This is a genomic window from Lentzea sp. NBRC 102530 (assembly GCF_030269365.1).
In the GTDB taxonomy this organism is placed as follows: domain Bacteria; phylum Actinomycetota; class Actinomycetes; order Mycobacteriales; family Pseudonocardiaceae; genus Lentzea.
The window spans coordinates 1-45,185 of record NZ_BSTF01000033.1 but is presented as its reverse complement, the minus strand read 5'-3'; the positions used below and the strand labels follow the sequence as shown (position 1 = coordinate 45,185).

26 protein-coding genes and 1 pseudogene are annotated in these 45,185 nt (G+C 64.2%); 14 read left to right on the top strand and 13 right to left on the bottom strand.

From position 1 onward, the window contains the following. Window positions 1-143 precede the first annotated feature (143 nt). The 4 genes and pseudogenes from QSK25_RS44115 to QSK25_RS44105 all read right to left on the bottom strand — a co-directional run bounded on the left by QSK25_RS44115 (window position 144) and on the right by QSK25_RS44105 (window position 4,444). A complete protein-coding gene (locus tag QSK25_RS44115) occupies window positions 144-2,096 on the bottom strand; it encodes an AAA family ATPase (RefSeq protein WP_285647566.1) in 1,953 nt (650 codons plus the stop codon). Between the two features lie 99 nt (window positions 2,097-2,195). After that, a pseudogene (locus tag QSK25_RS45535) lies at window positions 2,196-2,393 on the bottom strand (helix-turn-helix domain-containing protein); the annotation flags it as partial. 93 nt (window positions 2,394-2,486) lie between these two features. Beyond that, the gene (locus tag QSK25_RS44110; RefSeq protein WP_285647564.1) at window positions 2,487-3,689 is read right to left on the bottom strand and encodes a sensor histidine kinase; all 1,203 of its coding nucleotides are present in this window, start codon (window positions 3,687-3,689) and stop codon (window positions 2,487-2,489) included. Between the two features lie 62 nt (window positions 3,690-3,751). Beyond that, entirely contained in the window at window positions 3,752-4,444 is a 693-nt protein-coding gene (locus tag QSK25_RS44105) for a response regulator transcription factor (RefSeq protein WP_285647563.1), read from the bottom strand. Window positions 4,445-4,634: 190 nt separating this feature from the next. Between QSK25_RS44105 and QSK25_RS44100 the strand changes: the two genes are divergently transcribed. From QSK25_RS44100 to QSK25_RS44080, 5 genes are all read left to right on the top strand, one after another. Then, the gene (locus QSK25_RS44100) at window positions 4,635-5,840 is read left to right on the top strand and encodes an ABC transporter ATP-binding protein (protein WP_285647562.1); all 1,206 of its coding nucleotides are present in this window, start codon (window positions 4,635-4,637) and stop codon (window positions 5,838-5,840) included. After that, window positions 5,837-7,138, top strand: a complete 1,302-nt coding sequence (locus QSK25_RS44095; RefSeq protein ID WP_285647560.1) for an ABC transporter substrate-binding protein — start codon at window positions 5,837-5,839, stop codon at window positions 7,136-7,138. Before QSK25_RS44100 ends, QSK25_RS44095 begins: the two co-directional genes overlap by 4 nt. Next, on the top strand, window positions 7,135-8,439 hold the full coding sequence (locus QSK25_RS44090; protein ID WP_285647559.1) for a carbohydrate ABC transporter permease: 1,305 nt from the start codon (window positions 7,135-7,137) through the stop codon (window positions 8,437-8,439). The genes QSK25_RS44095 and QSK25_RS44090 overlap by 4 nt, the downstream gene beginning before the upstream one ends. Then, window positions 8,436-9,356, top strand: coding sequence for a carbohydrate ABC transporter permease (locus QSK25_RS44085; RefSeq protein ID WP_285647557.1), 921 nt, complete (start codon window positions 8,436-8,438; stop codon window positions 9,354-9,356). The genes QSK25_RS44090 and QSK25_RS44085 overlap by 4 nt, the downstream gene beginning before the upstream one ends. Before the next feature lie 66 nt (window positions 9,357-9,422). After that, window positions 9,423-11,831: an ATP-binding protein gene (locus tag QSK25_RS44080; RefSeq protein ID WP_352237088.1), complete on the top strand. Its 2,409-nt coding sequence runs from the start codon at window positions 9,423-9,425 to the stop codon at window positions 11,829-11,831. 245 nt (window positions 11,832-12,076) lie between these two features. Here QSK25_RS44080 and QSK25_RS44075 read toward each other — a convergent pair whose 3' ends face one another. The 4 genes from QSK25_RS44075 to QSK25_RS44060 form a co-directional block, all read right to left on the bottom strand. Further along, the gene (locus tag QSK25_RS44075; RefSeq protein ID WP_285647554.1) at window positions 12,077-12,625 is read right to left on the bottom strand and encodes a ricin-type beta-trefoil lectin domain protein; all 549 of its coding nucleotides are present in this window, start codon (window positions 12,623-12,625) and stop codon (window positions 12,077-12,079) included. A 439-nt stretch (window positions 12,626-13,064) separates the two neighbouring features. Next, window positions 13,065-13,865 carry an IS21-like element helper ATPase IstB gene (gene istB / locus QSK25_RS44070; protein ID WP_285647552.1) on the bottom strand — a complete coding sequence of 267 codons (801 nt, stop codon included), beginning with the start codon at window positions 13,863-13,865 and terminating at the stop codon, window positions 13,065-13,067. Then, window positions 13,865-15,112, bottom strand: coding sequence for an IS21 family transposase (istA, locus tag QSK25_RS44065; protein ID WP_285647551.1), 1,248 nt, complete (start codon window positions 15,110-15,112; stop codon window positions 13,865-13,867). Before istA ends, istB begins: the two co-directional genes overlap by 1 nt. Before the next feature lie 94 nt (window positions 15,113-15,206). Further along, window positions 15,207-16,343 carry an IS30 family transposase gene (locus QSK25_RS44060; RefSeq protein WP_502881960.1) on the bottom strand — a complete coding sequence of 379 codons (1,137 nt, stop codon included), beginning with the start codon at window positions 16,341-16,343 and terminating at the stop codon, window positions 15,207-15,209. 759 nt (window positions 16,344-17,102) lie between these two features. On the opposite strand from QSK25_RS44060, the gene QSK25_RS44055 reads away from it, so the two are divergent. The 4 genes from QSK25_RS44055 (at window position 17,103) to QSK25_RS44040 (ending at window position 20,089) form a co-directional block, all read left to right on the top strand. Further along, entirely contained in the window at window positions 17,103-17,459 is a 357-nt protein-coding gene (locus tag QSK25_RS44055; protein ID WP_285647549.1) for a hypothetical protein, read from the top strand. 484 nt (window positions 17,460-17,943) lie between these two features. Continuing rightward, window positions 17,944-18,408 carry a hypothetical protein gene (locus QSK25_RS44050; protein ID WP_285647548.1) on the top strand — a complete coding sequence of 155 codons (465 nt, stop codon included), beginning with the start codon at window positions 17,944-17,946 and terminating at the stop codon, window positions 18,406-18,408. A 291-nt stretch (window positions 18,409-18,699) separates the two neighbouring features. Continuing rightward, window positions 18,700-19,671: an aldo/keto reductase gene (locus tag QSK25_RS44045; protein ID WP_285647547.1), complete on the top strand. Its 972-nt coding sequence runs from the start codon at window positions 18,700-18,702 to the stop codon at window positions 19,669-19,671. A gap of 280 nt (window positions 19,672-19,951) precedes the next feature. Further along, the gene (locus QSK25_RS44040) at window positions 19,952-20,089 is read left to right on the top strand and encodes a hypothetical protein (protein ID WP_285647546.1); all 138 of its coding nucleotides are present in this window, start codon (window positions 19,952-19,954) and stop codon (window positions 20,087-20,089) included. Window positions 20,090-20,400: 311 nt separating this feature from the next. On the opposite strand, the gene QSK25_RS44035 is transcribed toward QSK25_RS44040, so the two are convergent. Then, the gene (locus QSK25_RS44035; protein ID WP_285647545.1) at window positions 20,401-20,961 is read right to left on the bottom strand and encodes a ricin-type beta-trefoil lectin domain protein; all 561 of its coding nucleotides are present in this window, start codon (window positions 20,959-20,961) and stop codon (window positions 20,401-20,403) included. Window positions 20,962-21,957: 996 nt separating this feature from the next. Here QSK25_RS44035 and QSK25_RS44030 point away from each other — a divergent pair. From QSK25_RS44030 to QSK25_RS44010, 5 genes are all read left to right on the top strand, one after another. Continuing rightward, window positions 21,958-22,848 (top strand): aromatic prenyltransferase, encoded by an 891-nt coding sequence (locus QSK25_RS44030; protein WP_285647543.1) that lies wholly within the window; start codon window positions 21,958-21,960, stop codon window positions 22,846-22,848. Beyond that, a complete protein-coding gene (locus QSK25_RS44025) occupies window positions 22,848-23,672 on the top strand; it encodes a class II aldolase/adducin family protein (RefSeq protein ID WP_285647542.1) in 825 nt (274 codons plus the stop codon). Before QSK25_RS44030 ends, QSK25_RS44025 begins: the two co-directional genes overlap by 1 nt. After that, complete coding sequence (locus tag QSK25_RS44020) at window positions 23,669-24,901, top strand: cytochrome P450 (RefSeq protein WP_285647541.1); 1,233 nt, start codon at window positions 23,669-23,671, stop codon at window positions 24,899-24,901. Before QSK25_RS44025 ends, QSK25_RS44020 begins: the two co-directional genes overlap by 4 nt. A gap of 139 nt (window positions 24,902-25,040) precedes the next feature. Next, on the top strand, window positions 25,041-25,841 hold the full coding sequence (locus tag QSK25_RS44015) for a class I SAM-dependent methyltransferase (protein ID WP_285647540.1): 801 nt from the start codon (window positions 25,041-25,043) through the stop codon (window positions 25,839-25,841). A 72-nt stretch (window positions 25,842-25,913) separates the two neighbouring features. After that, the gene (locus QSK25_RS44010) at window positions 25,914-27,155 is read left to right on the top strand and encodes an extracellular solute-binding protein (RefSeq protein ID WP_285647539.1); all 1,242 of its coding nucleotides are present in this window, start codon (window positions 25,914-25,916) and stop codon (window positions 27,153-27,155) included. 140 nt (window positions 27,156-27,295) lie between these two features. Here the strand turns inward: QSK25_RS44010 and QSK25_RS44005 are convergent, their stop codons facing one another. The 4 genes from QSK25_RS44005 to QSK25_RS43990 form a co-directional block, all read right to left on the bottom strand. Next, window positions 27,296-27,901 carry a helix-turn-helix transcriptional regulator gene (locus tag QSK25_RS44005; RefSeq protein ID WP_285647538.1) on the bottom strand — a complete coding sequence of 202 codons (606 nt, stop codon included), beginning with the start codon at window positions 27,899-27,901 and terminating at the stop codon, window positions 27,296-27,298. 145 nt (window positions 27,902-28,046) lie between these two features. Beyond that, window positions 28,047-29,396 carry a DUF6924 domain-containing protein gene (locus tag QSK25_RS44000; protein WP_285647537.1) on the bottom strand — a complete coding sequence of 450 codons (1,350 nt, stop codon included), beginning with the start codon at window positions 29,394-29,396 and terminating at the stop codon, window positions 28,047-28,049. Window positions 29,397-29,516: 120 nt separating this feature from the next. Then, complete coding sequence (locus QSK25_RS43995; protein ID WP_285647536.1) at window positions 29,517-29,924, bottom strand: hypothetical protein; 408 nt, start codon at window positions 29,922-29,924, stop codon at window positions 29,517-29,519. Between the two features lie 145 nt (window positions 29,925-30,069). Beyond that, window positions 30,070-44,916 (bottom strand): hypothetical protein, encoded by a 14,847-nt coding sequence (locus QSK25_RS43990; protein WP_285647535.1) that lies wholly within the window; start codon window positions 44,914-44,916, stop codon window positions 30,070-30,072. Window positions 44,917-45,185 lie beyond the last annotated feature (269 nt).

The following is a 45,185-nucleotide window of genomic DNA, read 5'->3' as shown; positions in this document are numbered from 1 at the left end:
GTGATCCCGCCACCGCCGCCCACCGCCCGACACAGGGGGCAGCAGCGGCGCGATCGCTGCCCACGCACGATCCGTCAACTCACCGCGACCAACCACCGCAGAGAGATACCAGATGCCCAGATCAACGACTTACAGGACAGGCTCTAGTCGAGCAGGTCGAGTTCGGCTTTCGCGCGATCACGGTCCGCGCCGCTCGCAGGGCCGGTGAACAGTTCGAGTGCGTTCGTCAGACACTCGCGGGCTTGGACGAAGTCGCCGGCGTGCCGCCAGGCGATGCCTTCGGTCAGGGCCAGCTCCGCCTCGCTGCGGAACACCGCGGCCTGGTCGTCGGGCTGAGCCGACCGTGCCGCCTGATAGCTTCTCGCCGCTTCGTCCCAGCGCTGCAAGCCCGACAGACAGTCGCCCACGCTCGCCAGCAGCAGTACCCGGGCTTTTCTCTCCATGTCGGGGTTCGTCTCACCAACCCGGTCCTCCAACTCGGCGAGCATCGACCGGTGGACCGCGAGTGCCTCTTCCAACATGCCGACTGCCAGCAGCGCAGCACCGTAGGACACGGCCATCCACGACCTGAAGCCGAAGAAGTCGTAGCTCGCGGACATCTCGTAGGCGATCCGGTTGCGTTCGAGCGCCTCTGGCACCCGGCCGAGGTTGAGCAACACCAGGCCGGACGCGCAGTTCGCGACCATGACTCCCCGGTGGTAGCCGTTCTCCTCCGCGATCTCGATCGCGGAGGAGAGAGTCGCGAACGCGAGTTCGTGATCATGGGTGATGAAGCTCTGCAGCCAGCCCACCTGGTTGAGCGAGTCGACGACCTCGTCCTGCGACCGCAGCGCCCGTGCGGCCTCCAGTCCGGCGGAGTGGACGGCGAGCCAGTCGTGTTCGACTTCGCGGCTCTGGGCATAGCGCTGGACGTACCACGAGAAGTCGAGGACTTCGCGGTGCCAGCCGAGTGACGCCGCGGTCTGCAGTACCGGGAACCACGTGGTCGCCTCCTGCACCAGCCAGCTGTGCGCTTCTTCCAGCGAACGGAACGGGCTGTCAGCAGGCACGTCACGGACATCGGCGAAGAACAGCTTTCCCGCCGCGACACCCCGGTCGAGCACGTGGTGATAGAGGCTGTTGCGCAACTGGTCTCGGATGTCCGCCGGTTCTTCCGCGGCGAGACGTTCTCGGGCGAAGATCCGAATCAGGTCGTGGAACTTCAGGCGGTTCGAGACCGACGTGACGGTCAGGAACGAGGCTTCCACGAGATCGTCTAGAACCAGTCCGACTTGGTCAACCCGCAATCCGCAGACCAGCGCCGCGAACTCGTCGTCGAAGTCCGCACCGGGGATCAGCGCGAGACGGCGGAACACCGCCTGCGCCTGCGCAGGCAACTTCTCGAAGGAGATCGTGAACGCGGAACGCAGCTGAAGGTCGTCCACCGTCAGCGAGTCCAGCCTGGAGCGTTCGTCACGCATCTGCTGCACGATCGCGGCGACGGAACGTGTCCCGCTGGCGAGCCTGTTTCCGATGATCCGCACCGCCAGCGGTAGGTTGCCGCACAACTCCACGAGCTCGGTCATCGCCTCTGGCTCGTTCCACTCGGCCGTTGCGCCGACGATCGAGCTGATCATGGCGACGGACGCCCCCGCGACCAGGACCTCCAGGGGAAGCCAGCGCGCGGACTCCAGTCCGGCGAGCGCACGGCGACAGGTGATGATCGTCAGGCCTTGCGCTCCAGTGCCGAGCAGCGGCCGAACCTGGGACTCGTTCGCCGCGTTGTCGAGCACCACCAGCATTCGCCGGTCGTGGATCAGTGTGCGGAACATGGCGCCGCGTTCGTACTCGTCCGCTGGGATGCGGTTCGACTGCACCCCGAGCGCTGTCAGGAATCGTTCCAGGGCGGCGCCGGTGGTCAGCGGCTGGTCGTCGACACCGCGAAGGTCGATCGCGAGGCACCCGTCGGGGAAGCGCGAGGCGAGGCGATCGACGGCGGTCGCGGCGAGCGAGGTCTTGCCCACCCCGGGGGGACCTGAGATCACCACGACCCCTCCGGTTTCCGCCTCCCGCGACAGTTGGTCGAGCTCCGCGTTCCTGCCGAACAGCTCAGGCACGCTGGGCAGTCCGTGCAGCGTCGTTACACCGGACGCAGCATCAGGAACCGACCGGCGCCGTGCTCTTCTGGCGAGTGACAGGAAAGACTTCCGCTCGTCCGGAGACAGCCGGAGTGCGGTCGCGAGCAGCTCTGTCGAGCGTGCCTGCGGTGCCGACGCACGTTCGCGTTCAAGATCACGCAGGGCGCGGATGCTCATTCCGGAGGCGCGCGCGAGTTCGGTCTGTGACAGGCCCGCCACGGTTCGATATCGGAGTAGTTGCTGGCCGAGTGACAGTTCATCGATCGAATCGGACATCTCGATCCCTCCGCCGATGGGCTCTACGACACGCCTATCGGCAGAGTAACGTCCGTTGATACAAATGCTCGGGTGCGTCTCGACTACGGTCGGTCAGCCATTCCTCTGACGTCTGTTGTTCTTCGACCACAAGCGCCAGGCGCGCGGGTCCTCCGGGCTCTGCTCGCGGCCAGCCTCGCTCATCTTCAATCGCACCCGCGCGCCGCCGAGCCGTCCCTTGTCGACGATGATGCGGCCACCGGTCGCCTCAACGGCCGATCTGGCAATGTCGAGGCCGAGGCCGGTCGATCCGCTGCCGCTCGTTCCCCTGCGCAGGGCACCACTGGGATCGGCGACACCCGGCCCGCCGTCCTCCACCACCAGTGTGATCCACCCCGCGTGCCGCACGATCTCGACCGCCACCGGCGCGGACGGAGGTGTGTGCTGAAAAACATTTGCCAGGAGAGTGTCGACGACCGCGTCGACGTCCTCCCGGCTGAGCGGGACAGCGGTCGGCTCATCCGTGAGCGCCACGTCGAGGGACCGCTTCTGGGTTTCGGCATAGGACGACCAGAACGACATGCGTTCCTTGACAGCGGCGGTCAGATCGCAGCTCGGTGCTGTCGTCGCCGTCTTGCTGGGGCGAAGGGAGTGGATGATCCGGTTGACGTCCCGTTCCAGCGCGCCGATAGACGCGCGGATGCGATCGGCCGTCTCCCCGGACTCGATCGCGTCGGCGTCGAGGCGCAGCGCGGTGAGCGGAGTGCGGAGCCTGTGGGACACGTCCGCGACCATCTCTCGTTCCTTGGAGAGCAAGTCCTCCGTGCGGTCGGCAGCCGCGTTGATCGCTTCCGCGAGTTCCTGCAGCTCGTGTGGCCCGTTCACCTGCACGCGGCCTCGGCCGTCTCTGGCTACCTCGGTCAGCATCGTGAGCGCACGAGTGACAGGAAGGAGAGGACGTACGAGGAGGGGCACCGAACCCGCCACGGCCGTCACGGCCGCGACCGCCAGAACAGTGATGGTGATACCGGGGAGGTGGGCGGGCGTGGCGACCACCGACACAACGGCGTCGTTGCCGTCCTCGGCACGGGCAGGCAGCGAGAAGGCGGGGGCACCGCTGCTCATGCCCAGTACGGTGCCATCGGCGAGCCGCACCTCCAACCGCCCGCTCCTGCCGGCCGAGGTGCGGCCGATCGCCGCCCGAATGACATCCGCGTCCGAGGTCGCGCTCAGCACCTCCGCCACGATGGTCGCGTCGCGGGTGTCTCTTTCGTGCGCGAGGTCGTGCTCGTACCAGACCACGAGCGCGACGGTCAATACCACGAGGGCAGCTGCCACAGCGCCACACGCGCGGAAGTACGTGTAGGTGGCGAGACGTCTCATTCGGGTTCCGTGAGGCGGTAACCAACCCCGCGGATCGTGTGCAGGTAGCGCGGTGCGGCCGCAGTCTCGCCAAGCTTGCGCCGCAACCACGAAGTGTGAACGTCGATCGTCCGGTCGTCCGATGTGGACGCGTGGTCCCAGACCGCATCGAAGAGCTCACGCCTGCTGACGACGTGACCGGGCTTCTTCGCGAGGTAGGCGAGCAGATCGAACTCCCGCCTGCTGAGGTCGAGCATCACGCCAGCCAGGGTCGCGTGGCGCCTGCTCAGGTCGACGCGGAGGTCACCGAGTTGAATGATGTCATCAGCTTCGTCATGCGTGGAGGCGGGCTTGCTACGACGAAGCAGCGCGTTGATCCGGGCGGCGAGATGTTTGCTGGAGAACGGCTTGACGATGTAGTCGTCAGCCCCCGCGTTCAGCGAGCGCACGACCGAGCTTTCATCGCCACGTGCCGTGGCGACGATTACCGGGACGTTGCTCACACTGCGAAGCATTGTCAGTGCGACGACACCGTCGAGATCGGGCAAGCCGAGGTCTAGTACCACGATGTCGAGTTCGCTCGCAGCTGCTTCCTGCAACGCGGCTGCCGCGGTGCTCACGGCCTGCGTGACCAGCCCGAGCCCACGCAGTGCTTGCACCAGCGCAGCCTGAACCGCCGGATCATCCTCGACCACAAGCGCGTTCGGCATGGCAGGAGCGTAGGTTCGACCTGGGTTGCCTGTTGGTTAATTAGGGGTTTCCGGACAGGCGAACATTCCCTAACGCCCCTTATTGCGATCGTTCTCAGCTCTTAGGACTCGGTTAAGGCCAGCCAGCCTAGGTTTTCAGCCACACCGCGACTTGCGGTGCCCTGGTTCACACAGTGTCGTGGAGTTGGTTGTGGCGGAACTCGTGCTTGCCGGACTTGGCAAGGCTTACGGCGACGGCACTCGTGCCGTGACGAACCTCGACCTGAACATCCGGGACGGCGAGTTCCTCGTTCTGGTCGGGCCGTCAGGTTGTGGGAAGACGACTGCCCTGCGGATGATGGCGGGCCTCGAAAGCATCAGCGAGGGTACGATCCGCATCGGCGAACGCGTGGTCAACGACGTGCCGCCGCGTGATCGAGATGTCGCGATGGTGTTTCAGTCTTACGCGCTCTACCCGCATCTGAACGTCTACGACAACATCGCGTTCGGCTTGACGTTGCGCAAGATGCCGAAGAAGGACATCGATCAGCGAGTGCGGCGAGTCGCCGAGGTGCTGGAGCTTTCCGACCATCTTGATCGCAAGCCCCGCAACCTGTCGGGAGGGCAGCGCCAGCGGGTCGCGATGGGACGGGCGATGGTGCGGGCGCCGCAGGCGTTCCTGATGGACGAGCCTCTGTCCAATCTGGACGCGAAGCTGCGCGTGCAGATGCGTGCCCAGATCGCGCGAATGCAACGCGATCTGGGCGTGACCACCGTCTACGTGACGCACGACCAAACAGAAGCGATGACGCTGGGCGATCGTGTCGCGGTGATGAAGCGAGGCGTGCTGCAACAGGTCGGCCCGCCTCAGGAGCTCTACGACCGGCCGGTGAACCTGTTCGTCGCGGGGTTCATCGGATCTCCCGGCATGAACCTGTTCGTCGCGAAGCTGGTCGAGGACCAGGACGGCCAGCACTGGGTGACGCTCAACTCGGATGCCCTGCGACTGCCGGAGTCGGTGCTGCACGAACGCCCGGCGCTGGCGAAGTACGTTGGCCAGAACGTCGTGCTGGGAATCCGTCCTGAGGACATGGAGGACGCGGCTCTCGTCGACCAGGTCGAGGGGGCGCTCCTGCACTCGGTCGCCGACCTCGTGGAGGCGATGGGCTCCGACATCCTCGTTCACTTTCCGGTGGACGCCGAGGCCGCCGACACCGACGACACCCGCGCGCTCGCCGAGGACTCCGGTGCGGACGATGTTGCGGGCGCCGGCAAGGGCACAGTCCTCGTGGGGCGGTTCAGCCCGCGTTCGCGCATTTACGAGGGACAGCAGGTCGCGACCTGGGTCGACACCTCACGGCTGCACTTTTTCGATCCGGCTACCGGCACCGCTATTTGGAACGAGGAGATTTCATGAAGAGACGAAGCATGATCGCGGCGTTGTGCGCGCTGGCCTTTGCCGCGACCGCCTGTGGTGCCAGCACGGCCGGCGGTGACGGTGAACTGAAGGGCCAGTCCGCCGACATCATCGGCACCTGGTCGGGTGAGGAGCAGGTGCGCTTCGAGAAGGTTCTCGCCGCGTTCTCAAGAAAGACCGGGGCTCAAGTCAGATACACAGGAGCGGGTGACGAACTGCCGACCGTGGTCCAGACCAGGGTCTCCGGAGGCACTCCGCCCAGCGTCGCGCTGGTGGCACAGCCCGGATTCGCAGCCCAACTCGCCAAGTCTGGTGCCATCAAGCCGGTGAGCGCAGAGGTCGAGGAAGCCGTCGGCGACAACTACGCGCCGATCTGGAAGACTCTCGGCAGTTTCGACAAGAAACTGTACGGCGTCTACTTCAAGGTCGCCAACAAGTCGACCGTTTGGTACAACAGGAAGGCGTTCGAGGACGCCTCCCTCTCGGTGGAGCAGCCCGCCTCGTGGGAGAAGTTCCTCGAAACCTCCCGTGCGCTCGCGGACGCGGGCGTGCCCGCGGTGTCCGTCGCGGGCGCCGACGGCTGGACACTCACTGACTGGTTCGAGAACGTCTACCTGCGCAGCGCGGGCGCGGAGAACTACGACAAGCTCGCCAAGCACGAGCTTTCCTGGACCGACCCGTCCGTGCGCGTGGCGTTGCAGGAGCTGGCGAAGCTGTTCGGCGATCAGCGGCTGATCGAAGGTGGCGCGTCAGGCGCGCTGCAGACCGAGTTCCCGAAGTCGGTCACCAACGTGTTTGGCGAGCCGCGCAAGGCGGCGATGGTGTTCGAGGGCGATTTCGTCAGCGGCGTCATCAACTCGAGCACCAAGACCGTCGTCGGCGGTGACGCGACGTTCTTCTCATTTCCCTCGGTGAACGGAAGTGCCCCCGCGGTGGTGACCGGTGGGGACATGGCCGTCCAGTTCAAGGACGACGAGGTGACCAACGAGCTGATGAAGTTCCTCGCCTCGCCTGAGGCAGGCTCGGTGTGGGCCGCCGAGGGAGGGTTCCTCTCGGCGAGCAAGGGAATCGAACCGGCGTCGTACCCCGACGACGTCACGCGTGAGCTGGCTCAGCGCATCCTCGACGCTGGCGACAACGTTCGGTTCGACCTGTCCGACCTCACTCCCGCCGCGTTCGGTGGCAGCAAGGGCACGGGCATGTGGAAGGCGTTGCAGGACTTCCTCGCCGATCCTAAGAAGATCGACGAGACGATGGAACGCCTTGAGACAGCAGCTGTGAAGGCGTACGCGCCGTGACCCATGCCCTGCGCGGGCGTCGCAGCGTGGCCGAGCCGGGGCGATCCCCCGGCAAGGCCGTGCTGTTCCTCCTGCCCGCACTGCTGATCCTCGGTGCGCTGGTCGTCTATCCGCTCGTGTACTCGTTGTTCCGCAGCTTCTTCGACGCGAGTGGCAGCCGGTTCGTCGGTCTGAGCAACTACGTGGAGACGTTCACCGACCCGAGGACGCTGATCGCGTTCCGCAACAACGTGATCTGGGTGGTCGTCGCGCCCGTCGCGGTGACGTGTCTGGGCCTGATCCTCGCGGTGCTCACCGAACGTATCCGGTGGGCCACCGCGTTCCGGCTGATCCTGTTCATGCCGATGGCGATCTCGCTGTTCGCGTCAGGGATCATCTTCCGGCTCGTCTACGAGGAGGACCCGGAACGCGGTGTCGTGAACGCGGCGATGGTCGGTGTCCACGACGTGTTCGCCTCGCCGTCGCCCTATCCCGGCGCGCGTCCGCGTTCAGAGTTCGACGCCAGTGAGGACGGATACACCGGTACCGCCACGGTGTCTCGCGGGGGAGTGGTGTCGCTGCCCCTGGTCGGGTACTCGCGCCAGCAGTTGCCCGACAGCGCGCGGCCCGTCTCCCAGCCCGAAGCGGGTGGCACCGAGGTGCGCGGGGCCGTGTGGCTGGACGTATCGGCGGGTGGCAGGCCTGGTCAGATCGACCCCGCCGAGCTCGGGTTGCCGGGTCTCACGGTCGAGCTGCTGCGCGACGGAGCCGTGGTGTCGAAGACGATGACCGGTGACGACGGGCGGTTCACCTTCCCCGACCTCGGACCAGGTGAGTTCTCGGTGCGCCTGCCGGCCGACAACTTCGCGTTGCCGTTCCGTGGCCTGACCTGGCTCGGTCCGACACTGGTCACCCCAGTGATCATCTCGTCCTGGATCTGGATCATGACCGGTTTCGCGATCACGTTCATCGCCGCTGGGCTGTCCGCGATTCCCCGTGACGCCCTGGAAGCGGCGCGGGTGGACGGGGCGACCGAGTGGCAGGTGTTCAAGCGGGTGACGGTGCCGCTGCTGGCACCGGTCCTGCTCACCGTGTTCGTCACGCTGGTGATCAACGTGCTGAAGATCTTCGAGTTGGTCTTCGTGATCGCGCCGGGGTCCGTCCAGGAAGAGGCCAACGTGCTGGCACTTCAGATGTGGCAGGTGTCGTTTGGCAGCGGTGGCGATCAGGGCGTCGGCAGCGCGCTGGCGATCATCCTCTTCCTGCTGGTCGCCCCGGCCATGCTCTACAACATCCGCAGGTTCCGACGGGAGCGATCGTGACCACCGTGCTGTCTCACGAGAAGCGTGAAGTTCGCGTCGTCGACGTTCCGGTGACCGGCTCGCCGAAACGCGGCCCGCTCACCCGGTTCGTCTCGAATCTCGGCAACGGCGCGGTGCAGGTAGGACTCGCGGTGGTCGCGGTGTTCTGGCTGATGCCGGTGTTCGGGCTGCTGGTCGCGTCGCTGCGCAGCGAACAGGCCAACACCGCGAGCGGCTGGTGGACGATCTTCACCAAGCCCGCCGAGCTCACCCTCCAGAACTACGCTGAGCTAGCGGGGAACGAGACCATCTGGCGTTCGTTCCTCAACACCGTGTACATCGCGGTGCCCTCGACGTTCCTCGTGGTGGTGATCTCCGCGCTGGCCGCGTACGCGTTGGCGTGGATCGAGTTCCCTGGTCGTGACTGGCTCACGGTCACGGTGGTCGGACTGCTGGTGATGCCGATCCAGGTCGCGCTGATTCCCGTGGCGAAGCTGTTCGGGGCGTTGGACCTGTTCGGGACCATCGCGGGGGTCGTGCTGTTCCACGTCGCGTTCGGGTTGCCGTTCGCGGTGTTCCTGCTGCGCAACTTCTTCACCGGCATCCCGGTCGACCTGGTGGAGGCGGCGCGGATGGACGGCGCCACCGAGTGGGTCGTGTTCCGCCGCGTGATCCTGCCGATCGCCAAGCCCGCGCTGGCCTCGCTCACGATCTTCCAGTTCCTCTGGGTGTGGAATGACCTGCTGGTGGCGCTGGTGTTCGCCGACCAGGACTCCGCGCCGATCACGGTGGCGCTGAGGTCTCAGCTGCGGCAGTTCGGTGCCAACATCGACCTGCTCTCCACCGGGGCGTTCCTGTCGATGGCGGTGCCGCTGGTCGTGTTCCTCGCGTTCCAGAAGTACTTCGTCCAGGGAGTGCTCGCGGGTTCCACCAAATAGGTTTGGTCGCCAGCGAGACGACGGCGCGCGGTCCCGGGGGCCTCTCGGCCGCGCGCCGCCGTCGCGATGACGGCTTCCGAAGATCGCGATGAGATGCCCCACCGAGCGTGCACCGCCAGGCCGATGATCATCTGTCTGATTGCAACGAAACGGACGCTTCGCGGCAAGTGTCCTTGCCACCAGCGACAGGAAGGAAGTGCACTGTCGAGTATGAGGGATCCGCATGTTTCGCAGCAGCGAGAGCAGAGATCGGCTTTCGGACAGACCCTTCTGCGGCATCGAACGGCGGCAGGACTGTCACAAGCGGCGTTGGCACTGGCCTCGGGCATGAGCGTGCGAGCGCTCAGGGAACTGGAACGTGGTCGTGCGGCCGCGCCGCAGGAGCGTTCGACCGACCTTCTGGCTGATGCCCTCGGTCTCACCGGGGACGAGCGGGTGTCGTTCGTGATGCTGGCGAAGCAGGGACGCCGCCGGTCAGCGGAAGCGGAGAGCAGGGCGATGTTGTTTGCGCTGCCCAGCGCGCCGACGCTGGTCGGGCGGGAAGCCGAGCTTCGCGGGCTGAGCGAGCAGGCCGCTACGGGTGGCGTCATCGTCATCACGGGACCTCCTGGCGTCGGGAAGACGACGTTGGCGGTGGCGGCCGCAGGACATCTCGAAGCCCGGTTCCCTGACGGATGCCTCGCTGTCGATCTGCATGGTGTCGACAGCCAGCCGGTGAACGCCGGCGTCGTTCTCGAACGAGCGCTGACCTCGCTGGGCGTATCCCCAGAGCGGATGCCCGCGGCGCAGGACGACCGCGGTTCGCTGTTCCGAACCTTGCTGCGGGACCGGCGTGTTCTGCTGGTTCTGGACAACGTGCTCGACGAGACGCAGGTCAGACCACTGCTGGCCAACAGCGAGCACAGCCTGACGATCGTGACATGTCGCCGGAAGCTGACCGGTCTGGACTCGGCGCACTGGGTGCCCCTCGACATGCTGTCCACGACGAAGGCGGTGGACCTGGTCGCGTCGATCGTTGGCCGACAGGTGGTCCAGGCCGAGCCGGAGGCGGCCCAGGAGCTCGTGACCCTCTGCGGAAATCTGCCGCTCGCGGTGCGGATCGCCGGCAATCGCCTTGCCACGAGGCGCCGAGGGTCGATCGCCCACCTCGTCGGGCAGCTGCGGGACGAGCGGAACCGACTGGACTCGCTGTCGGCAGGCGACCTGCATCTCAGGTCGGCGTTCGCGGTCTCACTCCAGATGTTGTCGGCGCGCGAGCGGGCTGTGTTCCGCCGCCTCGCCGTCATCCCCGGATCTCACTTCGACGACGAGCTCGCCGCCGTGGCGACCGGTGAACCCGCGGACGAGATCGGTGCGGTACTCGACGCATTGGTGGAGGTGTCGCTGATCAACATCACGACCGCGCCGGTGCGCTTCCAGTTCCACGATCTGCTTCGCCTCTTCGCGCGTGAGAGTTGGGTCGAAGAGGAACCAGAGCACGTGCGGGACCAGCTTCGCGATGCTCTGTACACCCATGTCCTCAGCCAGGGCACGGCAGCGGGCACACTGTTTCTTTCCGGTGTGCGTGAGGCGCCGGAAGGGGGCCCGTTCCAGTCGCAGCGGGAGGCGGCGGCCTGGCTGGACGAGCAAGCTACGACGTGGATCGCTGTCAGCAAGGAAGCGGCGGCACTGGGCTGGCATCAGAAGGTGCACGCATTTGTGTGGTCGTTGCACCGCTACATGCTCGGACGGGAGTTCAAATCCCGGTGGGACGAGGTCTTTCTGCTCGGCCTCGAAGCTGCCAGGAAACTTGGCGACAGCGTCAAGGAGGTCGAAATGCTCAGTGTCGTGGGATGGACGCAACACGCATCGGCCGATGACAGCGAACGCGCACTTACGACCCTGAAAGAGGCACGAGTTCTGGCCAAGAAGATCGACTACCAGAGGATCGTGGCGTCATCACATTCGAGCAGCGGTCTGGTACTCGCGAGTCTCGGGCGAGCGGAGGAGGCGATCGAGCACAGCAGGCTGGCCTGTCAGCTGTCGGCCGATCGCGACTTCTTCGAGGAACGGATCTGGATGTCTCTCTCGCTGAGCACGACGCTGCTGGCCGCGAGCGAGTTCGACGAGGCGCTGGACCTGCTCGGAGCGCTGCGCCTTGAGCTGGACAGCCGGCGCACCCAGACGAACCAGGAGTTGGCGACCAAGATAGGCGTGCATCTCCTGCTGCTGATGGGTGACTCTCTCAGCGGTCTGAAACGCTGGCCAGAGGCAGCCGAGGCATATTCGGAGGTGCGCTCGCATCCGGCGGTGAGACAGGCGGGCTATCGCAGTGAGTGGGAACTGGCACTGAACGAGGGCACGGCATGGCGCAACGCGGGCGATATCGACCGCGCGCGAACATGCCTGACCTTCGCCCGAGCCAAGCTCCACGGACCGGCTGACCACGACGAGAGAGAACGTGTCGACGCCGAGCTGGCTCTCCTGCCGCAGTGACGCGACTGCGTTCCACCGCTCTGCCGGGTGGTGCCGAGCGATGTTGCCGGACACCGAATCGCCGTGGTCCGGCATCTCGATCGAGATGCCGCACCACGGCGATCGGACGATCAGCACTTCGGGCTCTGCTTTCCGGGGGACGGCCTGCCGACTGGTAGGACAATCAGGTTCCATTGCGGTGACAACGCCCGCGGTGCGTTCGCGTGATCTGTCGGCTGGTCGCGCCGATCCGATCAGGGGCGCGATCAGCGCCGGGTGAACTTCCACCGCTGCGCGTTTACGCCGCTTCCACACGTGCTTCCGACGGAGAGGTGGTTGACGTCAAGGCAGGACCTGGCCCAGTTCGTCCTGTCGGTGAACGCCTGAAGTCTGACGTCCTGCCAGGAGGAGCCGACGCCGTCCCAGTAGATCTTGTTCGTGCCGTTGGCACCCTCGACGGCCATGTAGATGCCACCCCAGGTGCCCAGCTGGTCGGCCCGGTAGTACGCGACCAGGTAGCGGTTCGTCGCGTGGTGGCGGATGGTCACCTGGTCGTAGCCGTTCGGGGTGTTGCCGGTCGTGTTGAGAATCCAGCTCTGTTCCGCGTCGGTCCAGTTCCAGTTGCAGCCGGACAGTCGCAGGACGCTGCCGTTGCTGGCGAGACACATCCCCGGTCGGTCGATGCTCTCGATGCGGTTCTCTCCGAGGTAGACGGCGGAGGCAGACGGTGCGACCAGCGTTGAGGCGAACAGTGCTGCGAACGCGAGGGTCGCGGTCTTGATGAAGCGACGGGCGGTGAATCGGTTGGTCGTCATTTTGACTCCCGCAAGCAAGGCGCGGACAGGGTGGGGTGATCGGGACTGTTGAGGTTCCCTTAGTGCGGAGGAAAGGTAGCTCGAACGTGTCGGCTCAGAGCAGTGCAGGTTGCTTCAGAGCATCAAACGTGTAGCTCCTTGTGCCCGAACACCTCTCGGCTGGACACGTTGGTGTGAACACGGTCCACGCTTAGGTGTTTAGGCAAGGTGTTGGTACGTAGGCATGTTCAGGGCGCTGCCGCGTGTTCCGCGCGGTCTCTGACCAGGCACGGACTCGCCTGAGGCGGGTGACTGTCTGCCTGGGACGCCTGCAAAGGTCGTTCAGCGCTGACGGCAGCGGGATGACGAAGATGCACGGACTGCCTTGCCCTGTCAACGGCGCGCGAATTTTGACCCCCAGGCGACGGATGAACGCGGACCCCCTGGTGACTGTTGATCTTTAGTCGTTGGTCTTCATGGCCGGTGGGACTCGGCCGAGGTCGCGGTCTTTGAGGCGGTAGCTGTCTCCCTTCATCGAGATGACCTCAGCGTGGTGGACGAGGCGGTCGATCATCGCGGCTGCCACGACGTCGTCGCCGAACACTTCGCCCCAGCGGCCGAACGGCTTGTTGCTGGTGACGATCAGCGAGGCCCGTTCATAGCGGGACGACACGAGCTGGAAGAACAGGTTCGCGGCCTCGGCCTCGAACGGGATGTAGCCGACCTCATCGACGATGATCAGCGGAATCCGGCCCAGCTTCACCAGTTCCTGCTGCAGCCGACCGGCCTGATGGGCCTCGGCGAGGCGGGCGACCCACTCGGCGGCGGTGGCGAACGCGACCCGGTGCCCAGCCTGACAGGCCCGGATCCCGAGCCCGATCGACAGGTGCGTCTTGCCGGTTCCGGGAGGGCCGAGGAACACCACGTTCTCTTTGCCCGCAATGAAATCCAGCGTGCCGAGGTGCGTGATGGCCTCACGCTTGAGTGAACGCTGGTGGTCGAAGTCGAACTCCTCCAACGACTTGCGAGACGGGAACCGAGCGCCGCGGATGCGGCCCTCGCCGCCGTGCGACTCGCGGGCGGCGACCTCACGCTGCAGACAGGCCGCCAGGAACTCCTCGTGCGTCCAGGACTCCGCGCGGGCTCGTTCGGCCAGCCGCTCGACCGCCCCGGCCAACGAGGGCGCCTTGAGCGCCCGTGTCAGGTAGGCGATCTCGCTGGAAACGTTGCGGCCCTTGATATTCGTGCTCTTGGCGGTCATCAGGCGATCTCCTCGCTGCCCGGCAGAATCTCGTGGTCGAGGTCGAACATGCGGTCGTAGTCGGCCAGGCTGCGGTGCTCGACATCGGTGTCGATGGCCGGGACCGCGACCAGCCGGCGTGCCTGCCGCAGCTCGCTCGCGGCGGCCGCGTGCAGCGGATCGGTGATGCTCTGGTGATCAGCCCAGCAGCGCTCGTGCCGAGCCACCTCGTTGCCCTGCAAGGTCACGACCACCTGCTCGAGATCAGCGACGATCTCGACCCTGCGGCTGACCGCGACCGGATGCACCGAGTAGTCGTTGGAATCAACCCGCACGTAGTGATCGCGCGGCAGCCGGGTGGTCAACCGCCACCCGGTCACTGGAGCGACCGGCGGCAACTCGAGCATCGACGCCTTGTCTGCCGCCCACCGCTCGATCGGACGGCAGCCCAGCCTGCGGTGCTGACGCTGGTTCGCGCGCACAAGCCACTCGGCAAGCTGGGCGTTGAAGTCGGCCGGCGAGGTGAAGCCGCGGCCGGGCAGGAACGAGGTCTCCAGATAGCCGTTAGCCCGTTCGACCAGGCCCTTGGCCTCCGGATCGGCTGGGCGGAATTGGATGACCTTGATGCCGAGCGTTCCGCGGAAGGCGTTCATCGCCTCGGTCAGCTGCGGCCGGCCGGCCCGCCACTGCCCGACCGCGGACTCGTTGTCCCAGACCAAAGCCTTCGGCACCCGGCCCCAGCCGTTGATCAGCGCCCAATGTCCGGCCAGCAGATCGGGGCTCTGACGTGACGGGATCATCCGCGCGGTGATCACCCGCGAGTAGCCCGACACCATGACCAGCACCGGCGGCCGCCCTGCCTGCCCGAACCCGAGCGGGACGTCGACCGGCGGGAACCACAGGTCGCACTGCGCGAGCTCACCGAGCTGATACTCGGTCCGGCTGGCCGGATCTGGCGGCGTGAACAGCGGCCGCAGCTCCCGCACCCGGTCCTTGAGCACGGTCATCGACCTGCTCCAGCCGATCCGTTCCGCGATCACCGTCGTCGGCATCGTCGGCCACTGCGCCAGCAGCGCCCGGATCTGCGGCTCGGCCGTGTCCACGATCGAGCCCTTGGCCGGCCGCTGATACTGCGGCGGTGCGTCGGCGGCCAGCGCGCGACGCACGGTGTTCCTGCTGATACCAAGCTGACGGACGATCGCCTTGATCGGCATCCCCTCAGCTCGGTGAAGACGGCGGATCTCCGCCCAGTCCTCCACGTTGAGCACTCCCTACTGTCGACGGGGGTCCGTTTTCACCCGTCGGTAGGGGTCCGTTTTCACCCGTGGCGGATTCGAGTGACCGTCGCAACGTTGCTGGTGATCATGGTGCCAGCGCAGAGTTGAAGATGTCTGCCGGGGTGCGCCAACCGAGTGTCTTGCGCGGCCGGTGGTTGAGGCGGTCCTGGACTCGGTTGAGCTCTTCGGCGCTGTGGACGGACAGGTCGGTGCCTTTCGGGAAGTACTGGCGCAGCAACCCGTTCGTGTTCTCGTTCGTGCCGCGCAGCCAAGGCGAACCAGGATGGGCGAAGAACACGCCTTCGGCGAGGTGCTCGGCGATCTGGTCGTGACAAGCCATCTCCGATCCCTGGTCCCAGGTCAGCGTGAGCCGGGCTGGGGGTGGCATTTGACCAAAGGCGACGGCGAGTGCGTCGCTGACCGCAGCGGCCGCATAGCCATCTGGGAGGTGCACCAACCGCAAGTAGCGGCTGGTGCGGCAAACCAGGGTCGCGATCGCGGAACGGCTGCCTTTTCCGACGATGAGATCTCCTTCCCAGTCCCCGATTCGGGTCCTTTCCGCGACCACGTCAGGACGCAGATCGATCAGTGCGCCGGGAGTAATGAACCGCGGTCGGCGCTGATCCGGGCGACGGCGGCGCTTGCGCAGCGGACGACTGGTGCGCAGACGTCTGGTCAACTCGCGCTGCAACCCGCCGCGCCCGCCAAGGTAGAGGGCTTGGTAGATGGTCTCGTGGCATAGATGCCAGGCGGGCCTGCCGGGAAACGCCACGCGCAGCCAGGCGGCGATCTGCTCCGGACTCCACTCCAGCTCGAGTTTGGCCTGCACGTGAGCCCGCAACTCGACGTCGGCCAACAGCCGGCCTCGGCGTGGACGTCGAGCGCGTTCGCGAGCTCGAGCGTGTGCCATGTGACCGTCGTAAGCCTTGTCGTAGCAAGCGGTGTTGCGACGCAGTTCGCGGCTGACCGTCGACGGTGAACGCCCAAGCTGGACGGCGATCGCTCGCACGCCAAGACCGTCTCGACGCAAAGTGGCGATGCGTTGCCGCTCCAGCAAGGACAGGTACCGGCCCTCCCGATCCTGTTCAGGCAGCGTCAGCGGTGGAAGCCCGCCGTTCTCCGCCCGCCAGCGATATCCCGTCTTGCGACCGATACCCAGTTGCCGGCACACCTCCACCGTGCCCACACCAGCGGCGAGCAGCCGCCAGCACTCCGACTCCATCTCCAACCTGCGCTTACGACCCCGCCTACCCACCAACACCCCACAAATGATCAAGGAGTGTTGCGACAAGATCTAGAACCCGAGCGTCCGGTAGGGGGTCAGTTTTCACGCGTCGCCGACATGCCCACCACGAAACCTGGAGCGGGTGGGAGCGTGATCCCAAGCGAAGGACGCTTTTCGGAACGCAGACGGGCCAGAACGCTTGTCCCCGTTGGCAAAGCGCCATCAAGGTGTCGTGGTTTGCTGCCGCAGCACCAGTCTCGGCCGCTGTGGGAGCGCATTCGCACCAGTTGGCCGGACGTCCAGCGACCGTCCGATTTCACGGGCCGTCTCGGTTCTGGAGCCGATGTTCGGAGGCTGCGAGCCGATTCGGCAGGTTTCGCGCGGTTTGTTCGTAGGCTGGGATGCTGTCACGGGTGTGCGGGACGCCGACACGGGCCGCGAGCACAAGGACCGCGAGCACACGTGACCGATCGTGAGCTCTGCCTACTCGTCTCCGGGAACACCACCCGGCCGCCACCAGGTCTGCCGTCCGCGGGCGTTATCGGCACCGCGTCAAGGTGAAGTCGCGCGACTCCTGGTGATCGCCTGGACGCAGCGTGGCAACCGGCAGCCGTCCCCTCGCGGAGCGGGTATAAAAGTGCATTTCTCGTGGGTGTAAAGACACAGTCGTGCGCTTGAACTGAATGTGCGCCGAGGAGATCGTTATCCGCTCGCCTGGAATGATTCAGTGATACCAATCTGCTGAGGAGCATCGACTTGCGGGCAAGGAGATCGAAAAGGGCTGCCGTCACCGGCATCCTCGCGGCCGTCCTGGTCATCGCGACCGCCTCGCCGGCCTTCGCGCTGTCCAGGGTGGGCTGCGGCGATGTTAGTGATGGCGCCTTCGGTACCAAGTGGGTCCGGATCTGCGAGAAGTTCCAACGCTACTCGAAAATGTGCTTCAAAGACCGCGGCGAGTTGAATGTCTGGATCACCGACATCGACCAGATCTCCACCGGGAACAACGACGGCTGGTTTGAGGAGTACGGCGGCAAGAGGACGTACTTCGGTCACTACCAGAACTTCTTCCTCGGTGGCGGAGGAAAGATCACCAAGATGCACTTCGGTCCCTGATTCGTGAGAGGGACGACTCTTCGTACGCGTTGTGGGCGCCGAACCGCCCGCTGGTGACGTGGGCGGTTCGGCGTCGCTTTTGTGTCGCAACAACGGCCACGCAACGGCTGTGAGCCAGGGCCGCTCGTGGTCGTCGGCGGGTGTGTTTGGGCAGTGGGGCGGTCTTTTCGTCCTGTGGTGGCGGGTTTGGGTTGCGGGGGGAACGGTCTGGTGGGTGTACTGGCCCTGTGCTGTGTCGTTCGCGTGCGGGTACCGGAGCGAGCCGGCGGCGCCTGGGGGAGGGTGTCGCGGCGGTTCCGAAGACGGCCGAGGATGCGTAGCGACAGGCGCGGAGGAAGGCGGCGGCTGGGTCCCGCTCAAGCTTCCGCCGGGTTTCCCTGCCGAATACTTGTTCGGTGGCGTCGGAGAAGTAAGGCGATGTTCGCGAGCAATGCGATGTTCGCGACATCACTGGTGACGTGGTGAAGGGCGAGGACGGACGACCATGAGCGGCAAAATCACGGGCACTGGCGGTTCTGGCAGCGCCGGTGGTGATCCGGCGGGCGGATCGGGGTTCGTGGACCTCGGCCCTGGGAGCGGCGAACTTTCGGTCGACACGGAAAGCATGTTGCGTGGCGCCGGAGCGGTTGATGGCGTCGCAATCGGCCTCGCCGCGCTGAGCCACGAGCTGAAGGCGCTCATCACCTACAAACCGGTAAGCGGAGCGTCCAAGTCGTGGGAATCGTTCTATTCCAACGGCTTCGGACCGTCGCTGAAGGATCTCTCGACATTCGTCTCGAACGCCGCAATCGGTATGCGCGGCTTCGCTGATGGAGTTCGCGACTACACCACTTTTTGCAGCACCGCCGAGGAAAACGCCACACACCTTGCGCATGGCGCCCTGACGCGCAACGACAGGAACACCGGTCCGCAACAGCCACCAGCCGAACGCGCCCCTGTCAGCCCGTGATCAGTGGCGACGACACCCTGTGCGTGACACGAGCGCAGCAGTCGAAGTTGCCGCCGCCTGCGCTACGGGCCTCCGTGCCCGGATTTGCGGCTCGGCCGCGTCCACGATCGAGCCCTCTGCCGCTGAGATCGCGTCGGCGGTCAGCGCCCGCGAGACGGTGGATCTCCGTCTGGTTGGCCGCGGTGCGTCGAACCCTTGAAGGTCCTCTCATGCGTGGGAGGGACACTGGCGGTCACCGATGAAGCACGGCTGTCCCCCTGGTTCCGCCAACCCGCGTTGTGGAGGCACTCCATGAAGTACACCAAGCTCGGTGCGTCTGGACTTGAGGTCTCCCGACTCTGCCTCGGCTGTCTGAGCTACGGTGCGCCCGAGCGAGGCGACCACAACTGGTCGATGGACTATGACAAGGCGCTGCCGTTCTTCAAGCAGGCAGTCGAACTCGGCATCAACTTCTTCGACACGGCCAACGTCTACTCGGACGGCACGTCGGAGGAGATCACCGGCCGCGCCCTGAAGGAGCTCGCCCGGCGCGACGAGGTCGTGATCGCCACGAAGGTCCACGGACGCATGGCGGCCGGACCGAACGGCGCTGGACTGTCACGCAAGGCGATCTCCGCCGAGATCGATCACTCGCTGCGGCGACTGGGTACGGATCACGTGGACCTATACCAGATTCACCGGCTGGACGAGTCGGTGAATCTGGAGGAGACGCTTGAGGCACTGCACGATCTGGTGAAGGCGGGCAAAGCGCGGTACATCGGAGCGTCGTCGATGTTCGCCTGGCAGTTCGCGAAGGCGGTGTACACGCAGAGGTTGCACGGGTGGACGCAGTTCATCTCCATGCAGAACCACTACAACCTGATCTACCGCGAAGAGGAACGGGAGATGCTGCCGCTCTGCGCCGACCTGAACGTGGGCGTCGTTCCGTGGAGTCCTCTCGCACGCGGTCGGCTCACCCGCGACTGGAACGCCACGACGAGCCGGTCCGAGGGCGACGAGACCGCCCTGCGCCTCTATTCGGACTCGGACGCGAACATCGTCTCCTCGGTCGCGGCTCTGGCGTCCGAGCGCGGGCTGCCGCGCGCCCAGGTCGCGCTCGCGTGGCTGCTACGCAACCCGGTCATCACGGCACCGATCGTCGGCGCGACGAAGCCGCATCACCTCCTGGACGCCGTCGCGGCCCTGGACGTGTCTCTGTCGGACGACGAAGCGGCCGGCTTGGAGTCAGGCTACGTTCCTCACGCCATCAGCGGGCACTCCTGAGTCGAGGCGTGCCGGCGGCGTCGCGTTGACGTGAGCGGGCGTATTCGAGGAAAGTCCGGCGGCCGGTCTCGACGTCACGAACAGAACCTCTCGCAAACACATGCCGGCCACGTCGTCAAGACTCAGGTTCAAGAAATGTCCAGATGTGCAGGGATGTTATCCCCGGGGGTGTGGAATACTTCACAAAGTCACCTAAGGAAGCATTAAATACTTGAGCGATGGAGGCATTCCTACTCTTATGAGTTCGCTCCTTCACCCTGATGATCATTCGGAGGATGACATGAAGCGTATTCGTGCTCGAATTGTTGCGGTGATGGTGTCGGCGGCGGCCGTCGGCGCGCTGGGCCTGGCATCCACGGTGGCGGCCTCCGGTCAGTTGGCCGACGGCTGGTGCCCTTACAACTCCTGCCCCAAGTAGTGGTCGGGGTGGTGCGCGGCGCCCCTCCGCGCACCACCCGCCACCTCTGTCTACGATCCCTCCGTACAACCAAATATCCCCTACGGGTACGCATCGCCTCATTGTCAAATGCAGTGAGGCGATTTTGGTTTGCGAGTGCTTTGCGGGCCGCGCCGGTCGTTCTGCTTGCGTCGGATGACAGGCAGCGGCGCGGCATTGCTTGGCCGGGGCAAGGGCTTGAGTGGAGCTGTCGACATAGCTGATGTCACGCCAAGAGCCGCTTCACGACAATGGTGGTCGTGAAGCGGCTCTCAAGCTTTGTGTCGATCTATTTAGATGCTCAGATCCCAATACTGTCCGGCGTCAGCGCTGTTGAAGTCCGATGCCACGGCGGTAGCCGAGTTGTACGATTTGATGGCGAGGCCAGGAGAGTTGAAGCTAGTCGCATCCTGATGGGAAGACATCAGCTGGACATTTCGCCACGTCGTGCCGACGCCGTCGATCTTCGAAAGGTAGCTGCTGCCGGCCGTGTCGGTGTACAGCAGCCCGCCGGTCGGGTTCATCGTGCCGGAAGAGCTGTACCGCCGCTGGACGATGAAGAGCCTGGTTGCCTCGTTCTGGATTCGGATCTGGTCGTGCCCGTTGTAGCCCGTCCCGTAGCCGACCCTCGTGATGATCCACTGGTGGTGGAGGTTCCCCGAGTTGCAGGGAAGCAGATAGACGTCACCGTTGTAGTTGCTGTCGAGGCATTGGCCAGGGAACTGCTTGCTCCGGATCATCGTCCTGTCCCAGGCCAGAGCGGACGGGGTGACGAGCGTCAACGCCAGCAGAGGCGTGACGACGAGGGCGAGAACGCGGAGCAGTCTGACGAAAAGCGGTCGCTGACGCTTCATGGCGGACTCCGGGAGCGGGCGGGCGGGGTGGGTGATGTTCTCTTAGGTCTTCCTTAAGCTGTGGTAGGGAACAGTAGGTGCGTTGTGGGCACTGTTGCCCAGTCGTCGTGGAATAGAGGAGCAAAGGGAAGGGCCTGCTGCCCCTTCTGTTCTACTAGCTTGCACACCGGCACTCGATGCCTCACGGCGTCTGACCGCAGGCACTGCTCGACCTGTCCGTCGACATCGCGACTGCGGCCGTACAAGCAACGACCGTCGATGACAGGGGTGAAGTCGTTGTCCGCTAACAGTAGAGCGGCTCGCAGCACTCGAGTCAGTCCACATCGGACAAGCCTCGTCAGGCGGTGAACCCGCACCTCCGGCTGTCGCGGCTTGAGGCTGTTCATGGCGGCTTGCCGGCGCACCAGCTTCCCCGACTGGCTCGGCTCAACCTCGGGGAGGAGCGCCGGCGCCGAACGCGAGGTCGCTCGCAGGTCGACCCAGTGCGGGCGACGCCTCGGACTCGCTGTCCGAACGACGCATCCGCCTGCCCGCGCACTTACCGCACACGATGCGTCGCAGGTCAACCGCGCAGCGCGAGATCTCCCGTGTCGAACGTGGCCGGAAAGGCACATCTGTCGTCCCTTTTGGGCACATGTTTCGCTGTGGGTACGCATAAGCCCAGCTGGCCGCACGCGGGCAAGTCCCACAAGGCGACTCGCCCGGCGTCTGACGAACCGTCATGCCGCGCGGCCTGGGAGCAGGCGATTCTACTGTCGGCGACGATCTTCGATGAAGTCGTTTACGCACGAACAGGTTCCTGTTACGCCTGTTTGAGGCACTCTTGAGGCTGCCTTGATTTCGCCGGGATGGCAGGCGTAGACAGTTGCTTGCGCACACACAAGTGTTTGCCCTTCCGCCTCCAGCATGAGGACCTCAGCTCTCCCCCATCACACGGCGATCCGGGTGATCGCGCGGTTCAGCGCACCCTGAAGCACGTACCTGAAAGGACCCGTTGTGGACGAATCACGCACTCCCGCCGCCAAGGACTTTCAACGGGATCTCAGCGCCGCCGCGGCCTTGACGGGCGCGCCGTGCGACGCGGAAACAGCACTGGCGGCGTTCGCGGCGTTCCCCGAGCCGTTCCACACAGGATCGGTTCTGTGGCGCAGTACCGACCAGCCGAACGCGCCGCTTTCGTATCGGGTGTTCCCCTCGGAACCTGTCGACACCGTCGAACGTGCCGTCGCGTGTGGACTTCTTCCTGCCGATCACGCGCTGCTCCCGCTCGCCCGGTCCTGGGCGGACCTGTACGACGGCAGGACGCTGCATTCGTGCTCGTTCGACTCCGACTTCGGTTTGGCGAAGACCTGGTTCTACTTCGGCACCAAGCGCCCGCATGACGAGATACTGGACGCACCCGGTGTGCCGGTCCCGCTGGTCGCGCGAATCGGGGACTTCGCCGCGACGGGCCTGCGCCGCATCAGCTTCGCCGCGGTCGACTGGCGGGCCGGGTCCGTGGTGCTGGACTTCGACATCGACGGTCCACTGTCCCGTGTGGACCTCGACCGGTACACCGCGATGGCCGGTGCCGCCGATGTTCCCGACGACCTCGCCGAGACCGTCGTGAAGCACATCTCGCGCGACTACTGCGTCGCTCTCGCCCTCACGGCGGCCGACGGCGATGCCTTCGATGTCGGGTTCTCCGTGCTGGACGTTCCCGTGAGTGCGCTGCCACGCCTAGCTGAACGACTGACGAGGTTCTTCGGTGACCTTCCGGTCGGGTCGAACGAGTTCAGCGTCCTCGGCTGGTCGTTCGGTCGCCGAGGTTCCTATGTCAAGGCGGAACGGCAGTACCGAGGCGACATCCGGACCCTGCTCGAGATGTGGTCGAAGCACACCAACTGATGTTCGACGAGTGGACAGGTGCAAAGGGGATGAACATGACCAAGAGCACGCAGCCGGCTGACAACCAGTTCCAGCCGCAGAGGTCGTTCGACGACGCCGCACAGGCCCGCGTCTATCTGAAGTCCCGGTTGTGCGGTGCCTTCTGGCACTTCGCGAGCCTGGGGTTCGACGAGGGCATCGCCGGAATCGTCACCGTGCGCGACCCTGAGGACGTCAACACCTTCTGGACCAATCCGATCACGGTGCCGTTCGCGCACATGACCCCGGACCAGCTCATCCGCGTCGACGGAGCCACCGGACTCACAGTGGAAGGTGAAGGTGTCGTCAACCTTCCCGCGTTCTCGATCCACGCCGAGATTCACGCCGCCCGACCCGACACGCAAGCGGCCATCCACCTGCACACGACCTACGGCCGCGCCTATTCGAGTCTCGGCAAACTGCTCGAACCCATCACGCAGGACCACACCGCGTTCTTCGAGGACCACGCGATCTTCGACGACTTCACGGGCATCGTGTTCGACCGTGTCGAAGGCAAGCAGATCGCGGCGGCTCTCGGCGACTGCAAGGGCGTAATCCTCCAGAACCACGGGCTGGTGGCCGTGGCGGAGACGCTCGACGCCGCCGTGTGGTGGTTCACGATCTTCGATACCTGCTGTCACATCAGCCTTCTCGCGGAGGCCGCCGGGAACCCAGTTCCGCTCGACGACGATGTCGCCCGGCTCACCGCCGAACAGATCGGCAATCACCAGGTGGGGTACGCCAGCGCCCAGCGCCTGCTCGCCCGCGCCGTCGGAGCCAGAACCAACATCGGAGACCGTTCATGACCACGGACAACGCACTGGCCACAGGACTGTTTTCCCTCAGCAACCCGCAACTCATCCTGGACCCGTACCCGACCTACACGGCGCTACGCCGCAACGACCCCGTCCATCAGTCCTCAATGTACGGTGGCTCCTGGGTCATCTTCTCCTATGACGACATCACCGCGTTACTCAGGGAGCCTCGGCTGACGAACAACCGGGCGACGCTTCCAATCAAAGCGCTTCCAGCGGAACAGCAACAAGAGTTCGCCGACATCGTGCCTGTTCTGACCCGGTGGGTTGCCTTCTTCGACGGCCATGATCACCATGTTCGCCGCCAGCATATGAACGCGGTGTGCGACCTGTACTCCAGGGACGTGCTCGTCCCGGTCATCCAGAACGCGATCGACACGCTCCTGGACAGGTGGACCGGACGGCACGACCTCGTCCAGGATTTTGCACGCCCGCTTCCGGCGATGGTAATCACCAAACTGCTGGGCGCCTCGGACAACGACCATGTGCAGCTCGCCGAGTGGTCCGACGACATCGCGTACCTGTTCGGAGCCAGCAACCTGACCGTGGAGGACCTGCGACGGGGTCAGCGCGCGATCCACGACTTCGCCGAGTACCTGCTTGAGCACACGGTCAACGCGATGCGCGCCCACCACCCGACGATGATCACCAGACTCGCCGAGGAGGACACCGACGGCTTCCGGTTCGTGCTCAACGAAGCCTGCGCCCAGGGGATGTTGCTGATGTTCGCCGGTCTGGAGCCGATGCGCTACCTCCTCGGCAACGCGGTGTGGTCGCTGGAGTCCCACCCCGAACAGCGGCATCTGATCACGGAGAACGACCGGACTCTGCATCGCGCGGTGGAGGAGTTCCTTCGCTACGACGGGCCGGTCCAGTACATCGGACGCATGGCTGCGGAGGACTTCACCTACAAGGGCCACCGGATCGAGGCCGGGCAACCAGTGCTCCTCTACGTGGGCGCGGCCAACCGGGACGAGCACCACTTCCGCGATCCGGACACGCTGGATCTCACTCGCCATCCCAATCCGCACCTGTCGTTCGGTCGTGGGGCGCACAACTGCATCGGCGGCACGTTGGTCCGCACGCAGACAGCGATGGCGTTGCGCGCCCTGGCGACGCGATTCCCCGCGTTGCACGTGGTGCGGGAGGTTTCTCCCGTCTACAACACGAACCTGGGGTTCCGCGGGTTCAGCTCTCTCACCGTCCACACCGGACTGTGAACTGACGCCTGGGTGGACGCTCGGGCCGGCGGGCCGAGACCAGTGCACGCCTTCTCCGGACAGCCGTCCGCACCATGTGTGCTTCCGCTCGACGTGAAGCCCGCTCCACTGCCAGGAACTCGCACTCCCAGGAGGCCTGATGAGCACCTTCAACCCGTTGCTGACGTACGACGCCGCGTCGGTGAACTACCTCGACGTCCGTGAACGAGTCGCACCGTTCTGCCTCGACGAGGTCGTCTCGGAACTGCGGTTGCGGCCAGAGGATCGAGTGCTGGACATCGCTTGCGGCCCTGGGGGAGTGGCGTTGCGCGCCGCACGGCAGGTCCCCGGCGGCAAGGTCATCGGATGCGACATCTCCGCGCAGATGTTGCGACTGGCCAGGAGCCGTGCCGAGGAGCTCGGCATGGAGAACGTGACGTTCGAGCACGCCGACATGAACCGGCTTCCCTACGAGGCGGGCTCCTTCGACGCGGTCGCGTGCAGTCTGGGGATCTTCTTCGCCGATGACATCGCCGCCGCGCTGAACACGGCCTGGAGACTGGTGAGGCCGGGCGGCCGGCTCGTCGTGGCGACCATCGGGAGGAACATGTTCGCTCCCGTGTCCGATCGCTTTCTCGACCTCGCCCAGACCCACCAGCACGACCTGGCCGTCGACCTGCCGTGGTGGCGAACGAGTGACATCAGCCGGATTCACGCCCTGCTGGCCGAAGCCGGGGTGACGGGAGCTCGCATCACCCACCACGACTACGTCACGCGGCTACCACAGCTGGACGACTGGTGGCAACTCGTGCTGGGCAGCGGCTTTCGTAACATCGCCATGCGGATGAGCGAAGATTCACTCAAGCTGATCCGGACGGAGGTGGACGAGTGGATGCGGCTCAATGACATCAACTCGCTGACGACCGGCATCAACTACATCACCTGCACCCGCACCGAGTAAGCGCGCGAACGACATGGAGCAGAGAGGACCAGCGCCTTGTCCCTTCGTCAACTGATCAAACGTACAAGCGCATTGGCCTTCGTAGCCGCGATAGGGCTCAGCGGCTGCACCGGTGGTGGTGACGACGGCGGTGGCGAGATCACCCTCACCGTCGCGACGTTCGGTGACTTCGGGTACAAGGAGTTGTACCGGCAGTACGAGGACGCGCATCCCGGAATCAAGATCCAGGAGCGGGTGTCCGACTTCGAGTCACACCATCGGGGCCTGGCTCCCGCCCTGGCCGCAGGACGAGGTGCGGCGGAGATCGTCGCGCTCGAAGAGCAGTACATGCCGCAGTTCCGGGCGTCCAAGGACAAGTTCGCGAACCTCGCCGACTACGGCGCGACCGAGCTCAAGTCCCAATGGGTGCCGTGGAAGTGGGAGCAGGGCGTCACCGACAACGGCAGTTTCGTCATGGGCCTGGGCACAGACATCGGCAGTCTCGCGATGTGCTACCGCCGGGACCTGTTCGAGAAGGCCGGACTGCCCACGGACCGCACGCAGGTGTCCGCACTCTGGCCGACCTGGGAGGACTACGCGAGCACCGCTGACCGTTTCAGCGCTGCCACCCCCGACGTCAAGTTCGCGGACTCCGCGGGCAACATCTACGCCGCCATCCTCAACCAGGCCGACGAGAGCTTCTTCTCCCGTTCGGACGACGCCTTCATCGCCGACAGCAACGCCAATCTGAAGCGAGCCTTCGACATCGGAGGTGCGATCGGTGCGAAGGGACAGACGGCGAAAGTCTCGGCGTTCACCCAGCCGTGGTCGGTCGCGATCAAGCAGGGCTCGTTCGCGACGATGACGTGTCCCGCGTGGATGCTGAACCTGATCAAGGAGGCCAGCGGCGAGGAGAACACGGGCAAGTGGGACGTGGCGACCGTGCCGGGCAACAGCGGTAACTGGGGAGGATCGTTCCTGACGCTGCCCAAGCAGGGAAGGCACTTGCGCGAGGCGTACGACCTCGCCCAATGGCTGACCGCGCCGGAACAGCAGAAGAAGGTGTTCCTCGCGGCGGGAAGTCTGCCCAGCTCGCCCAAGGCCTACACCGATTCCGAGGTGCTCGGCAAGAAGGACGCGTACTTCAGCGACGCACCGGTCGGCGAGATTTTCGCGGGCTCCGCGGACAGCCTGCGGCCAAACTATCGAGGCGTCCAGGACGCGAAGGCGAGGCCCAAGTTCGGCGAGGCGCTGGGCAGGGTGGAAGAAGGCAAGCAAAGCGTCGCGGACGCGTGGACGATCGCGGTGGCCGAAGCGAGGGATGCGACGAAGTAGCCAAGGCCGAACGCGGCCCCAGCCTGGCCGGTCACCGCTCGTCGGTGCTCGCGCCAGTCGCGTGGTCGTGAGTGGTCATGGATGCCGGGCCAGGTGGCGAAGGACGAACGAGGTGCCACCTGGCCCCGCATCGGAGCCGCTCAGGTCACCAGACCCGCTCGCATGGCCACCGCGACGATCCCGGCGCGATCACCGACCAGCAGTTTCCGTCCGATTCTCGTCATGTGCGACTTGACCGTGAGACTGGAGAGCCGCAGCTCGGCGCCGATGTCCGCATTGGTCATTCCCTCGGCGACCAGCCGGACCACCTCGACCTCCCTGGCACTCAACACGTCGGGACCTGCCGCGTCCCGGACCGGCTGAGGCGCCGAGGCGACCGGCGCCGACGGGTTGACCAGCCACCCGTCGGCACCCGCCCTCACCGCGAAGCGAAGTTCGGCCGGCCTCTTGCCGGAGGTCATCGCGATGACACTGGACCAGCCACGGCCTTTAAGCAGACCCAGCGCGTGATAGGCGCGGTGCGACAGATCGACCACCGCCACATCTCCAGCGGGGACATGGTCTGCGAGCCGCATCATCTCCGTGACGTCTTCCGCCTCGTAGACGATGTCCACGCCCATCGATACGAAACGCCTGACCATCGCGTTTCTCAGCGCTTCATCAAAAACGGCGAGCAACGCGCTGCCTGCCCGAGCCGCGCGTTGTCCGGCGGCCTGCCTCAGGTTCTGGTTGCACGTGAATGACATCGAGCGGACTCATCTCCTCTTGACCGGATCGCCGCGCCACTCGCTGCGAGAACTGCTCGGCACACCGAGCGGCCATGCCTGACCAGCGACGGGAACCAGGTGAGGCGTGGGAAGGTGTTCCGTCCACACGCCGTCTTCCCGGTCGTCATCCTGGATGATCTGTCATGGCAGGTTCGTCGACCTCGTCCAGAAACGGGTGCACGATGTCGTCATCGTCCGCGGCGTCGGCGAAGTCCTCCCAGTCCATGTTGGACAGTGACAGGTTGTTCTCGATCTCCTGGATGGCGGCGGGCACCGCTCGCAGCGTTTTGCCTCGGTCGTCCTCGTTCAGAGCGATCACCAGCACGGATCGCTGAGGACACGACATCGTCCGTTTGTCGGCGACGACCAGAACGGCCCATGACGAGCCTTCGGGAACATGCTCGGCCAGCTGAGCCGCAGACAGGCCCGCGAAGGCGACATCGTTCACGACGTCCACATCGGCGTGGAACACCTCACCGACCACCAGTTGGCGTGGCGCCAGCACGGCGTCGCGGACGGCGATCCAGTCCTCGTCGCTGCCGAAGTCGGTACGAACCAGCGGCACCGACTCCAGTTCTGGCAGCAAGGGTCCGGCAGCGGTCGCCGACAACCGCTCCGGGCATCTGCTGTCCTCTTGGGACTGGAGACGCGTCGACGCCGAGCCGAAGCCGGGATGGTCGCGCAGGTACCCGTTGCGCCACATGATCTCGCCGGCGGCGTCGAGCAGCTCCACGTCGCCGCAGTCCCGCACGACGAGCTGCTGGGGACGAAACGGGTGCGAGAGCGAACTCAGGTCGTGCCACGGCTTGCGGACGCCCCAGAGGTCAAGGCCGTCGAATGTGCCATCCCACCGGAGGAAGAGGCCGTCGGCCTCCAGCACGAGCCTCGTGACGAACGCGTTCGGATAGGCTGGCGGAACCGGACGGGACCAGGAGGTGACCAGCCCGTTCGGTCCGTGGAGGAAGGTGCCGGCGTGCTGACGGTCGTGAACCAGCACGTACTTTCCGTTGGGGGAGGTCAGGCTTTGATCGCCCAGGCATTGTCCGACGAGCAGGCGGTCACCGCGCCCGACGGGGAACGGCGGCGGTGTGACCTCCTGCTGGGTCGTGCCGGCGGACCAGACGACCTCGTCGCGAGCGTTCACCAGGACGACGTCGCCATCGTCGCGGACTTCGAGGAGATCAGCGCCGAGGCCGGCGGTATTCGTGGCCCACAACGGAACGCCGTTCTCGTCGTGTGCCACCAGGTTGCCGTCGGCCTGCAGGGCGACATCGCTGACGCCAGTCCCGCGCGACCATTCCCCCTGCCGTGTGGGAGACGGCGTGACAGACCACCACAGCGGCTTCCGGTCGTGGTTGCGAAAGAGGATCAGATCCTCGAACCCGAAGTGTTTCAGCGTGAAGGCGTCGTTGAGCGAGGTCAACGACTGGCGTCGCAGACCTTCGCCGAGAGTCAACCGGTGCCCGCCGGTCATGGAACTCCTTGTCACGTCAGGAACGCGGGGACGAGGCGGAGCGAGCGTCACGAACCGCTCCGTCTCTCACGCTCGCGGCCGGCGTACGTCCGCGTGGTGCCGAAGAGGAGAAGCGCCGACTCATCCGGCGTTGCAGGTCGGCGTGCCGGAGAACCACTGGAGGCTGTAGACGAAGAGCCTTCCGCTGTCGCGGCTCCACACCCTGACGCAGGGCTGGCTGCCACCCGAGCCGTAGGACGCGATCTTCTGGAACGGGTTGACCTGGTTGCCGGCCCAGATCTCGAACAGGACTGGACCGCGTCGCACCGACTGGCAGGTTCCGGGTTTCGCCACGGCCCCGATGTCGTAGGAGTTGCTGCCCCTGACAAAGACGATCGCGGCGGTCACGTCACTGCCGCGAACAGCGCAGACGCGGTACTCCACCGTCGGCGCCGCGGTCGCGGGCAGACCGCTCGACAGCGTGAGTCCGCCCGCAACGCACAGCACCGCGGCGAGGCCTTTCAAGAAGGACGTGAATCGGTGACTCATCGACAGCCTTTCGTCATGTGGACCTCTGTGTCGTGGCCCTGGTGACAGTCTTGCGGTCACCAGAAACGACGCCAAGAAATTGTGCGCTGAGGTACCGGAAGGTCTGCCCGGTTCCCCTGGGGGGAACGGCGAGGACCGATTCGGCTCACGAAAGAGCGGAAGGATTCGCGGCCAGCGGACGATACGTGTACCTCAGGCGGTTCCCCATTCTGCTGGACGTGCGCAGCATGTTCCATATTGTCGTACTCGACGGCTCTGCCAGCTCACGTAGGAATCGTGGGCTACCGAGGAGCTCCGCTCTCGCCGCAGGGGTGAGGTTCACGAGACCGAGCCGGAGAAGCCGTGACGTCAGTGAAGATCCGGAAGGCGAGTTGAGGCCGAAGGCCGGCGAGCCCGGGGTGTCGAACAGGCCGTCCGAACCGTTCTCCCGCAGGAATCGATCGATGGCGTTCAGGGTTGAGACGAGCATTTCAGGGGTCATGGCTCTGCTGTCTGGACGCCATTCGACTCCTCCGGAAGGAGAACCCGCGACCGCATTTGTTCGCGTGGTGCGTTCCGAACTGACGAACAGGCTGCTGGTCAGCAGCATGTCGGAGACGAGCGAGCTGACATCGGCTCTGACCGCCGCGTCGCTCCCGGCGAGGGTCTCGTCAAGTGAGCGGAGCGAAGCCTCCACTCCAGGTGGAAGGGGCTGGTACTCGAACGTCGCCCTCAGTTCGATGAGCAACGGGACGTAGGAGTTCTGGCCAGCCAGATCCCGTGCCTGGCGTGACAGCGCGACCAGTTCCGATGGCGAGGCCGTGAGATGGGAATGCGGCAGGAGCGCGAGCAGAACGCCGTCCACCGCCTGCTCCTGCTGGGTCGCGCCGGCCGCGTCCACCCGGATACCGACGTTGTCCGCTGCCGATCCGGGATCGGTCAGGGTCAGCACCTTGATGCGCACCTTGCCCGTTTTCTCCGCCGCGTGCAGCTTCTTGCTCTCGCTCTTCATTTCGTGCTCCAGCATGGTGCGCACGAATCGGAGCTGCCGTTTGTCGGAACCGCTCACGGTGAGCGTGTGAACGGGCTTTCCCTGCTGATGTCGGGTGGTTTCAAAACGAACGGCCCAGCGTGCGAAGGAACGAATCCTGGTGGTGTCCGTCGCGGAAATGGCAGTGTTCGACGCATGGTTGACCGAAAGCGTCAGCGAAACCGCCTCAGGTGTGCTGTCGGAATCTTGTCGCTGGTTCTTCTGCACAGCCGTCGCGGTTTCTCTGGCCGCACCTGTGGCGGAGGTTTCTCCGTGGTCGGGGTTGGGGATGGTACGGGGTGCGGCGCCGCCGGGGAGTCCGCGTGTGCGTCGGACGCCGTGCTTTTTGGTGAGTTCTTTGGCGAGTGCGGTGGCGTGGGTTTCTCGGTCGGCTTCGCGGGTGCGGAGATCGAGTAGTGCGGCTGTGACTACTAGTCGGATGTTGGAGATGAGCCATTCGGTTCTGGCTTGTTCGGGGGTTTGTTCGAGTGGGAGGGCGGTGGGGAGTGGGACGAGTTGCCGCGCCCGGTTCTCGGCCTGCTCCAGCAGGTCGGGGGGTGCCGCGTGCACGATGGTCTCGGCGGCCTCGATCTGTTGCAGCCAGTCCTGATCGTCTTCTTCGTGTTGGTGCTGGCCGGGTGGCGGTGAGCTGTCGGTGGCGCGTTGTTTGCCCTTGGCGTGGGAGTTGGGGGTGTTGTGGTTTTCGGGTGGTGGTTGGAGTGCGTGTTGGATTGCGGGGAGGTGGTGTGTGGTGAGGCCGTGGTGGGTGAGGTGGTGGATTTCGGTGGTGTGGTTGGTGGTGTGGGGGGTGAAGATGCCGATCATGAGGCCGTAGGAGTAGGCGGTGATGGCGTGGGGTTGGCCTGGGTCCCAGTGGAGGTGGCTGGGTTCGTCGCCGGGTTCGAGGGAGATGGTGTGGTGTGCCTGGTCTGGTGTGGGTGTGGGGATGAGTCGGAAGCGGAGTAGTTCGCCGGTGGGGAGTTGGAGGGTGGCGCGGTTGTAGTACATGTCGATGACGTGCTGGGCTTGGTTGATGGTGGTGCGGAGGGTGTCGGGGTCGGTGTCGGGGTTGGTGGTGAAGTGGGCGAGGACGGTGATTTCGAGGACGCTGCCGGGGCCGTGGCCGGCGTGGCGTGTTTCGAAGGCGGGTGTGGTTGAGGGGAGTGTGGGGTGGGGGTGTTGTTGTGCGGGGGTGTGGGTGAGTCGGTCGCGGTTGTAGTTGTGTGGTTCGGTGAATCTGACCTGGAACTCGGGTTGGGTTTGGAGTTCGAGTGGTAGCTGGTCGGGACTGAACCCGAGCACAGGCCAGTCGTCGACCTGGTAGCCGGGAGGAAAGGCGCCCGACGGGCCGTTGGAAACGTACAGCGGGGCGGGTGGCGTCGCGTCGGAATCGTAATTGGACGAAGGCAGCGAAAGTCCGGGAAAGTAGACCTCGTAAAGCGAGGCGCGCGTGGTTTCCTCGTTCGCGAGGTTGTATCTCCCAACGGGAACCATGAGCTTCAACACGAGATCATCGGACAGCGACATGCGGGTGAAGCGCGACCAGCTGTCGAAAAGCTTCTTCTTCTCGCTGTCGGTGAGGTGAACCGTTCCGATGCGGAAGAGACGTGCCCCGAGCGGGGTGCCAGGTTCGGAACGCATACCGAACACCGGCGAGATCGGATCGGTGAACAGCTTTCTGTGGTCGTTCTCGGCGAGATAGTCGACCAGCTCGCCGAGAATCTTGTCCACCTTGGTCGCGGTGACCGGCGCCAATACGTACGTGCGCGCGCTGAACGGATCAGTGGGATCACCGAGCGGGTGGTTCATGTATCTGAGCGAGGCGGCGATGACCAGGTCGCCGACGAACGTCCTGACGTCGTCGGCGATGTCGTCAAATCTCGTGAGCAGGTCGTGCAGGGCGTTGAGGTTGCCCTCGGTTCGGGGCATTTCAAGCAGGGTTTCGTCAAACTGAATCTCGGGTTCACTGTGTTCGTGACGCCAGCGGGCGGATGTGGTCAGCTCTGAGAACTCCGCGGCCGTCCTGTGGAGGTCCGCCACCGGGAGCATCAGCGTGTCCAGCCTGCGGGTGGCGAGAACGTGGGCGTCGACGGCACGCTGCTCGGGGGTGATTCCGGCGGGTTCGGCCACGATCTCGAAGTGAGCGGTTCCCGGAGTGCCGCCGCTCTGATAGTAGACAGACGGCGAGATGATGATCTCGGGCAGGTTCGGCTTCGCTTGCCGGAGCTTGTCGAACTCCAGCGTGAAGTAGCTTTCGAGGGCATCTCGCGCGTTGTGCGGCCACATCGAGCGCGACTCGTCCAGAAGATGGATCGAAGTACGGTCGCTGGTCCTGAATCGAATCTTGATGTCGGGGAGTGTCGACCCTTCTGCTGCTCGCTGGGCGGCCCCCGGGGCGAAGTCCCTGGCAAATCTACGCAGAACTTCGTGCTCCTCTTTCGACAGTTCCTCGCGGCGGGACACTCCTGGCGACATGGTGAAACTGCGCGGGAGACGGGAGGGAACTCCCGTCATTTCGTTCAGCATGTGGCCGTACACGCGTCTGAACGGTCGATTCGAAGAGTCGCCCTGGAACAGCATCATCGGCAGGACGTTCTGGATCTCCCTCTCGATGTCCGCGCTGTCGAGTCTCTTCAGGACGAGATCCCGCTGTTTGTTGTCGAGATTGACGAGGCCGACAAGCAGATAGAGCATCGGTGCCGCCTCGTCGTGTGCGGAGGAAAGTCCGTACAACGGAGAGGCGAATGACGTGAAAAGGTCGGACGATGACCGCTTCGACAGGAACAGGGTGGCCTCCTCCAGGATCTCGTCCAGCCGAGCGGGCGTGATCGGATCGATCTTTCGCCCGCGCGAGGTGATGATCAGGGAAGCAGACACGATCAGGTTCGCCATGACCGATCGAACCAGGTTGTCCACGGCGACCGGCGTGGCGTCCTCTCGGAGTGCCTTGTCGAAGAGGCCCAGTCTCGCGCTGGTCTCCTGGCTCAACGGGCGATACGTGTACCGCGCGCTTGAGAATCCGGGTAGACGGATCTGCTGGAGGTTCACTTGGTTTCGGGTGATGTCGAACAGGGCGCGCCTGCTGGTGAGCCGGAGGTTTTCCAGCGGCCCGGTCAGTCGAAGGTAGGCGTCCATTGCTCGTTCGACGGAGTCGTTTCCGACGCTGAGGGTGATTTCGAACGCGGGTTTGTTTCCTTGGCGCTTCTGGTGAACGGTGGGCGCGGCATTCGTGACTCGTACATCGAGCGAGAGCGTTCGGGGCGCCGGTGCGCTCAGGTCGGCCTGTGCCGCGACGATGTGTTCGTAGATCCGCATGTGAAGGGGAGACGTCTTCGACTGAACGTCTCCGGTACGCAGGAGCGAGGACCTGAAAGAACGACCGAACTCCATCGGATCGGTCGCGGTGAAGACGATCTCGGCCGGGGTGTCCTCTCCGAGTGCGGAACGTGTGTCGATTTCGGCGACCATGTCGCCGATGGCCGCGGCGAGTTGCCTGTCCTGAGTCGTGGACAGTTTGCGCGCCTTCTTGTCGAGATCGATCGCGTGCCTGGGCGAGTGCGAGATCGCCTCGAAAAAGGTGAGCGGCTTCTTCGGGTTCGTCGTCTGCTCGGCGAGTAGGGCGGCGGACTCCATGACCTGGCGCGCGGGATGGAGAAGGTGGTCGAGCATCGCCGGGTCCTGGAGCAGCAGGAGGAATCGGGGGCTGGTGACTACCTGCTTGAGCACGGCGCGGTCGAGAAGGAGCAGGCGTGATCGGACGAGTCGTTCGTGAAGTGGTGCGTCGTCCTCGGACGTCAGGTGGTAGGTGACCGAGTTGGGGTTGTCGAGCAGAGAGGTGATCGATCTCCCGCCTATGGCCTGCCCGAACGTCGTGAAGATTTTGTTGCTGATAGTGGACGGGATGTGCGCGAAGGAGGAACGGGATGATTTCTGTGGGCTGTTCGCTGGACGGCGTAGTTCCAGGGTGGACGTGGTGAACAGGTCAAGCAGAAGCGATTGTGTTCTGGCTACGTCCGCTGGGGAGATCGAGCCGTCGCGCGAGAATGAACGCCATCCCGTCGTGATGGTGTGAAGTGCGGCCTTTGTACTTGTCGGGATGTCGACTGCTCGTAGCTCGAAGCCTGACTCGTATGCGAGGCGTTCGTACTGCCTGATCCGTTCTCTCAGCTTCCTCTCGTTGAGGAAGGGGGCGGCGCTGACGGCGGTTCTGATGTAGTCGGCCGAGTCGAATGCCGCGTTGCGCGGAGGATTCGGTGAAGAGTTGGGCGCTGGTCTCGGGTCTGGCCTGGCAGCGGCGGAGGCTGAGCTTTCGCCGGTCGTGGGGCCGTCGAGGGTGTCGGGATTGCTGGTGTGTTTGTGTCCGCCGGGGAGTCCTTGGCGTCGTTGGACTCCGAATTGGCGGGTGAGTTGTCTGGCTTGGTCGGCGGCGGTGGTGTCGGAGTTGGTGAGGAGGGTGTGGGCGACGACAGTGCGGATTTGGTCGATTTTGTTTTGGATGTCGATCTGTTGCGGGGTTTGTGTGTTCTTGCCGATGAAGATGGTGCCTTCGGGCAGCGGTGCGAGTTGTTGCGCGCGGCGAAGTGCGTGGTCGACTTCGGCTGGGTCGGCCTCGTTGAGTGCGTGGTGTGCCTGGCGGACCTGGTCGGCCCAGTACGGGTCGGCGGCGTCGAGTCCCGCGAGCGGTTCGGCGGGGACGCCAGGACTGGGCGCTTGACCGAACTCGGTTGAGTGGGCCGCGGTGTCTCTGGGCGCGCCTGAGATGGAGGCTTCTCCGTCGCGGAAGTCCGGTTGAGTTTGAGAGGCAAGGCCACCGGGGAGGCCGTGCGTGCGGTGGACACCGAAGCGCGTGGTGAGTTCTCCGGTCAGTGTCCTGGCGTTCGACTCCGGGTCGGACAGGTTCTGGGACAGGTCATGGAGCAGCGCCGCCGCGACCACGAGGCGGATGTTCGAGATCACCTGTTCGGTCGAGGCGAGCTCGGCGGAGGGGTCGAGAGGAGTCACGGAGGAAAGCGGGACGAGTTGCCTGGCCCGGTCTTCCACGTGTTCTCGTTCTTGAGGGGCTGCCCAGCTCAGAGAGAGCTCGGCGAGCGCGATCCGCTCGTTCCACTCCTGGTCCTGGCTGTTCGGGCCAGGTCCGGCGCTGCCGGGTGAGGTGGTTGTGTCGTCGGTGGCGCGTTGTTTGCCCTTGGCGTGGGAGTTGGGGGTGTTGTGGTTTTCGGGTGGTGGTTGGAGTGCGTGTTGGATTGCGGGGAGGTGGTGTGTGGTGAGGCCGTGGTGGGTGAGGTGGTGGATTTCGGTGGTGTGGTTGGTGGTGTGGGGGGTGAAGATGCCGATCATGAGGCCGTAGGAGTAGGCGGTGATGGCGTGGGGTTGGCCTGGGTCCCAGTGGAGGTGGCTGGGTTCGTCGCCGGGTTCGAGGGAGATGGTGTGGTGTGCCTGGTCTGGTGTGGGTGTGGGGATGAGTCGGAAGCGGAGTAGTTCGCCGGTGGGGAGTTGGAGGGTGGCGCGGTTGTAGTACATGTCGATGACGTGCTGGGCTTGGTTGATGGTGGTGCGGAGGGTGTCGGGGTCGGTGTCGGGGTTGGTGGTGAAGTGGGCGAGGACGGTGATTTCGAGGACGCTGCCGGGGCCGTGGCCGGCGTGGCGTGTTTCGAAGGCGGGTGTGGTTGAGGGGAGTGTGGGGTGGGGGTGTTGTTGTGCGGGGGTGTGGGTGAGTCGGTCGCGGTTGTAGTTGTGTGGTTCGGTGAATCTGACCTGGAACTCGGGTTGGGTTTGGAGTTCGAGTGGTAGCTGGTCGGGACTGAACCCGAGCACAGGCCAGCTGGCGTGCTGATAGGCAGGCGGCAAATCTGTGGAGTAGAGCGGAGCGGGCGTGTCTTCGTTTTCGATGTCGAAACGGGGTTCGGCCTGAGGCAACGGAACGCCGGGAAAATACAGCTCATGGAGAGTCGACCGCACATTTTCTCTGCTTACGGTGCGATAGTGCCCGCCGGGTGCCATGAGCCTCAGAATGAGATTGTCGGACCGAGAGGTTCTTGCGAACCGTGGCCAATTTTCGAAGAGTTTTCCTCTCTCCTCGGTGGTGAGGTGGATCGTTGCCATGCGGAAAAGGCGTGTGGAGAGTGGGTCGCCGGGTTTGGAACGCATTCCGAACGCTGGTGAGAGCGGATCGGTGAACAGCTTCCTGTTGTCGTTCTCGGCAAGAAAATCGACCATCTCGCCGAGAATCTTGTCGACCTCGGTCAAGGTGATCGGCGACAGTAGATACTCGGCATCCCCCGGATAGCGAGAGGACCGGTCGACCGGGTAGCTCCAGTATCTGATCGATGAGGCGATGATCAGATCCCTGACGAGTGTTCTGGTGTCCGACGCGACATCGTCTGCGAAGCTGTCGAGCAGGTTGTTCAGGGAATCCAGGAGGCCTTCGATTCGAGCGCTTGGGAGATAGGTGGGGGACCATTGGAGAATGTCGCCATTGAACTGGAAGTCGGGCTGTTTGTGCTCGTGCAGCCAGCGGGCGGACTTGGTCAGGTCCGAGAGCTCTGCGACAGTCCGTCGGAGTTCTGACGGTGGAACCGTCAGGTTGCGCAGATTTCGGGTGACCAGGCGATGTGTGTCCACGGCGCGCTGCTCGGGAGTGATCCCGGACGGCTTGACCACGACTACGAATCGCGTGGTCCCTGGGGTTCCGTTCCCCGAGCTGTAGATCGGCGGAATAATAGTGATTTCCGGGAGTTTCGGGTTCGCCTGCCGTAGTTTGGTGAACTCCTGTGCAAGATAGCTGTAGAGCGCATCCCGCGCCCTGAACTGCCACTCCATTTTTGGCCTCGGCAATGGTCGGCCGTCCGGGCCAAAGGCGATGGGGCTGTTGAAGACGATGTTGACTTCGGGAAGCGGGATTCCTTCGAGTGCTCGCCTGGCGGCCTCGGGGGCGAAGTTCCTGGCAAAAATCCGCAGAACACTCCGCTCGTCTTCTGAGAGGACTTTCGGGTTGGCGGCAACTGGCATGGTGAAGCTGCGGGGGAGGTTCGATGGGACCTCAAGCATTTCTAGCAGCATGTCGCTGTACACGCGCTTGAACGGCTGATCCGGTGAATCGGCGCAGAGCAGCACGGTCGGCACGATGTTGTTCAGTTCTCTTTGGACATCATCGTCGCCGATCCTCTTCAGGATTAGCGCGCGGTTTCGGTTCTCAAGATTGACGAGGCCGACGAACAAATAGAGCATCGGTGCGGGAGCGTAGTGGACGGAGGAGAGGCTGAACAACGGTGAGTCGTGCGCTGTGAAGAGTTCGGAAGAAGGATGATCCTGTAGGAATCGTGTGGCCTCTTCCAGGACCTCGTTCAGTCGGGCGGGGGTGATCGGATCGATCTGTCGATCGCTCGACGTGAGGATCAGGGAAGCTGATATCAGTAGGTTCGCGATCACTGAGCGGACGACGTGGTTGTCCGTGGCCAGCGCGGGGTTGGTTCGAAGCGCCTCGTTGAGAAGTTCGAGGCGAGTTCTGGTTTCCGGACTCAGCGGGCGATAGGCGTGTCGTGCGCTGAATCCCGGTATGTGGATGTTCAGGAGGTTCAGTTGGTTGTCGACGATGTCAGACAGGGATCGTCTGTCGGTCAGCTGAACGTTTTCCAGTGAACTGGTGACACGGAGATAGGCGTCTGTTGCTCGTTCGAAATCGATGTTCCCGATGCTGAGGGTGATTCCGAACGTTGTCTTGTCGTTCTGATGCCGCTGTTGAGGGTTGGGCTCGGACTTGACGATTCGTATGTCGAGTGAGCGTGTTCGAGGTGCCGGTTTGTCCATGTTGGACAGTGCGGTGACGAGGTGCTCGGATGCTCGCTTGTGGAGATGTGCGGTCTGTGCCTGGGAGAGGTCACTGTGCAGGAATGTCGAGCCAAGGGAGCGCTCCGGTCCCTTTCGTTCCGTCGCGGTGATGACGATCTCGGCCGGGGTGTCTTCTCCGAGTTTGGAGCGTGCGTCGACTTCGGTGACCATGCTGCTGACGGCCGCGGCGAGCTTTCGGTCCTGGTCTGCGGATATTTTGCGTGATTTCTTGTCGAGTTCGATCACGCGTGCGGGTGAGTGTGTAATCGCCTGGAAGTAGCTGAGAGGATTATTTGTATTTGTTGTCTCATTGATGATAATTTGGGCGGAGTCCCAGACCTCGCGCGCGGGTTGGAGAAGCCGGTCGAGCATTTCCGGGTCCTGGAGGAGCAGGCCGAATCGGGGGCTGGCGGCCACCAGATCGCGATTATACTGGTGGATAGATAGCAGGCGTGATCGGACGAGTCGTTCGTGGAGCGGTGCGTTTTCCGTGGACTCGAGGTGGTGTGTGGTCGAGTTTGGATCGTTGAGCAGGGAGGTGATTGATCCCTGGCCAATGGCCTTTCCGATTGCTATGAAGATTCTGTTTGCGGTAATGGGGCGAATGCGGGAGAAGTGGGAGCGGTCCGATTTCTGAGGGCTGCTCGCTGGACGGCGTAGTTCCAGGGTCAAGGTGGTGTACAGGTCGAGCAGGAGCGATTGCGTTCTGGCTACTTCCGGAGGAGAGTCCGTGTTGCCTCGCGAGAAGGACGGCCATTCCGTGGTGATGATTTCAAGGGCGGCATCCGTGCTTGCCGGAGTAATGACGGATTTCAGGTCGAAGCCTGACTCGTGTGCGAGTCGCTCGTACTGCCTGATCCGTTCTCTCAGCTTCCTCTCGTTGAGGAAGGGAGCCGCGCTGACGGCGGTTCTGATGTAGTCGGCCGCGTTGAATGCCGCGTTTGGCGGAGGGGTTGCCGGAGGGTTCGGGCCCGGTCTTGGGGCTGGTCGGGCGGCTGCGGTGGCCGAGCTTTCGCCGACGGTGGGTGTGTCGGGGTTGGGGTTGTAGACGTGTTTGTGTCCACCGGGGAGTCCTTGGCGTCGTTGGACTCCGAATTGGCGGGTGAGTTCTCTGGCTTGGTTAACCGCGGTGGTGTCGGAGTCGGTGAGGAGAGTGTGGGCGACGACAATACGGATTTGGTCGATTTTGTTCTGGATGTCGATTTGCTGCGGCGTTTGTGTGTTCTTGCCGATGAAGATGGTGCCTTCGGGCAGTGGCACGAGTTGTTGTGCGCGGCTAAGTGCACGGTCGAGTTGGGTCGGGTCGGCGTCGTTGAGTCCGTGGTGTGTCTGGCGGACCTGGTCGGCCCAGTGCGGGTCAGCGGTGTCGAGTCCTGCGGGAAGGTCGGCGGAGATGCCGTGTGCAGGGGAGTTGATGGTGCGAGCCGCACCTGTGGCGGAGGTTTCTCCGTGGTCGGGGTTGGGGATGGTACGGGGTGCGGCGCCGCCGGGGAGTCCGCGTGTGCGTCGGACGCCGTACTTTTTGGTGAGTTCTTTGGCGAGTGCGGTGGCGTGGGTTTCCCGGTCGGCTTCGTCGGTGCGGAGATCGAGTAGTGCGGCTGTGACTACCAGTCGGATGTTGGAGATGAGCCATTCGGTTCTGGCTTGTTCGGGGGATTGTTCGAGTGGGAGGGCGGTGGGGAGTGGGACGAGTTGCCGTGCCAGTTTCTCGGCCTGCCGCCGCTGCCGACGGGGTACCTCGTCCAGAACGGCCTGGGCCCGCTCGATCCGGTCAGCCCAGTCCAGTAGGTCTCGCAGGTCTCGGTTGCCGAAATTGGGGGATGAAGAGGTGCGGAATCCGGTGTGGCTCCGCTGTGCGGAACTGTCGTCGGGATCGGCGTCGGCGTCTTCCATGAAGATGTCGTCCTCGGCATCGCGGTTCTTTCCCTTGGTACGTGAGCTGAGCGTGTCCGAGGGTTCTGGGCGCGGTTGGAGCGAGTGCTGGAGTGCGGTGACGTGTTCAGCGGTAGGTCCGTGTGCGGCGAGCCGCTCGATCTCAGCCTCGTGGTCGGCGGTGTCGGGGTCGTGCAGGCCGATCATGAGGCCGTACGAGTAGGCGGTGACGGCGTGTGACTGGCGATGGTTCCAGCGCAGGTAGCCGGGATCGAGGTCTGGACCGAGGGCGATGGTGTGATGCGCAGTGACCAGCGGTGCTGGCGGTATCAGCCGGAAGCGGAGCAGTTCTCCGGTGGGGAGTTGGAGCGCGGCGCGGTTGTAGTACATGTCGATCGAGTGCTGGGCCCGCGTGATGGTGTTCCGGACAGCGCGGGCGCCGAGGTCGGAGGCCGCGAAAGCGGCGACCACGGTGATCTCGACGACGCCACCGGGACCTTCGCCGACGCGACGAACCTCGAAGGAAGGCGCCGTAGACGAGTGCGTGGGATGAGCGAGTTGCTGGGCGGGCGCGTCGGCCAGCCGCAAGCGGGAGTAGCTGAGTGGCTCGTCGAGGGTGAATCTGACCTGGAACTCCGGCTGGGTCTGGAGCTCCAGTGGTAGCTGGTCGGGGCTGAACCCGAGCGCGGGCCAGTTGTCGGACTTGTAGCCCCTCAGCACCATTTCGCCTGCGGAGTTCGTGACGATGCTGAGGCGCTGTCGGCCCGCGAAGCGGTCGACCCCAGGAGGAGGACCCCCGATTTTGGAGAAGTAGAGCGTGCGGAGGTCTTCCTTCAGGTGGGCGCCGTAGTGGCCCGAGGTCATGTCGAACCGCACCATGATCCTGTGTGCGAGATTGTCCTTCTGCGTCAGCTCCGCGAAGTGTTGCCAGTGGGCGAGAAGCTTGGTCTTCTCCTCGGGGCTGAGATACATCAGGCTGATGCGGAGAAGTCGTACGGGTAGTGGGGTTCCTGGATCGGAACGCATTCCGAACGCAGGCGAGTTCGGATCGGTGAAGAGTTTCCTGTGGTCGCTGTGGAAGAGGAACGCGATCACATCTTCCAGTAGTCCGTTGACATCGTTCCTGGAAGGGGCGGGCAACTGCCATCCGTGCCGGTGGTGGATTTCATTGTGAAACGCGGGAAAAGCCCTGTAGTGCATAGAGCCGAACATGATCAGGTCCGCGACGAGGCTCCTGACCTGAGACACTATCTGATCGTCGCCGAAATCGATGAGCCCGCGATTCAGGGTGTCCAGCAGTTCTTCCGTGTCGCTGATGTCCAGTAGTCCCGAACCGAAGGTGATGGTGTGGTTCTGAACCTCGACTTTCCACCGCGTGGACTGCATGAGGCTGCTGTACTCGGTGGCTAGTGTCCGCAGTTCCGAGACTGGGATTGCCAGTGTCTTCAGATGGCGTGTCGCGCGCAGATGGGTGTCGATGCCTAATTGTTCGGGCGTGAGGCCGACAGCCTTCGTATGGACTTCGATGTAGGCGAAACCGCGGCCCACCTTCCCGCTATTTCTGACTCTCACGTCGAAGATGATGGTCGGCAGCGTGGGGTTTTTCTCACGTAAGCTGCTGAACTCGCGCTCAAGGTGGTGTTCGAGAGTTTCCTTCATTTGGGCCGGCCAGCCGAAGTTGAGAAAATCCTCCCTGAGGTCCGAGTTGGCCGATGCGTTCACGTAGATCATGATCTCGCGAGGTACGCTCCTTTGCTCGGCGAGCCTGGCGACCTCGGGGGCATGGGACTTGGCGAACTGGTGGAGTTGTGCACGTTCCTTGTCGGACAGTGTTTCGTCTTCGGAAGGTCCGTGGAAAATGAAGAAGCTGCGAGGGAACTCGTAGGTGAGTTCACGTATTTCTCGTAGCGTGCTGCTGTAGAAAAATTTGAATGGGTAGTCTACGGAGGGTCTGTACAGCAGCAGCGGACGCTGCATGATGTTCCAGATTTCCCGCTCGATGTCGCCTCGCTTGACTCTCTCCAGCATCAGGGTGCGGTCGCTGTTGTCGAGGTTGGCGAGGCCGATCAGGAACTGAAGCATAGGCGTTCGTGTGTTGTGTGCGGTGGAGAGTCCGTACAGCGGTGATTCCAGCGAGTCGAAGAGACTTGAGGAAGGGTTGCTGGAGAGAAACCGTGTTACTTCGCCCAGTAGTTCGTTCAGGAACGCGGGTGTGATCGGGTCGTAGGTCGTGTCTGGTACCGACAGGGTGAGGGACGCCGAGAGAACCAGGGTGGCAAGCACCGGGCGGATCAGGTGGTCGACCTCGGGTGTCGCGGGGTTTCCTAGGAGCGCCTCGTTGATGTCCGCCAGTCTGGTTCTGGCGGTGGGGCCAAGGGGGCGATGCTTGAACCTGATTCTCGATCGGTCGTAGTAGTCTTGGTAGATCGCAAATTCCCGGATTGCCTGCTGGTTCAGTTGGTTCGACGCGATGTCGAACAAGTCCTGCCTGCTCCTGAGCCGGACGTTGTCGAGCTCTCCGGTCAGGCGAAGATAGGCGTCTGCCGCGCGCTCGGCTTCGCCGTTTCCGATGCTGACGTAGATTCCGATCTCTCCCGGAGTGTCGCCACGCCCTGGTAGGGGAGAGGTGACAGTCTGGAGTTTGGCCAAGGAATTCTTGCGGTAGGGATCACTCAGTTCCGAAGCTTCTTTCCTGATGTGGCGCTTGATCGTTTCGTGTAGTTGTCTTTCCTGTTCTGTTTTGGTTTTGTTGTTCGCGTTGTCTGAGTTGTCGGTGTGGTCGAGGAATTGTGGAACTTCTGATGTGATGACGATGTTGGCTGGAGTTTGTTCTCCGAGGCTGGAGCGCATTTCCAGTTCCGCGACGATTTCGCGCAGTGCTCTCGCGAGATCCTGTTCCTGCTGCGGGGAGAGGCTGGTCGATCGCCCGTCGAACTTGACGAGGTGCATGACGGAGTGCGGGACCTGCTCGAAGTAGGTGAGCGGGGCCTTCGCGTTCTTCACCTCGTAGATGAAGTTCGGTGCGGAGTCCGCAGGTGCGCCATAGGGGTTGAGCAGGTGGTCAAGCTGTGTCGGGTCTTGAAGTATGAGGTTGTATCGGGGGCTGCCGATTACCTGGCTGGCGGATTGGATGCTGATTATCATCAGGCGTGATCGGATGAGGCGTTCGTGAAGTGGCGCGCCGGCCGGTGATTCCAGATGATGTATGAGTATGCCGGGGTCGTCGAGCATGGTCATGATCGTGCGCCGGTACAGGGCTCGTTCAATGCTCGAAAACTGTTGTGTGCTTTCTTCCTGGGGTACCGCAGGGAACTCGGATGCGATGTATTTTTGGCGAGTTCGCGGGAATCGTCTGAGTGTCAGGGTTGAGGTGGTGTAGAGGTCGGTGAACAGCTCCTGAATTCTGGCGACTGATGCTGGAGAGGGTGATGCTTCGAGCAGGAAGATTTGCCAGCGCGTACCGAGTTCACTTAGTACTTCCTGCGTGTTGGTTTCCACAGGCTCGTGGATCAGGTCGAAGCCTGACTCGCGTGCCAGTTGCTCGAACTGCTCGACGCGTGTTCTCAGTCGGCGCTCGTCAAGGAAAGAGGCGCGCTTGAGCGAATCGGCGATGTAGGGTTCGCTGCTCGTTATCTTGGCGGTCGGTACGGCGACTGCTCGGTTGGTTGCGGTGGTCGCAGTGGTCGAACTTTCCCCGGCGGTTCTGGAGCCGTCGGCGGGATTGTGCCCGCCGAGAAGGCCGCGTCGGCGTTGGACTCCGAATTGTTTCGTGAGCTGCGTGGCCTGGTTGGCCGCGGTGGTGTCGGAGTCGGTGGCGAGGAGGGTGTGGGCGACGACCGTGCGGATCTGGTCGATCTTGTTCTCGGTGTCGATCTGGTGCGGGGTCTGGCTGTCCTTGCCGATGAAGATGTTGCCTGGCGGTAGCGGTGCGAGCTGTTGTGCGCGTCGCAGAACCTCCTCGCGCTTCCGTGGCTCCGCGTCGCGGAGTTCACGGTGCGCCTGGCGGACCTGGTCGGCCCATCCCTGCGTGGCGGCGTCAAGTCCAGCCGGCGGCTCGCTGGGAAAGCCGAACACGGGCATGTCGTCGGACAGCTCGTCGTCGATGCCGGAGGTGTCGGGGTCTGCGGGCGCGAGGTTCGAAGTGGTCGCGCGCTGTTTGCCCTTGTCGGACGTCGCTGCGGGGCGGGTGTCCTGGTCGGGCGGATTCGTGGCGGGCGAAGTCGATCCGAATGCCGGCTCGGCAGGTCCGTCGAACTCACGCTTCAGAGGCAGCCGCTCCCGCATGGGCACCTCGGAGTGAACGTCGGTCTGTGCGTCTTGCCGGACCGCGTCCTCCCGATCGCCATAGTCCTCTGTGGACTGTTCGGTGACGGGATCGGTTCGAGTGGACGCCGCAGGAGCGTGAACCGGCTGAACCTGGACGTTGTCGCCGACAGCGAACGGCGCGGGCGTGGCCTGGAAGTTCGTCGGCGGTGTGTTGCCGTTCGAACCTTGTGGCCGTTGTGGTGTCGGTGTGGCTGAGTTGCTGGTGTCGGTGCGTGCCGGGTTGGTTT

What these genes read in the sequence shown, in the direction of transcription:
- QSK25_RS44040 (WP_285647546.1), top strand. Translation starts at nt 19,952, where the DNA reads ATGAAGCGTATTCGTGCTCGAATTGTTGCGGTGATGGTGTCGGCGGCG.
- istB (WP_285647552.1), bottom strand. Translation starts at nt 13,865, where the DNA reads ATGACCGCCAAGAGCACGAATATCAAGGGCCGCAACGTTTCCAGCGAG.
- QSK25_RS44050 (WP_285647548.1), top strand. Translation starts at nt 17,944, where the DNA reads ATGAGCGGCAAAATCACGGGCACTGGCGGTTCTGGCAGCGCCGGTGGT.
- QSK25_RS44075 (WP_285647554.1), bottom strand. Translation starts at nt 12,625, where the DNA reads ATGACGACCAACCGATTCACCGCCCGTCGCTTCATCAAGACCGCGACC.
- QSK25_RS43995 (WP_285647536.1), bottom strand. Translation starts at nt 29,924, where the DNA reads ATGAGTCACCGATTCACGTCCTTCTTGAAAGGCCTCGCCGCGGTGCTG.
- QSK25_RS44025 (WP_285647542.1), top strand. Translation starts at nt 22,848, where the DNA reads ATGTTCGACGAGTGGACAGGTGCAAAGGGGATGAACATGACCAAGAGC.
- QSK25_RS44105 (WP_285647563.1), bottom strand. Translation starts at nt 4,444, where the DNA reads ATGCCGAACGCGCTTGTGGTCGAGGATGATCCGGCGGTTCAGGCTGCG.
- QSK25_RS43990 (WP_285647535.1), bottom strand. Translation starts at nt 44,916, where the DNA reads ATGCGGGAGCGGCTGCCTCTGAAGCGTGAGTTCGACGGACCTGCCGAG.
- QSK25_RS44035 (WP_285647545.1), bottom strand. Translation starts at nt 20,961, where the DNA reads ATGAAGCGTCAGCGACCGCTTTTCGTCAGACTGCTCCGCGTTCTCGCC.
- QSK25_RS44095 (WP_285647560.1), top strand. Translation starts at nt 5,837, where the DNA reads ATGAAGAGACGAAGCATGATCGCGGCGTTGTGCGCGCTGGCCTTTGCC.
- QSK25_RS44080 (WP_352237088.1), top strand. Translation starts at nt 9,423, where the DNA reads ATGACGGCTTCCGAAGATCGCGATGAGATGCCCCACCGAGCGTGCACC.
- QSK25_RS44020 (WP_285647541.1), top strand. Translation starts at nt 23,669, where the DNA reads ATGACCACGGACAACGCACTGGCCACAGGACTGTTTTCCCTCAGCAAC.
- QSK25_RS44015 (WP_285647540.1), top strand. Translation starts at nt 25,041, where the DNA reads ATGAGCACCTTCAACCCGTTGCTGACGTACGACGCCGCGTCGGTGAAC.
- QSK25_RS44060 (WP_502881960.1), bottom strand. Translation starts at nt 16,343, where the DNA reads ATGGAGTCGGAGTGCTGGCGGCTGCTCGCCGCTGGTGTGGGCACGGTG.
- QSK25_RS44005 (WP_285647538.1), bottom strand. Translation starts at nt 27,901, where the DNA reads ATGTCATTCACGTGCAACCAGAACCTGAGGCAGGCCGCCGGACAACGC.
- QSK25_RS44045 (WP_285647547.1), top strand. Translation starts at nt 18,700, where the DNA reads ATGAAGTACACCAAGCTCGGTGCGTCTGGACTTGAGGTCTCCCGACTC.
- QSK25_RS44000 (WP_285647537.1), bottom strand. Translation starts at nt 29,396, where the DNA reads ATGACCGGCGGGCACCGGTTGACTCTCGGCGAAGGTCTGCGACGCCAG.